Origin of the sequence: Hyalangium ruber (genome assembly GCF_034259325.1) — a bacterium.
Lineage (GTDB): Bacteria > Myxococcota > Myxococcia > Myxococcales > Myxococcaceae > Hyalangium_A > Hyalangium_A rubrum.
This window is the reverse complement of the sequence record NZ_JAXIVS010000002.1, coordinates 57,672-115,342: the sequence shown is the minus strand read 5'-3', so window position 1 is coordinate 115,342 and position 57,671 is coordinate 57,672. Positions and strand designations below refer to the sequence as shown.

The 57,671-nt window shown below is 70.4% G+C and carries 43 protein-coding genes (2 of these 43 cut by a window edge); 17 read left to right on the top strand and 26 right to left on the bottom strand.

Annotated features, from left to right (window positions below; all coding sequences use genetic code 11):
* The 6 genes from SYV04_RS05555 to SYV04_RS05530 all read right to left on the bottom strand — a co-directional run.
* Positions 1-536 carry the 5' portion of an aminotransferase class V-fold PLP-dependent enzyme gene (locus tag SYV04_RS05555; protein ID WP_321544562.1) on the bottom strand. Its footprint begins 601 nt before the window's first position, so only the first 536 of its 1,137 coding nucleotides appear in the window; the start codon lies at positions 534-536; its stop codon lies beyond the left edge, outside the window.
* A gap of 4 nt (positions 537-540) precedes the next feature.
* The gene (locus SYV04_RS05550; protein ID WP_321544561.1) at positions 541-1,896 is read right to left on the bottom strand and encodes a tryptophan 2,3-dioxygenase family protein; all 1,356 of its coding nucleotides are present in this window, start codon (positions 1,894-1,896) and stop codon (positions 541-543) included.
* A gap of 128 nt (positions 1,897-2,024) precedes the next feature.
* Positions 2,025-2,423 (bottom strand): response regulator, encoded by a 399-nt coding sequence (locus SYV04_RS05545; RefSeq protein WP_321544560.1) that lies wholly within the window; start codon positions 2,421-2,423, stop codon positions 2,025-2,027.
* A complete protein-coding gene (locus tag SYV04_RS05540) occupies positions 2,416-4,935 on the bottom strand; it encodes a response regulator (protein WP_321544559.1) in 2,520 nt (839 codons plus the stop codon). Before SYV04_RS05540 ends, SYV04_RS05545 begins: the two co-directional genes overlap by 8 nt.
* Before the next feature lies 1 nt (position 4,936).
* A complete protein-coding gene (locus SYV04_RS05535) occupies positions 4,937-6,100 on the bottom strand; it encodes an FIST signal transduction protein (RefSeq protein ID WP_321544558.1) in 1,164 nt (387 codons plus the stop codon).
* A gap of 27 nt (positions 6,101-6,127) precedes the next feature.
* Positions 6,128-8,008, bottom strand: a complete 1,881-nt coding sequence (locus SYV04_RS05530; protein ID WP_321544557.1) for a cytochrome c3 family protein — start codon at positions 8,006-8,008, stop codon at positions 6,128-6,130.
* 574 nt (positions 8,009-8,582) lie between these two features.
* On the opposite strand from SYV04_RS05530, the gene SYV04_RS05525 reads away from it, so the two are divergent.
* Positions 8,583-11,618, top strand: a complete 3,036-nt coding sequence (locus SYV04_RS05525) for a helicase-related protein (RefSeq protein ID WP_321544556.1) — start codon at positions 8,583-8,585, stop codon at positions 11,616-11,618.
* On the opposite strand, the gene SYV04_RS05520 is transcribed toward SYV04_RS05525, so the two are convergent.
* Both SYV04_RS05520 and SYV04_RS05515 read right to left on the bottom strand, forming a co-directional pair.
* Positions 11,615-12,175, bottom strand: a complete 561-nt coding sequence (locus SYV04_RS05520; RefSeq protein WP_321544555.1) for a hypothetical protein — start codon at positions 12,173-12,175, stop codon at positions 11,615-11,617. The two genes, SYV04_RS05525 and SYV04_RS05520, sit on opposite strands and share 4 nt — an antisense overlap.
* 4 nt (positions 12,176-12,179) lie before the next feature.
* Positions 12,180-12,944 carry a hypothetical protein gene (locus SYV04_RS05515; RefSeq protein ID WP_321544554.1) on the bottom strand — a complete coding sequence of 255 codons (765 nt, stop codon included), beginning with the start codon at positions 12,942-12,944 and terminating at the stop codon, positions 12,180-12,182.
* A 129-nt stretch (positions 12,945-13,073) separates the two neighbouring features.
* Between SYV04_RS05515 and SYV04_RS05510 the strand changes: the two genes are divergently transcribed.
* The gene (locus tag SYV04_RS05510) at positions 13,074-13,688 is read left to right on the top strand and encodes a hypothetical protein (RefSeq protein WP_321544553.1); all 615 of its coding nucleotides are present in this window, start codon (positions 13,074-13,076) and stop codon (positions 13,686-13,688) included.
* A 10-nt stretch (positions 13,689-13,698) separates the two neighbouring features.
* Here SYV04_RS05510 and SYV04_RS05505 read toward each other — a convergent pair whose 3' ends face one another.
* From SYV04_RS05505 to SYV04_RS05495, 3 genes are all read right to left on the bottom strand, one after another.
* Positions 13,699-15,291 (bottom strand): hypothetical protein, encoded by a 1,593-nt coding sequence (locus tag SYV04_RS05505; RefSeq protein ID WP_321544552.1) that lies wholly within the window; start codon positions 15,289-15,291, stop codon positions 13,699-13,701.
* A 38-nt stretch (positions 15,292-15,329) separates the two neighbouring features.
* Positions 15,330-15,710 (bottom strand): hypothetical protein, encoded by a 381-nt coding sequence (locus tag SYV04_RS05500; RefSeq protein WP_321544551.1) that lies wholly within the window; start codon positions 15,708-15,710, stop codon positions 15,330-15,332.
* 61 nt (positions 15,711-15,771) lie between these two features.
* Positions 15,772-17,535 (bottom strand): ABC transporter ATP-binding protein, encoded by a 1,764-nt coding sequence (locus tag SYV04_RS05495; protein WP_321544550.1) that lies wholly within the window; start codon positions 17,533-17,535, stop codon positions 15,772-15,774.
* Positions 17,536-17,686: 151 nt separating this feature from the next.
* On the opposite strand from SYV04_RS05495, the gene SYV04_RS05490 reads away from it, so the two are divergent.
* The 5 genes from SYV04_RS05490 to SYV04_RS05470 all read left to right on the top strand — a co-directional run bounded on the left by SYV04_RS05490 (position 17,687) and on the right by SYV04_RS05470 (position 26,777).
* A complete protein-coding gene (locus SYV04_RS05490; protein WP_321545226.1) occupies positions 17,687-18,133 on the top strand; it encodes a hypothetical protein in 447 nt (148 codons plus the stop codon).
* A 120-nt stretch (positions 18,134-18,253) separates the two neighbouring features.
* Positions 18,254-19,384: a molecular chaperone DnaJ gene (gene dnaJ / locus SYV04_RS05485; RefSeq protein WP_321544549.1), complete on the top strand. Its 1,131-nt coding sequence runs from the start codon at positions 18,254-18,256 to the stop codon at positions 19,382-19,384.
* 204 nt (positions 19,385-19,588) lie between these two features.
* Positions 19,589-22,867 carry a protein kinase domain-containing protein gene (locus SYV04_RS05480; RefSeq protein ID WP_321544548.1) on the top strand — a complete coding sequence of 1,093 codons (3,279 nt, stop codon included), beginning with the start codon at positions 19,589-19,591 and terminating at the stop codon, positions 22,865-22,867.
* Between the two features lie 185 nt (positions 22,868-23,052).
* Positions 23,053-25,182, top strand: a complete 2,130-nt coding sequence (locus tag SYV04_RS05475; protein ID WP_321544547.1) for a penicillin-binding protein activator — start codon at positions 23,053-23,055, stop codon at positions 25,180-25,182.
* Positions 25,179-26,777 (top strand): WD40 repeat domain-containing protein, encoded by a 1,599-nt coding sequence (locus tag SYV04_RS05470; protein WP_321544546.1) that lies wholly within the window; start codon positions 25,179-25,181, stop codon positions 26,775-26,777. The genes SYV04_RS05475 and SYV04_RS05470 overlap by 4 nt, the downstream gene beginning before the upstream one ends.
* Here SYV04_RS05470 and SYV04_RS05465 read toward each other — a convergent pair whose 3' ends face one another.
* The gene (locus SYV04_RS05465) at positions 26,778-27,470 is read right to left on the bottom strand and encodes an NAD-binding oxidoreductase (RefSeq protein WP_321544545.1); all 693 of its coding nucleotides are present in this window, start codon (positions 27,468-27,470) and stop codon (positions 26,778-26,780) included.
* Between the two features lie 76 nt (positions 27,471-27,546).
* On the opposite strand from SYV04_RS05465, the gene SYV04_RS05460 reads away from it, so the two are divergent.
* Positions 27,547-28,305 (top strand): hypothetical protein, encoded by a 759-nt coding sequence (locus tag SYV04_RS05460; protein ID WP_321544544.1) that lies wholly within the window; start codon positions 27,547-27,549, stop codon positions 28,303-28,305.
* A gap of 30 nt (positions 28,306-28,335) precedes the next feature.
* On the opposite strand, the gene SYV04_RS05455 is transcribed toward SYV04_RS05460, so the two are convergent.
* The 5 genes from SYV04_RS05455 to chrA form a co-directional block, all read right to left on the bottom strand.
* Positions 28,336-30,375, bottom strand: coding sequence for a serine/threonine-protein kinase (locus SYV04_RS05455; protein WP_422723911.1), 2,040 nt, complete (start codon positions 30,373-30,375; stop codon positions 28,336-28,338).
* A 136-nt stretch (positions 30,376-30,511) separates the two neighbouring features.
* Entirely contained in the window at positions 30,512-32,203 is a 1,692-nt protein-coding gene (locus tag SYV04_RS05450; protein ID WP_321544542.1) for a hypothetical protein, read from the bottom strand.
* An 8-nt stretch (positions 32,204-32,211) separates the two neighbouring features.
* Entirely contained in the window at positions 32,212-33,180 is a 969-nt protein-coding gene (locus SYV04_RS05445; protein ID WP_321545225.1) for a hypothetical protein, read from the bottom strand.
* Positions 33,181-33,361: 181 nt separating this feature from the next.
* Positions 33,362-35,191, bottom strand: a complete 1,830-nt coding sequence (locus SYV04_RS05440) for a TadA family conjugal transfer-associated ATPase (RefSeq protein WP_321544541.1) — start codon at positions 35,189-35,191, stop codon at positions 33,362-33,364.
* A gap of 78 nt (positions 35,192-35,269) precedes the next feature.
* Positions 35,270-36,508, bottom strand: a complete 1,239-nt coding sequence (chrA, locus tag SYV04_RS05435) for a chromate efflux transporter (RefSeq protein WP_321544540.1) — start codon at positions 36,506-36,508, stop codon at positions 35,270-35,272.
* 101 nt (positions 36,509-36,609) lie between these two features.
* Between chrA and SYV04_RS05430 the strand changes: the two genes are divergently transcribed.
* The 5 genes from SYV04_RS05430 to SYV04_RS05410 all read left to right on the top strand — a co-directional run bounded on the left by SYV04_RS05430 (position 36,610) and on the right by SYV04_RS05410 (position 41,229).
* The gene (locus SYV04_RS05430; protein ID WP_321544539.1) at positions 36,610-37,284 is read left to right on the top strand and encodes a uracil-DNA glycosylase; all 675 of its coding nucleotides are present in this window, start codon (positions 36,610-36,612) and stop codon (positions 37,282-37,284) included.
* Positions 37,285-37,441: 157 nt separating this feature from the next.
* Positions 37,442-39,178 (top strand): sensor histidine kinase, encoded by a 1,737-nt coding sequence (locus tag SYV04_RS05425; protein ID WP_321544538.1) that lies wholly within the window; start codon positions 37,442-37,444, stop codon positions 39,176-39,178.
* 32 nt (positions 39,179-39,210) lie between these two features.
* Positions 39,211-40,014 carry an acyl-CoA thioesterase gene (locus SYV04_RS05420; protein WP_321544537.1) on the top strand — a complete coding sequence of 268 codons (804 nt, stop codon included), beginning with the start codon at positions 39,211-39,213 and terminating at the stop codon, positions 40,012-40,014.
* 43 nt (positions 40,015-40,057) lie between these two features.
* Positions 40,058-41,044, top strand: coding sequence for a coiled-coil domain-containing protein (locus tag SYV04_RS05415; protein WP_321544536.1), 987 nt, complete (start codon positions 40,058-40,060; stop codon positions 41,042-41,044).
* Complete coding sequence (locus SYV04_RS05410; RefSeq protein ID WP_321544535.1) at positions 41,041-41,229, top strand: periplakin; 189 nt, start codon at positions 41,041-41,043, stop codon at positions 41,227-41,229. Before SYV04_RS05415 ends, SYV04_RS05410 begins: the two co-directional genes overlap by 4 nt.
* A gap of 1 nt (position 41,230) precedes the next feature.
* Here SYV04_RS05410 and SYV04_RS05405 read toward each other — a convergent pair whose 3' ends face one another.
* Positions 41,231-41,434 (bottom strand): hypothetical protein, encoded by a 204-nt coding sequence (locus tag SYV04_RS05405; RefSeq protein ID WP_321544534.1) that lies wholly within the window; start codon positions 41,432-41,434, stop codon positions 41,231-41,233.
* A 185-nt stretch (positions 41,435-41,619) separates the two neighbouring features.
* On the opposite strand from SYV04_RS05405, the gene SYV04_RS05400 reads away from it, so the two are divergent.
* The 4 genes from SYV04_RS05400 to SYV04_RS05385 all read left to right on the top strand — a co-directional run bounded on the left by SYV04_RS05400 (position 41,620) and on the right by SYV04_RS05385 (position 46,938).
* A complete protein-coding gene (locus SYV04_RS05400; RefSeq protein WP_321544533.1) occupies positions 41,620-42,366 on the top strand; it encodes a tetratricopeptide repeat protein in 747 nt (248 codons plus the stop codon).
* Between the two features lie 149 nt (positions 42,367-42,515).
* Positions 42,516-45,296 carry a DNA gyrase subunit A gene (gene gyrA / locus SYV04_RS05395; RefSeq protein WP_321544532.1) on the top strand — a complete coding sequence of 927 codons (2,781 nt, stop codon included), beginning with the start codon at positions 42,516-42,518 and terminating at the stop codon, positions 45,294-45,296.
* Between the two features lie 81 nt (positions 45,297-45,377).
* Complete coding sequence (locus tag SYV04_RS05390) at positions 45,378-46,553, top strand: sensor histidine kinase (RefSeq protein WP_321544531.1); 1,176 nt, start codon at positions 45,378-45,380, stop codon at positions 46,551-46,553.
* Positions 46,554-46,656: 103 nt separating this feature from the next.
* Positions 46,657-46,938 carry a YkvA family protein gene (locus SYV04_RS05385; protein ID WP_321544530.1) on the top strand — a complete coding sequence of 94 codons (282 nt, stop codon included), beginning with the start codon at positions 46,657-46,659 and terminating at the stop codon, positions 46,936-46,938.
* A 10-nt stretch (positions 46,939-46,948) separates the two neighbouring features.
* Here the strand turns inward: SYV04_RS05385 and SYV04_RS05380 are convergent, their stop codons facing one another.
* From SYV04_RS05380 to SYV04_RS05345, 8 genes are all read right to left on the bottom strand, one after another.
* Positions 46,949-49,828, bottom strand: coding sequence for an ATP-binding protein (locus SYV04_RS05380; protein ID WP_321544529.1), 2,880 nt, complete (start codon positions 49,826-49,828; stop codon positions 46,949-46,951).
* 116 nt (positions 49,829-49,944) lie between these two features.
* Entirely contained in the window at positions 49,945-50,718 is a 774-nt protein-coding gene (ureG, locus tag SYV04_RS05375) for an urease accessory protein UreG (RefSeq protein WP_321544528.1), read from the bottom strand.
* 10 nt (positions 50,719-50,728) lie between these two features.
* Positions 50,729-51,394: an urease accessory protein UreF gene (locus tag SYV04_RS05370; protein ID WP_321544527.1), complete on the bottom strand. Its 666-nt coding sequence runs from the start codon at positions 51,392-51,394 to the stop codon at positions 50,729-50,731.
* 9 nt (positions 51,395-51,403) lie between these two features.
* The gene (gene ureC, locus SYV04_RS05365; RefSeq protein ID WP_321544526.1) at positions 51,404-53,119 is read right to left on the bottom strand and encodes an urease subunit alpha; all 1,716 of its coding nucleotides are present in this window, start codon (positions 53,117-53,119) and stop codon (positions 51,404-51,406) included.
* Positions 53,116-53,790, bottom strand: coding sequence for an urease subunit gamma (locus SYV04_RS05360; RefSeq protein ID WP_321544525.1), 675 nt, complete (start codon positions 53,788-53,790; stop codon positions 53,116-53,118). Before SYV04_RS05360 ends, ureC begins: the two co-directional genes overlap by 4 nt.
* 54 nt (positions 53,791-53,844) lie before the next feature.
* Positions 53,845-54,681 (bottom strand): urease accessory protein UreD, encoded by an 837-nt coding sequence (locus SYV04_RS05355; RefSeq protein ID WP_321544524.1) that lies wholly within the window; start codon positions 54,679-54,681, stop codon positions 53,845-53,847.
* Between the two features lie 8 nt (positions 54,682-54,689).
* Positions 54,690-55,319, bottom strand: coding sequence for a phospholipid scramblase-related protein (locus tag SYV04_RS05350; RefSeq protein ID WP_321544523.1), 630 nt, complete (start codon positions 55,317-55,319; stop codon positions 54,690-54,692).
* A gap of 67 nt (positions 55,320-55,386) precedes the next feature.
* On the bottom strand, positions 55,387-57,671 hold the 3' portion of the coding sequence (locus tag SYV04_RS05345; protein WP_321544522.1) for a VIT domain-containing protein. The gene runs 337 nt beyond the window's last position; the window shows 2,285 of its 2,622 coding nt (coding positions 338-2,622); the start codon falls outside the window, past its right edge; its stop codon occupies positions 55,387-55,389.

Here is a 57,671-nt window from a genome sequence, read left to right as displayed (position 1 = left end):
GCTCCGGCCGCGTGCGCCGCCCGGGCCACCTTCGCCACGTCCAGCAGCGCGCCCGTCTGGAAGCTGGCGTGCGAGACGCTCACCAGCCGCGTGCGCTCGTCGATGGCGGCGCACAGCGCGTCCACGTCCACGCGCCCGTTCACCGAGGGCACCACCACGAGCTCGGCGCCGTAGCGCGCGAAGCCCTTCCAGAGGAAGGGCACCGTGGGGAACTCCATGTCCGTCGTCACCACCCGGCGGCGCTCGCCCCGGTAGTCGAAGCAGGTGCCCACCCGCCCCAGCAGCGTGGTGAGGTTGCTGTCCAGCGCCACCGAGCCCGCTGGAGCGCCGAGGAGGTTCGCCAGCCCGTCGGCGTGGGCCTGCATCGCTCCCAGCCAGTCGCCCCACACCTCGTCGCGCCAGGTGCTCATGGTCTCCCAGTAGCGGCGCAGCACGGCTTCCACGCCGCGCGGCATCGCCCCGGTGGCGCTGCTGTTGAGGTAGGTACACGTCTGAAGCAGCGGGAACTCCGCCCGCACCGCCGAGAGCAGGTCCATGGTATCAGTACCCGTGCGTTCCCGAGGCCGGCTTGCGGGGACCCTGCGGCTCCTGCGCCGTGCTCGAGGAGCTACTCGAGGAGCTGCTCGAGGACTCGGGCGTCGGAGCGGGCCGGCGCGAGGTGGGCGGCTCGGGACGAGACCACGGATCATCCGGAGGCCCGGAGGTGCGGGGCACCGGCGGCACATCCGGCAGAGGGCGGCGCGAGGTGGGCGGCTCGGGGCGGGACCACGGGTCGTCCGCGGCGGCCGACTCGGGCATGGCCGTCTGGGTGGGCGCTGGCGCGGGGGCCACCGCCGGCGGTGGGACCACGGGTACTGGAGGCACCACCGCCGCCTGCAGCACCGCCGCCGTCTGAGTCACGGGGGGCGGGGCGCTCGGAGCGTGGGCCACCGCGGCGGGAGGGGCATGGGGCGGCGGAGCGTGCGCGCCCGAGCCATAGCCGGACGGAGCATGCGAGCCCGAGCCGTAGCCCGAGGGCGCGTGCGAACCCGAGCCGTAACCCGACGCGCCATGAGAGCCCGAGCCGTAACCCGACGAACCGTGCGAGCCCGAGCCGTAACCCGACGCGCCGTGAGCGCCCGAGCCATAGCCCGAGGAGCCCTCGGCCTGCGGGGAGCCCGGCTGGCGGGCGGCGCCGATGGCGAAGCCACCCTCGCGCTTCCACTCCGCCGTCATCTCCGCGCGCACCTCCCACAGCTTGCGGAACAGCGGCAGCGTCATGCGGCCGGCGAGCACCTGCGTGGGCAGGCCGTCCAGCGCCTTGATGGAGCGGTCCACGCCGATGATGCGGCGGACCATCTGGTAGTGCGTGTAGAGCCAGTTCTGGAACAGCTCGTCGAAGTCGACCATCTGCTCGCACAGCCGCTTCAGGTCCTCCGAGCCCGAGCCGCCGATGCGGTACACATCCAGCAGCCGCACCTGACGCCGCGTGAGGATGCGCTCCAGCGCCGCCTCCATCCCGTCGCCCAGCAGGCGCACCATGTTGTAGCCCGGCGACTCCTGGCCGCTGCCGTTGCCCAGGCTGCGGCGGACGATCTGGAACGAGTCCGGCGTCATCGTCTCCAGGATGTTCAGCTCCGCCACCATGCAGCGCATGACGCGCAGCATGCGCTCCATGCGCGTGGTGGCGCCCCAGAGCAGGTCGCCGTCGATTTCGGCCACCAGCTCGATGCCCTCCATGGACACCTGCTTGAGCCACAGCTCCTGCGCCTGGTGGACGATTTGGAAGAGCAGCTCGTCGTGGTGAACGAGCTGCTCGCGCGGCGTCTGCAGGTTCAGCAGCGTCGGCGTCTTGAGATAAATCTCGTAGTCGAGCTGCCCAGTTCCTACCCACTTCTTGAGTAGGGCGTTGAACATGGGTGCTTCAAGCTGGCGGCGCAGCTTTTCAGCCTCACTGTAATCAGGGGTGCGCAAGGCCAAAGCCCTCCAGGGAGCACGAAAGATTCACGAGAGTTCAGAGAGTCAGGACAGCGAAAGGAAGCGGCTCAGACGGGCACGGGTGTAGAGCGAGGCCGGGGCCGGAAGGAAGCGATCTTCTGAGCGAGCTCGGCTCCCTGCACGCTCTTCGAGAGATAGCCATCGGCGCCGGAAGCGAGCGCCAGCGTGCGCAGTCGGACTTCGTCCGCGCCCGAGTAGAGGATGAACTTGGTGCCCTGAGGAGCCTGCGAGCGAGCCAGGGAGACGACCTTGTCTCCCTTGAGCGAAGGGAAGTTCACGTCAATGAGGACCACGTCCGGGGAGCTATCCCGGACGCGGTTGGAGACGCCCAAGGCCGAGGTGTGGGTCTCCACCTCGAAACCATGGGCGCTCAGCGAGCGCGCCACGAGCTCCAGGAGCTCGGGGTCGTCATCCACGACGAGCACTCGCATCTTCTCCTCAGGCATGAGTCTTCCCCAGGTGCTTGCGGATCATCTCCAGCAGCTGATCCCGATCGAGGGGCTTGGTGAGGTACGCGTCGCACCCGGCGGCCAGGGCCTTCTCCTGGTACTCGCGGCCGGCGTGAGCCGTGACGGCGATGACGGGCACCTTGGAGACGGCGGCCGACAGCGCGCGCAGCCTCCGGGTGGCCTCCCAGCCGTCCACGCGCGGCAGGGACAGGTCCATGAGGACCAGGTCCGGCGTGTCGCGCTGGGCGCGCTCCAGGCCGTGCTCGCCATCCTCCGCCTCGAGCACCTCGTAGAGGTTGCCCAGGTAGCGGCGGACGATGTCGCGGTTCTGCGGGTTGTCCTCCACGTAGAGGATGCGGGCCTGGCGCGTGGTGGTGGCCGCGCGCTGCTGCAGGAGCATCGTCTTGGCCTGGCCGATGACGTCCTCGATGGCGTGGCCGCCCTTGCGCACGAAGGCGATGAAGCCGTCGCGCAGGGTGGCCTGCTCCTCGGCGCTGAGCGTCTTTCCGGTGAGCACCACCACGGGCATGGTGAGGTTCTGGGCGCGCATGCGCCGCAGCACCTCGAAGCCGTCGAGGTTGGGCATCATCAGGTCCAGCACCACGAGCACCGGCGGGGAGATGCGCGCCTTGAGCAGCGCGTCCTCACCGCTGTGGGCCTCGGAGGTGGAGAAGCCCACGCGGCGCAGCGAGCGGCTGACGAGCTCGCGCGTGCTGGCGTCGTCGTCCACCACCAGCACCTCGCCCGGGGCCAGCGCGGCGGTGCCCAGCGTTCGGGTGACGACTTCCACCAGGCGGTCCGGCTCCACCGGCTTGACCAGGTACTCGCACGCGCCCAGGGAGTAGCCGCGCGCGCGCTGCTCCTCCACGGACACGAGGATGACGGGGATGCCCGACAGCGCCGGCTCGCTCTTGAGCTGGCTGAGCACGCTCCAGCCGTCGAGCCGGGGCAGGTGGATGTCCAGGATGATGGCCTGGGGCTTGGCCTCACGCGCGATGTTCAGCGCGCTCACGCCATCCTCCACGGCGACGACCTTGAAGCCCGCGGGCTCGAGCTGGCCCGCCACGAGCTGCTGCATGAGCGGGTCGTCGTCCACCACCATGACGGTGCTGCCGGCGGCCAGCGGCGCGAGCTTCGCGGCCACGTCCTCCACCGACACCGCGGAATCGGCCGGAGCCTCGCCCGGGGCCGCCGGAGGCGCCTCGGTCTCCAGCACGCCGGCGAGGCGCACCGTGAAGGTGGAGCCGCGACCCAGCACGCTGCTGACGGTGACGTCGCCGCCGAGCACCTTGGACAGCTCGCGCACGATGGCGAGGCCCAATCCCGTGCCGCCCACCTTGCGCGTGGTGGAGCCATCCACCTGGCGGAACTTCTCGAAGATGAAGGGCAGCTGATCGGCGGGCATGCCCACGCCGGTGTCCTCCACCGTGATGATCAGCTCGTTGCCCTCGGCCCGTGCCGACAGCGCCACCTCGCCCGAGTCGGTGAACTTGGCGGCGTTGGAGAGCAGGTTGAGCATCACCTGGCGCAGCTTCAGCGCGTCCGAGCGCAGGTAGCGCGCCCGCTCCTCGACGTTGATGGTGAGGTCGACGTCCTTGCCCTTGAGGTACTCGCGCACCGTGGCAAGGCACTCCTCGCCCAGCTCCTGCAGGTCCACGCGCTCCACCACGACTTCCACGCGGCCCGCTTCGATCTTCGACAGGTCGAGGATGTCGTTGATCAACGCCAGCAGCGTCTTGGCGTTGGTCTTCACCACGCTCAAGTCGCGGCGGCCGTGCGCGGTGAGGCGGTTGCCCTCCTCGCGCATCAGCAGGTCGCAGTAGCCGATGATGCCGTTGAGCGGCGTGCGGATTTCGTGGCTGAAGTTGGCCAGGAACTCGCTCTTGAGGCGGGCGGCGGCCTCGGCCTCTCGCGCGCGCTCCTCCTCGTTGCGCTTGGAGATGGCGAGATCCGTGGCGAGCCGATCCAGGTCCTCGTTCTGCTGACGGATGATCTCCATCTGCAGGGCGCGCTGCTGGTAGCTGGCCAGGGCGCGCGCGGACACCGAGCGCGTGCGCTTGAGCTCCTCGCTGGTGTCATCCAGCTTCTTCTTGGTGGCGGCGAACTCAGTGGCCTGCGCTCGTCGCGCGGAGAGCGTGCGCAGCACCAGGGGCAGCCGCTGCGGCAGCTGCTCCTCGCTGAGGTAGTCGCTGGCGCCGGCCTTGGTGGCCGCGGTGAGGATCTCCTCGCTCCACTTCTGCGAGAAGACGATGAACGGCGTAGCACCTCCCTTGTCCTTCCAGAGCGCCTGGAGCTGGGGAAGATCCGCCGCGTCGGCGCTGAGCACCGCCAGCTCATAGGGCTGTGCCAGCGCCTGGATGAGCGCGTCGGTGGTGGTGACGGTGGTCACCTCGGCGGTGGGCACGGCGCGGCGAAGCGCGTCCTGGACCTGCTGGGTCGCGCGTTCGCTGGCGTGGAGGAGGATGCGTGGGGTAGGGCTCTCGGGAAGCGCGGAGGGCAAGGTGCTCATCTCAGTTGGATCCGAACGCCAGCACGGTCAGGGTGGTGTTGATGTGGAACCCGGAGTAGATCTCGAATTGCACATTCATTCCAGCCGCCGTCGGCGCTGAGCGCAAGGTGTCCGCCAGCTCCTTCACCCTACCTGTGGAGTGTGCGTACCACATACGAGCACCGCAGTTGAACAGCAGGGCCGCCTGGGGGTTGGTCACTCGGCGGGGCAGCTCATCCTTGAAGAACGAGCGCGTCATCTCGCCCATGTCGCCCATCTTCATCAGCTCCAGCTCGGAGCCTTCTTCCAAGAGGTTGGCGAAGAGGATGGAGTTGTCCTCGAGCACCGGCTTCCAGGGGCAGCGCATGAAGTACTCGCGGCCCACGCGCAGGGCGGTGGGGCGCACCGCGAAGCCCTGCGGCTTGCCGAACTCCAGCTCGGTCGGCTCCACCCCGAGCAGCTCCGCGTAGCGCAGGGCCGCCGGCTTGCCGTCGAGCTCCAGCGCGCGGGTGTGCGTCTCATCCACCTTGGTGATCGTCATCCGGTCCCCGGTGGGCAGATACCAGTGCGTGCGCAGCGCGGCCCACGGGGCGTTGGTGCGGAAGAGCGCCACCAGCACCGCGTCGGTCACCACCTCGCCGTCGATGTGGATCAGCGCGCTCTGCTTGGACGGATCCTGGTTGTCGTCGCTGGCGCCGCCGCCGACGAGCACCAGCGTCTGGTTCTTCTCGAGGATGCCGAGGAGCAGCTCCTCCTTCTTGAAGCGGAAGCCGTCGTCGATGACGAGGCCCACGTACTTGCGCGGGTCGAGGTCCGGCTGACGCACGCCCAGCTCGTCGCAGGCCTTCTTGATGGCCATGCCGCCGGCGCCCACCGCGTTGGCCGACAGGCCGGTGCCGATGCCGAGGCCCACGTCGAAGTCACCGTAGATGGCGGCCAGCACCACGCTGCCGTAGTAGATGCCCTCGTTGTCCATCTCGCCGCCCGAGGTGGCGCCCACGAAGCGGCAGCCCTGAGGAAGCCGCTCGCGGATGGCACGGTTGAGCGCGTTGTGGTCCCGATTGCGCGAGGCGAACATCATCACCAGCTTGGGGGTGACACCCGCAAGCTGCTTCATGAGGTCCTCCGCGGCGGGGCCCGGCTCCTGCTGAGTGGTTCGAGCCGTCTGCATCTTCACATGTGCCATGGAGGACCTCCGTCAAATGAAGCGCGGCTAGAAGCCGCTCTTCGGGTGGGTGGTGTTGTGACAACTGGTGGTGCACTGCTGGAACGACTCGCGCCCACCGCCCACGTAGATGCTCTCGAGCTCATCGTGGATCTGCTGGCTCTTCCGAGAGGAGAAGCCCTGGTGGCAGGAGAAGCACGCGGCCTTGCTGACCCGCTGCGTGCTCTGCTTGGTGGTGTGGCAGGTGGAGCACTTCGCGGTGGACTCGCCGAAGCGCTCCGAGCGCGAGTGGATGAAGTGGACGCGCACGAAGACGGGGCCCTCGAGCTCGAAGCCCAGGGGCGCGTGGCAGCCGGCGCATGCGGCGCGGTTGTCGTTGCCGTGCAGCACGTTGCCCAGCTCGCCGCCCTGGCTGTGGCAGCTGTTGCAGGGGCCCGTCGTCACCGGCGCGGTGGTGCGCGTCCGGGTGCCGACCTGGATCTCGATGGTGCGCGAGAAGGGCACGTCCTCGCCCAGGTACACGCGGCGGCCCTTCACCGTCACCAGGTAGGTGCCGGGCTCGGCGTTGGCGGGCAAGTCATACGTCACCGTGTCGCTCACCGGGGCGAACCAGCCCGCGTGCGTGGGGTCGAACGCGCCCACGAACAGGTCGTTTCCGGGAGGGAAGGTCTGCGACTGGGAGAAGACGCCATCGCGCTCGGGCAGACCCACCGTCTGCACGTCGTTGGGGCCCATGAAGGCCTCCAGGTCGACGATGCTCCGGATGGGCTGGATACGCTGTGCCGGCCCGATGATCTGCGTCATCAACATGCGCTCGCGGTGCTTCCTGCGGTAGTACGTCGCTGTCGCCTCGAAGAACGCCCGGTAGTACTGGATGCCCGGCTCGTTGGAACCGAAGATCACCTCATTATACGTGGGAAGGGAACCCTGTGGGTGCAGACGGTTGCCCGCGCCATCCCGCAGGGTGAGCTGGAAGGAAACGGCCGTTCCGGGTGCATAAGTACCGTCCGGGCGGGTCGGGGTGCGGGGAGTCACATCAATGGAGAAGCCGTAGGCGTAGGTGGGGTTGGCCTCCTGCTGGACGGAGATGGTGTAGGGAGCGCTGGGACGCAGGGACCAGCGCACCCGCAGCGCGGTGGTATTCGGACGCAGGGTGAGGGTCTTGCGCTTACCTGGGGTCCGGGCGTGGCGCAGCTCCACCAGCGCCTCCTCCAGGAAGTTGCTGGCGCCCGCGCAGCTCTCGAGGGTGGGGCAGTCGTACGTCCACTGGATGGCGCGGAAGCGGCGCACGAAGAAGTCGTCATTGTCCTTGCGCTTCTTGCTGGTGCCCGCCTCCAGGCGGATGGAGGAGCCGATGGTCCGGCCGCGGGAGTCGATCTGCTCGATGGTGAAGTGGCTGGAGGCGTCCATCCAGGCCGCGTCGCGGTAGAAGCGGCGGCGCTTGAAGCCCTCGGGCCCGCCCATCAGCTCGAACTCCTGCTCCGCCAGCTCCACGCCGCCCCAGCCCAGGCTGGCGAAGTCGCCCGTGTGGCGCAGCCCGTTGATGCCCTCGTCGTGCGAGGCCGCCACGCTGGCGCGGATGTCGATCTGGTTGATGTGGATGGTCTGCCCGGCGCGCACGCGCAGGTCCGTGCCCACCCCATCCTCGATGTCCAGCGCCACGCCCACCGACTGGGACGGATGATCGTCGTCATCATCGTCGTCGTCGTCGTCGTCGTCATCATCGTCGTCGTGGCCGGAGGACTCGATTGGGTCCGCCTCCAATGCCGCGACCTCTTCCTGGCTCGATTGCCCTGAGAGCTCAGACGCCTCCTGTCCGCCGCACGCGAGCATGACGCTCGTGAGCACGGCGAGCAGCACCATCCCCCGCGACCCAACCCACGGGGTGGTGTCGCACTTCATCGCCACTGGTGCAGTCGTCCCTCTCATGGTGGCCCCTCCTTGCTGGTGGTTCAGGGAGCGGAGCCGCTCCCTGGCCTCTGGGTGCCCTTGCTACTTTCGAAGAGTACCAGAGAATCGTCATTTCCGGGTTTCCCTGGAAGAGACAATTTCGAGCCACATAGAGAATATCCGCTTTGGGAAGAACTCTTCAATAAATAAGAAATATACCCCGACCCATTGAATGCGAACTGTCTTATGCGACCTGATGGGTTCCGCTCCTTCGAGAAAAGAAGGACTTACGTCGAATCCTGAGACCCTCACTTGGAGTGGATTTGGCTTGACGGGAACCTGCTTTCCGTCTCTTCCCGGGTTTGATTCAGGAATCAGGCAGGCGATCACGGCTTTGGCCGCTGGATTGAAGAGAAAGCGGATTCAAAAGCCCGTGGAAGGCCGTCTGGGAGGCAGGCGCGGTGATCGCCTTTCGGGAAGGTGGGCGATCACGCCAGGGCCCGTCGGGTGACTCATCAGGTTGGAGGCCATGAGACTTGCCCCGCCAATCAATGGCCTTCGGGCGAATGCGAGGTTAAGAGGCGGACCCCCCTTTTCACCCCTGATCGCTCTTATGTCCCTCGTCGCAGGTATCAAGGTTCGCTATCTCCCGCAGCCCGAGTGGGGCGTGGGACACCTCGCCGCGCTGGAAGAGGAGGGCGCCAAGGCGATCGTCTTCTTCCCGGCCCGGGAGGACGCGCCGGTGCTCGTGTCCACCAAGGGCGGTGCGCTGGTGTCCTACGCGCTGCCGGCCGGAGAGCCCATCCTCACCGTGAAGGGCCGGCACGCCCGGGTGGTGCGCGAGGAGCCCGGGGCCCGGGGCCTGCGGCGCTACGTCATCCGCTACGAGGACACGGGGGAAGAGGACGAGATGCCGGAGTCCGAGGTGCGCGCGCTGCCGCCGCGCTCGGATCTGCTCGCCACGCTGCGCGAGGGCCGCGTGGGAGACGCGCGGGCCTTCGTGCTGCGCAAGCAGGCGCTGGTGCTGGATGACGAGCGGCGCTGTGACGCGCTGGGGGCGCTGCTGGCCAGCCGGGTGATGGTGAAGCCGCACCAGGTGGGCGTGGTGCAGCGCGTGCTCTCGGCGCGCCGCCCGCGCTTCGTGCTCGCCGACGAGGTGGGCCTGGGCAAGACGATTGAGGCGGGCATGGTGTTCAGCGCCCTGCGGCTCTCGGGCCTGGCGCGCCGGGTGCTGGTGGTGGCGCCGAGCCACCTCACGGTGCAGTGGCTGGTGGAGCTGTTCCACAAGTTCAACCAGCTCTTCACGCTGATGGACTCGGACCGCTACGCGCAGTCGCTCAAGGAGCAGCCCGACGTGTCCCCGTGGGAGCGCTTCCCGCTGGTGGTCACGAGCCTGGAGCTGCTCTCGCGCACCGAGGAGCACCGCCAGGCGGTGGCCGAGGAGGACGCGTTCTGGGACCTGGTCATCATCGACGAGGCGCACCACCTCAAGGGTGAGAAGGCCTTCGAGGCGGCCGAGGGGCTCGCGGGCAACAGCTGGGGCCTGCTGCTGCTCACCGCCACGCCCATGCAGCTGGACCCCGCCGAGTACCATGGGCTGCTCACGCTGATCGACGCGGCGAGCGCGCCCACGGTGAAGGGCTTCGAGGAGCGGCTTGCGCGGCAGGAGGAGCTGTCCAACGCGGTGCGCGCGCTCTTGGAGGGCAACGCCTCGGCCGCCTCGGTGAAGGCGTTGGCCAAGCGCTTCCCGGGGGATGCGAAGCTCCAGTCGCTGAAGGACCGGGACGCGCTGCTCGCGCACCTGGCGGAGACCTACAGCCTGTCGGATCGGCTGGTGCGCAACCGGCGCGCGGTGGTGGGCGGCTTCTCCACGCGGCGCCTGCACCGTCACCCCGTGCAGCTCTCGGCCGAGGAGCTGAAGACGCGCGATGCGGCGCTGGCGGCGCTGGCGGGCTCCAGCTTGCGCGGCGCGCCGCTGGCCAACGTGATGCGCCGGCTGGAGTCGAGCCCCGCAGCGTTCACCGGCGCGGTGAAAGCCAACCCGACGCTGAAGGGGCTGGAGCTCAAGCTGCCCGCGCGCGACGCGAAGTTCCTCGCCTTCCTGGGCGTGCTGCGCGGCATCTGGGCCTCGGAGCCCGGGGCCAAGGTGCTGGTGTTCACCGAGAGCCGCGACACGCTGGAGGCGCTCCAGGCGGAGCTGGGGCGCGAGGGTGTCGAGGCGCTCGGCTACCACGGTGACCTGCCGCTGGTGGAGCGGGACAGACAGGTGGCGCGCTTCCGCGACCCCGAAGGCCCACGGGTGCTGATCTGCACCGAGGTGGGCGGCGAGGGCCGCAACTTCCAGTTCGCCCACCACCTGGTGCATTACGACCTGCCGTGGAGCCCCGCCACGGTGGAGCAGCGCATCGGCCGCCTGGACCGCATCGGCCAGACGAAGCCGGTGGAGATCCACGTGTTCGACCCGGCGGGCACGCTGGCGGCGGACGTGCTGATGCTGCTGGCGGACGCGGTGGGCGTGTTCGGCGAGACGGTGGGCGGCCTGGACGCGGTGCTGGAGGAGGTGGAGGACCGGCTGGCGGAGCTGGCGCTGCTGCCGCGCGAGGCGCGCATGACGTACGCCTCCGAGCTGAAGACGCGGGTGGAGACGGCGCGGGCGCAGGTGAAGCGCGCGTATGATCCGCTGTTGGACTTGCGCTCCTTCGACAAGCCGGCGGTGGAGCGGCTGGTGGAGCGCGCCCAGGCCCGCATGGGCATCGAGGCGGACGAGGAGGAAGAGGAGGCGCAGCCGCTGGAGGATGGCCTCTGGAGCGTGGCGAGAGACCTCGACGAGCGGCTGGAGGAGACCGTCACCGAGCTGGCGAAGCGGGTGGGCATCCGGGTGGACACGGACGAGGAGGTGGAGGCCTTCCAGTGCGCCTTCCACTTCGGCCACGCGCTCAACGTGGAGGGGCTGCCGGGCCTGGACGTGATGGAGGACCGGACGCTCTTGGGCACCTTCTGGCGCGACACGGCGGTGGAGGCCGAGGAGCTGGAGTACTTCGCCACCGGGCACTCGCTGGTGGAGGCGCTGTTCGGCTTCCTGCGCGACGGGCCGTACGGGCGCAGCGGCTTCCGCTACATCGAGAAGCGCGGGACGCTGAAGGCGCGCGGGCTGGAGCTGCTCTACCACGTGCAACTCCCCGAGCCGGAGGACACCTCACCCGGGGCGCGCGTGCCCAGCCGTCAGCTGGCGCGCTTCCTGGAGCGCACGCTGCTGCACGTGGCGGTGGCGGAGGGGCAGGGCGGGCCCAAGGCGGACGCGAGCCTGCTGCCGGCGCTGGCCGTGGAGGGGCGCGCGCTCAAGGGAGACGAGGTGTCGCGCGCCTTCCCGAACGTCGGCGCCTTCGTGGACGCGGCGGTGCCGGTGGGCCAGAAGGCCGCCGAGGCGGAGCTGGGCAAGCTCGCGGCCCGGGCGAAGAAGGCCCTCGAGGCCGAGCGCGACGCGGCGCTGGAGCGCATGCGCCTGTCGCTGGAGCACCAGGGGCTCGCCGCCAAGGCGGTGGAGGCCCAGCTGGAGGCGGAGCGCACCCACTATGAGCGGCTGGTGAAGGCGCTCGCGGGTGCCAAGGTGGTGCTCGACTCCGCCTGCGGCTTCGTCATCAACCGCTAGGCCTTGAGCTTCTCGCGCAGGGCCTTGGCACGGCCCTGCATCTCCGGGTCCATGCTGGTGAGCTGGATGGACTTGAGCCGCTCATCCAGGCTCTTGGGCACCTTCGTCTTCAGCTTGCCCTCGGCCTGCATGACCTCCAGCTTCGCGAGCGCCTTGTCGGCGATGCGCTCTCGCGGGTGGTCCAGCAGGCTGTCCAGGAAGTACGCGTCCTCGGGCAGCTCCGGGTACTTGTCCAGGTAGTCGATGACGCCCTGTACCCATTCCTGCCGGCTCTCGGCCTGCTGCAGCTTCTGCAGGGCCTGCTTCTGCGTCTTGCGCTTGCCCTCGGGGTCGAACTTCTCGGCCAGCCCCTGGGGCAGCTCGCCGCCGGTGAAGAGCGCGTCGGCGGCTGCTTTGTACTTCTGATACGAGGCGCTGCGCTCGATGCGCTGCTGCGCCGGGTCATCCTGCCGCGAGTGGCTCTTGCTCTTGCCGCGCATGGCGTCGATTTCCCGCCAGCTCTTGTTGCGCTTGCCGCTGAAGCCGCCGCCCTCGTTGTCGTCCTTGTCTCTTGCCATTCCTTCAACTTCCCTTCCGGCCGCGCCACAGCGCCGCCAGCCCGCGTTGCACCAGGGTGCGCACCCGCGCGAGCTCCTCCGCAGAGAGGGGGTGCTCCTCGTCCTGCTCCGCCTCGAACAGCGCTTCCTCCGCGTACGCGGTGAGGGCCTGGGGCACTGGCGGAGCCTCCGTGCCTTCCCTCTCGAGGACCGTGGGGTCCACACTGGACAGCCCCGCCGGCCAACCCAGCTCCAACATGGCGTGCAGTTCGAAGAGGAGGTAGCGGGCTACCGCATATCCTTCGTCCGTGAGCCCCGCGGCGTCAAGGGCACCCAGCAGGGCGTCCTGTCGGTTGTCGAAGGCGTGCAGGCGCCGGGTACGCTCCTTCTCGTCGTCTTCCAGGTAACGCCAGGCGGCCTCGGTGAATTCGGTGCTCGGCTCGCCCGGAGCGAAGGGCGCGGGCGGCGGGGCCTTCACCTTCTTGGGCCGGGGCGGCCGGGGGCCGTCCTCCAGGCGCACCGACTTGCCTTCCTCCACCAGGTCCCAGAGCCCCAGCAGGTTCTGGAAGAGCTTGCGGGCCACCTCCGGCGAGGGGAAGCGGGGCTCTTCCTCGAAGAGGGTGGGAATGACTTCGTTGTAGGACTCGCCCTCGGTGTGGGCCTCGCGCATGCGCACGAGCACCCCCGCGGTGTCGTACGGGCTGCCGAGCAGCTCCAGCAGCGCGTCGAGCGTGGGGGCGCCCTCGAAGTGGTGGACGAAGTCGATGCCTTTGTCTCGGGAGCGGCTCATGGGAGCGAACGCTAGCCAGCCGAGCGAGGGGACGCACGGAGGCTGTGAGGGGAATCCACCCCTGAACATTAAGGCCGGGCCCTTCCAGGTCCCACCCTCGCCGGGCAGCCTGCTACGCTCGGGGGCTGGATGAACAACCCCTCGCCAGAGAAGCTGAAGGCCGCCATACAGGCGCTCTCCCAGGTGCGCGCGGTGGAGGGGCCTCCCGGGGACAACGGGCAGCGCTCCGTCTGGCACATGAGCCCGCAGGGGGCGGAGCTGCTGTCGCTCGTGGACCTCGAGGGCCGCGTGCAGCGCCAGGAGCTGACGCTGCTGGACGACCATTATGTGTGGACCAGCGGCGAGGGCCTGAAGACGGGCCGCCTGGAGAACGAGGGCGGCGCGAAGGCCCCCACCGCCGCGGCCATCGTCCATACCGACTCCCAGCTCATGCCCGTGCGGCTCGTGCGGGGGGCGGTGGCGCTGGCGACGTACGATGGGGAGGACCGGTACATCCTCCACATCAAGCGGGTGCTGGCGCTGGCGCGCGAGGGGCTCGAGATGCGGGATTCCTCCCTCGGGGTCGCCTCCGAGCCTGCTCCCGAGCCGGTGGTCGAGCCGCCGACCACCGCGACACCGCTTCCCACGATTGTTCCGGTGCCGCCGGAAGCTCCGGAGAGCTCGAAGTTCGAGGGCCTGATGATGATCGCGGTGCTCCTGGTGGGGCTCGTCGCGGGCATCGCGCTGCTCGTCTGGCTGACCTGAGCGCGGACCCTCACCGCGACTGAAGTGGGCCGCCCGAGGCTCCCGCATCGAGCATCACCACGGGAGAGGCCCCGGCCAGGGCGAGCACATCGGCCGCCGCGCCCAGCTGCTTGAGCGAGACGTCTCCGGACACCTCCAGCCCCACGAGGGTGCCGGCGAGGACCTCCGGCACGTCCGCCGGCGAGGCGTTGAGGGAGAGGGTGAGGGCACCGCCGCCCTCCGCCGGGGACAACTGCAGCCGGGTGCCGTCCACGAACCGGGCGCGCCAGGAGAGGCTCGCCGAGCCGGAGAGGGCCGAGGGCAGCAGCAGCCGCAGCGTGCCCGGCCGCGCCGCGAGCAGGGAGAAGAAGGGGAAGTGGGCCTGGAAGCGCTCCAGCGTCGCGGGGCTGGCGGTGTGGGGCTGTTGACCGACCAGCTCCACCGAGCGCGCGCCGGCGCGAGTACTCGCCTCGAGGAGGCGTTGAATGGCGGTGCCCGAGAGCCGCGCATCCGCCAGCAGCGGCAGCATGGGCTCCGGGGTGAGGCCGGTGTGTCCTGGCCCCGCCTGCGCGGGAGCCTGGAGGCCGGAAGAGAGGGTCGCGGCGAGTGCTTGCGTGGGCGTGTTCCAGGAGAGGCGCTCACCCCCGGCGTGCGCGAGGCCTTCGGGGGTGGCGAGCACCGCGAGCGGCTGGGGCGCATAGGCCTGGGTCGTCCGGAGCGCCTCGAAGCCCGTGGGCAGCGAGACCGGGCCGAGGCCCAGCGCATGGGCCCGCTCGGTGGCCGAGCGCAGCGGGTGGCCGTCCAACACGAGCAGCGCGGCGACGGAGGCCAGGAGGATGCCGTTCTCCACCCATCCGCCCTCGCTTCGGACCGTGCGGCGGGCCTTCCAGGCCAGGGAGGCCACGGCCAGGGTTCCCAGCACCGCCATGCATCCCCAGCGCATCGGCCGCAGGCGCGCCACCTCGTCCACGGCCTGGGCGAGCAGGTCCGTGCGCTCGGCGAGCGGTACCTGGGCGAGGCGCGTGAGCAACCCGAAGAGTTGATAGGCCTCCATCGCTCCCACCAGGGCGATGGCCGCCAGCGCCAGGGCCGCGACGACGCCGAACATCATCTTCGTGAAGTGGCCGCGCGGTGAGCCCACCAGGGGAGGCTCGCCCCCGGCCCGGTTCAGCGCCAGCCCCAGGCTCAACCCCACCAGCAGCGCCGCGCTCACCCACGCGCCGAGCACCCGCGAGGCCATGGCCTCTCCCACGCCCAGCGCCAGCGTGTTGCGCGCGTCCGAGGCCTCCAACTCCCCCAGCGCCGCCACCACCCGGCCCACGTGTACCTCGGTGCCCAGCAGCCCCACCGTCCAGGGCAGGGTGGCCACCCCCAGCAGCACCGCCAGCGGCACCTCGCGCCCCGTGCCGATGTGGCACAGCATCACCGTGAGGAAGGCCATCTCCACCAGCCCGGAGATGACGACCAGGGAGCCGAACGCCCCCGAGGAGCCCATCAACCGGGAGAGCACCTCGCTCTCCGAGGCCCAGGCCCCCAACAGTCCGAAGGACAGGAGAATGGTCAGGGGAGCGGCGGCGGCCGCGCACACTCCCGGGGCAAGGCTCGGTCTGGCGGTAACGAGCATTTCCCCGGAAATTAGGTACGGGGGTAATAACCGGGAACTCAGGCTGGAGGCCGACCGACCAGCCAATACACAACGGTGAACAACAGCCCGACGATGGGGGCCAGCAGCGCGCCGAGGATGACCAGTCCCGAGCACTTGCCGGCTTCGCAGCCGATCCTCGCTCCGGCGCAGAGTCCGAAGATGAACATGGGCACGTGGAAGCCGAGCACGAACAGGCCCAGCCCGCGCACCACCAGCCCGCGGTACCAGGTGCGCGTCATCAACCGGAAGACGACGGGCACCAGCAACAGCGTGAAGGTGGCCGCCAGGGCCGCGGAAGCCTGACGCGCCGCGACAGCCCAGCAGGCCAGCCCCGCCAGCGCCAGCGCGGGCACCAGCAGCAGGGTGTTGAGGTTGAGCGGCGAGGGCTCGCGGGTCATCCCCCGGGGACGCTGGCAAAGCCGCGCGGCGGGATCAAGGCCGGAAGCCGAGGCGTGTGCTTCAGGCGGCGACGGCGCCTTCGCCCAGGAGCTGCGCGTAGCGTCCCGCTCGCGCCACCAGCTCGGCGTGGGTGCCGGACTCCACCACCCGCCCGGCGTCCATCACCACGATGAGGTCCGCGTCGCGCACCGTGGACAGGCGGTGGGCGATGACGAGCACCGTGCGGCCCTTCATCAGCTCGGTCAGCCCCGCGCCCACGGCGGCCTCGCTGGCCGCATCCAGGGCGCTGGTGGGCTCGTCCAAGAGCAGCAGCGAGGGGCGGCGCAGGAAGGCGCGCGCCAGGGCCAGCCGCTGCCGCTGTCCACCCGAGAGCCGGGAGCCGCGCTCGCCCACCGGCTCCTCGAGGCCGCCGGGCAGCGCGCGCACGAAGTCGTCGGCGTGGGCCAGGGCGAGCGCCTCCCACAGCTCCGCCTCGCTCGCCTCCGGGCGGCCCAGCAGCAGGTTGTGGCGCACCGTGCCGGAGAAGAGCACGGGCTCCTGGGGCACCCACGCCATCTGCGCGCGCACGCTCGAGGGCTTGAGCTCCGGCAGCGGCGCCCCATCCCAGCGCACCGTGCCGCCGCTGGTGGGCAGGAAGCCCAGCAGCACCGAGAAGAGCGTCGTCTTTCCCGCACCCGAGGCGCCCACCAGCGCCACGCGCGCGCCCGCCGGCACGGTGAGGCTCACCCCGCGCAGGGCTTCGCGGCCGTCCGGGTAGGTGGCGCGCACCTCTTCCAGCACCAGGGCCTGGCCCAGTGGAGAGGCCGGGCGGCCTTCGTCGGGCGGCGCCGGCTCGTCGGCCAGCGCGAAGAGGCGCTCGGCCGCCACCAGGCCGGTGAGCACCTGGGAGAGCGTGCCGCTCAGCGACTTCACCGGCTGGTAGAGCAGGAGCGCCGCGGCGATGAAGGAGAGCAGGCGTCCAGCGAGCGCGGGCTCGGCCGCCACGGCGCGCGCACCCCACATCACCACCAGCGCCACGCCGACAATGCCCAGCATCTCCACCGTGGGGCTGAAGGCGCCGCGCAGGAAGAGCGAGCGGCGCATGACATGGAGGTAGCGCTCGGCCTCCGCGTCATAGGTGGCCAGCGCCCGGGGCACCCCGCCATAGGCCTGCACTACCGGCAGGTTCTGCAATTGCTCGGCGGTGAGGGCACTCAGGGCGCCGAGGCTCGCCTGGGAGCGGGTGGCGGTCTTCTTCAGCGAGCGGGCGAAGCGCGTCACCGGGAACACCGTGGCCGGCATCACCACGAAGGTGAGCAGGAACAGCTTCACGTCGATGAGGGCGCAGGTGACGAGCAGCGCGAGGATTTGCAGCCCGTCCTTCACATAAGAGGAGAGCGCCTGCGTCACGGAGAACTCCACCAGCGGCACGTCCGCGGTGAAGCGGCTGAGCAGCTCGCCCGAGTGCCGGCGCTCGAAGAAGGCGGGGGGCTGGGAGAGCAGGCGGGCGTAGAGGAAGCCGCGCAGATCCGCCATCACCCGCTGGCCCAGCCGCTGCATCCACCCGCCCTGGAGGAACTGGGCGGTGGCCTTCACCGCCGCGATGGCCACCACGAGCAGGGGCAGCCGGCGCAGCATCTCGTCCGGAGGCAGGCTCGTGCCCGCCAGCGTGATCGCCTCGCCGGTGAGTACCGCGCGCAGGAGCGGCCCTACCACCCACGCGTACGCGGAGGTGGCCGCCGCCGCCAGAAGCGAGGCGCTCAGGCCCGCCACGAGCAGTCCCCGGTAGGGGCGCAGGTAGCCCATCAGGCGGCGGTAGATGTGCGGAGAGGGACGGGGGGCCACGGCGGCGCGGACTCTCTCACCCCGGAAGGGTACGGCCAAGGCGCTTCAGGGCGCGGAGCAAGCTCCCTTGCCTGCTTCGCGGCCCGGCAGCCTGCGCATGCTGGCCCGTTCGTTGCTGTCTCCGACATGGAACGACAGCTTTCCGAAAGCCATGGACATCAACGATACGAACCAAAAAGAGGCGCTGTTCAGTCCAGGCTGTGAGCCGGTCGTGGAGGACGAGGAGCGCCGGCGGCTCCTGTGGCTCATGGCTGAGTACTTCCGGACGATCGGATACAGCGACATCAAGGCCCGGCTGCCGGGCTTCATGCCGCCGCCGGTACTTTCCGGAACGATTGAAGATCATCGACCGGATTTTACATGCCGGCAGACGGATTCGGCCCGTACCCCCATCATCCTGGAGATCGTCACCCCGGAGATGGTGGAGGACCCGACCGCGGAGAACCGGTGGAGCCTGCTGGCCAGCGCCGCCAAGCTCTACAACGCGGAGCTGCACTTCGTGGTGCCGAAGTGGTCCGCCATTGGACCGGTCGACGCGGCACTCAAGCGGCGACTTGCCCGGATGGAGCTGACGGTCAACCGCGTTTGGACGGTGTAGCGCCAACACCGGGCGAGCGCTCGCGCGACACCCCTGGATTGCTGGCCGCGAAGCCTGCGTTATAGTGGATCAGGTTTTTACGCGGGCTGAAAAGGCCAATAAATCCAGGGGTTTGACGCAATGCCAGCGGCGGCGGGACAGAAGCGCGACTACTACGAGGTTCTCGGCGTCCAGAAGAATGTCAACCCGCAGGAGCTCAAGAGCGCCTTCCGCAAGGTGGCGTTGCAGTACCACCCGGACCGCAATCCGGGGAACCAGGAGGCCGAGGAGAAGTTCAAGGAGGCCTCCGAGGCGTATGAAGTCCTGAGCGATCCGGAGCGTCGGGCCCGCTATGACCGCTTCGGCCATGCCGCGGCGGGGGGCGGGCCAGGCTTCGAGGGGTTTGGCGGCTTCCAGGGCGTCAACATCAACGACATCTTCGGCGACCTGTTCGGCGAAATCTTCGGCGGGGCGCGGGGGCGTGGGCGCGGCGGGCCGGGGCGGGGCGCGGACCTTCGCTACAACCTGGAGATCTCCTTCGAGGAGGCGGCGTTCGGCTGCCGTCCGAAGGTTCCGATTCCGCGTCCGAAGAAGTGCGAGACGTGCAGCGGCTCGGGCAGCAAGAGCGGCACGGCGCCCAAGCCTTGCAGCACCTGCGGCGGGGTGGGCGAGGTGCGCTTCACCCAGGGCTTCTTCGCGGTGTCGCGCACGTGCAGTGACTGCAATGGCACGGGAGCGGTGATTCCGGATCCGTGCTCGAAGTGCCGCGGCTCGGGCAAGACGCCCTCCGAGGAAGTCATCGAGGTGAACATCCCGGCCGGCGTGGACAACGGCACGCGGGTGCGCCTGTCGGGCATGGGCGAGCCCGGGGACCGGGGTGGGCCGGCGGGTGACTTGTACGTGACGGTCATCGTCCGCGAGCACCCGCTGTTCCAGCGCGAGGACTACGAGGTGTTCTGCGAGGTGCCCATCTCGTTCACCCAGGCGGCGCTGGGGGCGAAGATCGACGTGCCGACGTTGGATGGGAAGGTGAAGATGACCATCCCGGCGGGCACGCAGTCGGGCAAGGTGTTCCGGCTCAAGGGCAAGGGCGTGCCGCACCTGCACAGCCAGCAGCGCGGGGATCAGCACGTGCGCGTGATTCTCGAGACGCCCACGGAGCTGACCGGCAAGCAGCGCGAGCTGCTGGAGAAGTTCGCGGAGCTGTCGGGCGAGGAGTCGCATCCGCAGTCCAAGAGCTTCTTCGACAAGGTGAAGGAGCTGTTCGGCTAACGCCGCGCCGTGAATACCTCGGTGTAGAGACGCCTACCTGTGCGGTGGGCGTGTGCTTGCTCAGCCTCCGACGCTTCCCGGCGGACTGTCCGGCCCCGAGTGCCAGCGACTCGACGTTCCAAGAGATCGACGCCTGGGGGCACTCACCTTCCGGCGCGGCCATGCACATCAAGGCCCCCACCACAGCGGGTTGGGGGAGTTCACGTGGCCACGTACCGACTCGTCCGCAAGCTGGCCGCGGGCGGCATGGCGGAAGTTTTTCTGGCGAAGGTTGTCGGAGCCGAGGGCTTCGAGAAGCCTGTCGCCGTCAAGCGCATCCTGCCCTCGCTCGTGCAGGACCAGGAGTTCGTCGAGCTGTTCCTTCGCGAGGCCAAGCTCACCGTCTCGCTGCAGCACGCCAACGTCGTCCAGGTGTTCGATCTCGGCTGCTCGCGCGGCCAGTACTACATGGTGATGGAGTTCGTGGACGGAGAGAACCTCCGCGCCCTCCAGCGGGCCGCCGCCGCCCAGCAGGTGCCCATGGGCCTGCGCGAGGTGTGCTTCATCGTCCAGCAGGTGGCCGAGGGCCTCGCCTACGCCCACGAGAAGCTCGATTCGGCCGGCCGGCCGCTCAACATCATCCACCGCGACATCAACCCCTCCAACGTGATGGTCGCTGTCTCCGGCGAGGTGAAGCTCGCCGACTTCGGCATCGCCAAGGCCGCCAACGTCCAGAGCGGCACCCAGGTGGGCGTGGTGAAGGGCAAGGTGGGCTACCTCGCCCCCGAGCAGGTGCGCGGTGGCGCGGTGGATCAGCGCGCGGACCTCTTCCTGCTGGGCCTGCTCCTCTATGAGCTGCTCTCGGGCCAGCAGCTCTTCAGCGGGCCGGACTATTTCCAGATCCTTCGCAGCATCTCCACCTTCGATGTGAAGACGGTGGTGCCCGTGCCGGGCGTGCCCGCGCCCCTGTGGAGCATCGTCGCCCGGGCCCTGGCGCCCGACCCGGTGGCCCGCTTCCAGCGCGCGCGCGACGTGTCCGACGCGCTGCAGAACTTCCTCTTCGACCACCGCCTGCGCGTGGGCCCGCAGGACGTGGCCCGGCTCTTCGCGCGCTGCTTTCCGGAGCGAGGCTCTTCGCTGGAGGGCGGGGCGCCGGTGGAGTCCCGGGGCGAGGAGATCCGCCTGGGCGCCGAGGGCGCCTCTCCGCCGGCCGGGAGTCACGCCCTGCCCATGCGCTCCCCCACCCGGACGGAGCTGCCACGGCCCGTGCCGCAGATGCAGACGCCTCCGCAGATGAGCGGAACCCGGGAGCATGTCGCCGCTTCGGCGGTGGTGGGGACGAAGACGGTCGCCATCCGCACCAACACACGCCCGGAGCTCCAGCGCCCCGCCGTGTCCTCGTCGCTGAACATGGCGACGGGCGTGGAGCCAGGCCGACGCCTCACGCCGGTGCCGCTCCCGCAGCAGCCCGCCGTGGAGGTCTCCCGCCGCATCTCCCTGCCGACCCGCTCCAACTCGGCCGGCACCCATCCCGCGCTGCCGACCCGCGTCAACACGGGCGTCACGCACTCGGTGCTCCCGCCGCGCTCCAGCAGCGCGTCGTCGCAGATCGCCCAGCTCGCCGCGCTGCGCCCGCGTCCCTCGGTGCGCCGCCGGCTGGGAGAGCTGCTGCTGTTGGCGGGGAAGATTTCAGAGGCGCAGCTGCTGGGCATGCTCGAGCGCCAGCGGCGCGAGGGCGGCAAGCTCGGCGAGCGGCTCGTGGCCGAGGGCATCGTCTCGGACGAGGACGTGGTGTCCGCCATCAGCGAGCAGCTCGGCCTGCCGTTCATCGCCGAGCACCAGCTGCGTACCCTGCCGGTGCCCACGCCGCTGCTGTCGCTGCTGCCGCTGGAGCACGCCGAGCGCTTCGAGGCCGTGCCCCTCACGCTGCAGGGCAAGGAGCTCATCTGCGCCATGCGCGAGCCGCAGAACCTGGAGCGGTTGGACGAGCTCCAGTTCCGCACGGGCTACGCGGTGCGCGGCATCCTCGCCAGCGAGGGGGCCATCCGCCGCACCATCGGTCGCTTCTACCGGGGCGAGGAAGCCCCCGTGGGGCCCGAGTGGAACAATCTGATGAAGGTGAGCCCCTCGGAGGTGCAGCAAGGGGTTACTCCGTTCGCCGACAAGCACACCCGCACGCGCGAGCGCGTCCTCGATGAGGAGGCCTTCACCGCCTCCCATTCGCAAGCCGAGCCGCAGACGGCCACGCAACTCGTGCCGCAGCCCGCGCCGCAGCCCGTGGCGCAGCCCGCGCCCCAGGCGCCCGCTCCGGCGCCGATGCCCACGCGCGCGCCGCCGCGCTCCCTGGCCCGCACGCTGCTGGTGGTGGCCGATGATGCCGAGCAGCGGGACGCGGCCGTGCGCCTCTTCTCGCGGCAGGGCGTGGCGGCCGCGGGCAGCTCCAGCGCCGAGGCCGAGCGCGCGGTGGCGCTGGGCGGAATCGAAGTGGCCCTCATCGCGGGAGACACGATGACGGACACGCCGGCCCTGGTGGCCCGGCTGATGACGGCGGCGCCGACGATGGAGGTGCGGGTGCTGCCCTCGTTGGCCGAGGCCCTCGGAGGCGAGGCGGGCCCGCTGGGACGCGCGGCACGGCTGCACGCGCGGGTGCTGGACGCGGCCCTGGCGGCGCTGGGCGGCGCGGGCGTGCAGGGCGCGGCATTGGCCAAGCTGGCCCGGCGCGTGGCCATTCGCCTCGGAGCGGGGCGGGCGGAGGCGGAGCGGGCCTCGGCCGCGGCGTACGCCACCGCGTGCGCGGCGCGCCTGGAGGGCAAGGAGCGTTTTGCCCGGCCCTCGTGCGAGGCGGTGCGCGCCGTGCTCGGTCGGGATGCCGGCGAGCTGGCCTCCCTCGTGGGCGTCTGCGCCGAGGACAACACCCCGGCCGCCAACGCGGGCCGAGGCACGCTGGCGCTGACGGCCGCCACGGCCCTCATGGAGGTGCTCGGTACGGACTCGCCCACGCCGGACGCGGCCTCGCGCGCGCTCGTGAAGCTGCGCGAGGAGGGCCGGGTGCCTCCCAACGCCCTGGAGGCTCTGGCCGCCGAGGTGGCCGAGCTGGTGCTGGGAGACAGCGCCTCCAACACCGTGGTGCTGGCGGAGCCGGATCCGGCGCGCTCGGCCACCCTGCAGGCGCGCTTCCTGGCGGATGGGGTGCGGGTGCTGCTGGCCGACTCGGCCGCTCGGGCCCGGCAACTGCTGGCGCAGGGTGCCCATGCGCTGGTGATGGCGGCGAACCTTCCCGACAGCCAGGGCGCCGCGCTCACCGTCTCGCTGCGAGGCGAGGCCACCACCGCCGAGCTGCCCATCTTCGTGCTGGCGCCGCCGGAGGATCCGGGCCTGGTGGAGGCGGGGCTCGATGCCGGGGCGGACGACGTGCTCACCTACCCGGTGAACCCGGACGTGCTGGCGGCCAAGGTGCGCCGGGCCCTCCAGCCGCGCCGCTCGCTGGCCGTCGCGGCGAGCTGAGCCGAGCGCGGCTCCGTGCCACCACGGGCCGTGGCTTTTCCTCCACGGCCCGGGCCGGCCCCCCTGAAGTCCCGAGCCTTTAGCCAGGGCATGGACACTGCAGGCCCCGAGACGTCTTCCCCGGAATCTTCCGGCCGCTCGATTGTCGACGGAGGCGCACCCACGCTGCTATGCACCCGCCCACCATGGAAGTTCTCTCCCCTTTGCGCCGGTCCCTGTTCCTGGCGCTGGCGTTGCTGCTCACCGCCTGCCCGAAGACGACCACTCCCGTGAGGGGTGGCGACGGGGTCCCCGACAAGGAGCCGTTCCCGACCAAGCCCCGCGTGGAGGCCAAGAAGGACGCGGCGGCGGACGCGGCGCTCGCCCAGGCCGTCGAGACGGCGGCCCGGGCTCCGGACAAGAAGCAGGCGGCCGAGGCGCTGCTCACGGTGCGCAAGACGTACCCGGGCACCACCGCGGGCCAGGAGGCGCTCTACCGCGCCGGCGTCCTCTACTTCGAGTCCGAGGACTACGCCAACGCGCGCAAGAGCTTCAACGAGCTGCTCTTCGAGAACCCGCTCTACCCGCAGGCGGATGACGCCAAGCGTAAGCTGGCCCTGTCCGCGTTGGAGGTGGGCGCCTACCGGGATGCGTACCAGACGCTGTCCAGCCTCGCCGAGCGGGCCGAGGGCGCCGAGCGCGAGAAGCTGCTCGAGGACGCCAGCCGCGCCGCGCAGGGCGCGGGCATGTACGGCCCGGCGCTCACCCTCGCCGTGCAGCTCGCGGGGGATGCGAAGACGCCCCAGGAGCAGGCGGAGGCGGTGGCCCGCGTGGAGCAGCTGGTGGAGGGCCGCGCGGCCTTCGTGGACGTGGCCCGCGTGGCGGAGGGCATGTCCCCGCGCCACCCCGCCTGGCCGGTGCTCACCTTCAAGCTGGCGCGCATCTACTACCACCTGCGCGACTGGACGCGGCTGGAAGAGACGCTCAACCGCTTCCTCCAGGAGGCCCCCAACCACCCCTTCGCCGGGCAGGCCAAGGAGCTGTTGTCCCGCGCCACGCGCCGCGTGGAGGTGCAGCCCAAGACGGTGGGCGTGCTGCTGCCGATGTCGGGGCGCTACAAGCCCATCGGCGAGGCGGTGCTGCGTGGGGTGCAGCTGGCGCTGTCCGGCAGCGACATCGAACTCATCGTCAAGGACACGCAGGGCGAGGTGACGCTGGCGGGGCAGGCGGTGGAGCAGCTGGCCTTCGATGAAGGGGCCATCGCCATGCTGGGGCCGCTGCTGGCGGATGACTCGCGGCGCGCGGCGCTGGTGGCCGAGGAGCTGCAGGTGCCGCTGGTGACGATGACGCGCACCGAGGGCATCACCGACATCGGTCCCCATGTCTTCCGCAACATGCTGACCAACTCCGCGCAGGCGCGCGCCATCGCCGACTACGCGACGAACGTGCGGGGCTTCAAGCGCTTCGCGGTGCTCTACCCGAACATCCCCTACGGCGTGGAGCTGGCCAACGGCTTCTGGGACGAGGTGCTGGAGCGCGGGGGCACCGTGCGCGGCGCGGAGAGCTACGCGCACGACCAGACGACGTTCACCACCGAGGCCAAGAAGCTGGTGGGCCGCTACTACCTGGAAGACCGGCTCGACTACATCGAGGGCGTGCGCGAGGTGAACTCGCAGGACCAGGACGCCTTCCGGCGGCGCAAGGCCATCGAGAAGGTGAAGAGCGGCCTGGAGCCGGTGGTGGACTTCGAGGCCATCTTCATCCCGGACGACTGGAAGCGCGTGAGCCTGGTGGGCCCGGCGCTCGCGGTGGAGGACATCATCACCAACGCGTGCGACCCGCGCGACCTGGAGCGCATCCGCAAGACGACGGGCAAGAAGGACCTGAAGACCGTGACGCTCCTGGGCACCAACCAGTGGAGCAGCCCCAAGGGGCGCTCGGGGCTGCCGGAGCTCGTGGAGCGCGGCGGCAAGTTCGTCACCTGCTCGGTGTACGTGGACGGCTTCTTCATCGACTCGCAGCGGCCGGCCACGCGCAAGTTCGTCAGCGCCTTCCGCGACGCCTACAAGGACACGGACAAGGAGCCGGGCCTGCTGGAGGCCATCGGCTATGACTCGGCGCTGATGCTGCGGCAGATCATCGAGAAGCAGAAGCCGCGCAGCCGCGGCGAGCTGCGTGAGGCGCTGGTGAACCTGAAGAACTTCGAGGGCGCCACGGGCCGCACCTCGTTCGATGACAAGCGCGAGGCCGTCAAGCCGCTCTTCCTGCTGTCGGTGGACAACCGGGGCGTGAAGGAACTGCCCCCGGAGACCGCGGCGGGAGGCTCGGGCTCATGAGGCGCCACGCGCGGCTGCTCCTCGGCGGAGTCCTGGCGCTGGCGGTGGGGTGTGCCCATGCGCCCGGGCTCGCGCCGGACACGGCCTCGCGACTGGCGGGGACTCCTGGCGGCTACCTCTCCGGCGAGGTGAAGGGGCTCGAGGACGGGCCGCTGCTCAACAACAAGGACTTCGTCTGGGCGCTCGCGTTCGCGCCGGACAGCTCACGCGTGGCGTACACGCACCTGGGGCCGAAGTTCTACCAGCTCGCGCTGTGGACGCTGGGCCCGACGCCCGCGCTGGTGGCCGACCGGAACATCAACGCGTACGAGTTCGACCTGGAGGCGGTGGCCTTCTCGGCCGACAGCGGGCTCCTGGCCACGGCGGGGCGGGATGGGGAGCTGCGGCTCTTCGAGGCCTCCAACGCCGAGCCCAAGGGCCACGTGCTCACCGAGGAGCCGCTCACGGCGGTGGCCTTCCACCCGGCGGGGCGCTACATCGTGGTGGGCAGCGCGCGGGGGCTCGTCTCCGTCTTCACGGTGCCGCAGCTCAGCTTCGTCTTCGAGGTGCGCGCCCACAACAACGCCCCGGTGAGCGCGCTGACCTTCGCGGCCGACGGCACGCTGTACACGGGCGGTTGGGACAAGCACGTGCGCGTCTGGAACACCCGCGAGGAGGCGCTGCGGCCGGACCAGGCCCGCGTCCACTTCGAGCGGCGCAGCGGCTTCGTGGTGCTGCGCGGCGCCGTCAACGGCAAGGCGCAGGTGTCCTTCGCGCTGGACGCGCGCGCCCCGGCCGTCATCCTCAACACCACGGCGGCCACCCAGGCCGGCATCGACGTGGCCTTCCTGAAGGACACCGTCACCGTGCCCACGCCGCTGGGCAGCACCGTGGCGCGGCTGGCGAAGGGGCAGGTGCTGCGCTTCAAGTCCCTGCCTGTCGAGGGCGTGGACGTGGCGGTGTGCGACGTGTGCGTGCCCAGTGGCACCCAGGGCGTGCTGGGCGCGCCCTTCACCGAGCGCTTCGACGTCGTCTTCGACGAGAGCACGGGCGAGGCCATCCTCACCTCCAAGGCGGGCGCCGTCCCGGGCGCGGAGGCGCAGGGCCTGGTGCTCGAGCCTCGCTTGGACTTCACCTTCGAGAACCACGTGAATGACGTCACCGTGGACGCCAAGGGGCAGCGGCTGGGCGTGGCCCTCTCCGAGGGGAAGGCGGAGCGCACGCGCGCCATCTACGAGCGGGAGAAGAAGGGCGAGGTGGACCCCAAGAGCCCCGCCAACGCGGGCGCGCTGGTGGACGCCGCCACGGGCAAGGTGCTCCAGCAGTGGGCCGAGCACGGCGGCGTGGTGGCCACCGCGAGCATTTCTCCGGATGGGCGCTCGCTGGCCACGGGTGGGTGGGACAAGCGGCTGCTGCTCTTCACCGAGGGCGACGCGAAGGTGCGGGGCGAGCGGGAGTTCGGCTGGTCCGTGCGCCGGGTGCGCTACAGCCCGGATGGGCGCTGGGTGGGCGTGGCCGCGTGGACGCCGCAGAACCCCATCGGAGACCAGGAGAGTGACCCCGCCGCCGCGCTCTACCAGGTGCTCTACGCCGCGCCCACGGTGGAGCAGCGCTGATTAGAAGTTCTGGTGGATGGCGCTCGCGGGAAGCCCGCGGGCCTTGAGCGCCTTGATGACCCCCTGAGCCATCTCCTGCTGGCCGCAGATGAAGGCCAGCGTGCCCGGCGCGAGGGGCTCATCGGCGAGGTGGGCCTGCACGTAGCCGGTGAGGCCCTGCCACCCGCTGACGCCCGGCTGGCTCACCGTGGGCACCACCCGCACTCCCGCGCGCTCCCACTCCACGAAGTCCCGCTCGTAGGCGAAGGCGGCGGGCGTGCGCGCGCCGAAGTACAGCGTCACCTGTCCGTACTCCTGGCGGTCCAGGCGGATGCTCTCGATGACGGAGCGGATGGGGGAGATGCCCGAGCCGGTGGCGAACAGGAGCAGCGTCTTGCCTCGGGCCAGCTCCAGCGGGAAGCCGCGCCCCTTGGGGCGGCTCACCTCGATGGGAGCACCCAGCGGCAGCCGCACCAGGGCGTCCGCCAGCCCCGCGCCCTCCTTCACCAGCAAGTCCCACCGGCCCGCATTGCCAGGAGGCGAGGCGATGGCGAACAGGCACTCCTCGTATCCCGGCAGGCGCACGTGAAGGTATTGGCCCGGTCGCTGGTGAGTGCCCGCCAGCGGGGTATGGGTGACGTCGAGCGTCAGGTCGGTCAGTCCATCCGCGGCAGGCGAGCGGGCGACCAGGGTGGCCGGGTACCATTCCGTCATGTCCCCGCTCTTTTAACCCGCGAGCGGGGAGAACGCCGCCCTGGTAACGTTGCAGGCCGTGCGGACTCTTTTCTGGTTGACCCTGTTTCTGTTGGGGCTCGTCGGGGTGCTGCTTCCCGTGAGCTATCTCTATACCGCGAGCAAGCTGCCTCCCATGGACAGCGAGTTCGACGTGGAAAAGCAGCTCAAGCACAGCATCGAAGGCGAGCGGATGAGCCTTGTGTCCGGCATGTACGTGAAGCCGGACCGTCCCATCACCTTCACGAAGCCCGACTTCACGCGGCTGCCCAAGGACCTGGTGGCGCTCTACATCACCCAGCTGGGCTGCCCCACCTACTTCCAGACGCCGCGCGAGGACGGGGCGAAGTGGGCCTGGCGCCTCTTCATCGGCGCCTTCATGGGCAGCCAGATTCCCGGCGACGGCGGCTGTGAGCGCATCCTCTCCATGCGCATCGCCCGCAGGCTCGGGGTGAAGGACCCGTACCAACTGGCGGTGGCGGCGCACAAGATCCACTCCTTCCTGCAGAAGGATCAGCTCATCGCCTATGACCTGGCCATCCAGCGCTTCGAGCGCGGCGTGGTGGGCGTGGAGGATGTGACGCTGAAGGTGTTCGGCAAGGAGCTCGAAAAGCTCTCCCTGGCGGAGCTGGCCGAGCTGCAGATCGTCCTGCCGCCCTACAACTACTATTACGACATGAGGACGTGCCACAACGCGCCGCTCATCAAGAGCAACCGGGACCTGATGCTGGCGGAGATCGCCAACTGGGAGCTCATCACGGTGGAGAAGGCGAAGAACGCCATGGCACAGCCGGTGTCCTGCACCCTGCGCAAGTAGCGTGAAGCGACGAGCCCCGGGCTCCGGGGCTCAGCGGCGCTTGAGGTAGGACTTCTCCCAGAAGTCGATCTTCGCGGCCACGTCGCGGCGCGAGCTCGTATCCCGCGCCTCGTGCGCCTCCTTGCGGATGCGCTCGAGCATGCTGCGCGCGATGTTCATGTTCTGACCGGCGGCGGTGCGCGCCTTCAGGTCTCGCTCCAGCCCGTCGATGGTGGCCAGCAGCACCTGCTGGCTGGGGACGTTGGAGGGCTGCGGACGCGGGCTCGTCTTGACGATGGGCTGCGGCGTCACGGGATCCGGACGGACCTCGTTGGGGACGGGGGTCGTCGGATTCTTTGGCGGCTCGGTCGACGGGTTGGCCACGACCGACTCGGGCGGCGTGGGCGTGGGCGTCGGTGTCGGCGCCACGGGGTCGTTCGTCGGCGTGCCCGGGTTGGGCGTGGGCGTGGGCGTCGTCGCCGCCGGGTTGTTCGTCGGCGTCGTCACCACCGGGTTGGGCGGGGTGACCCCGGGCGGCGTCGTTACCCCGGGCGGCGTCGGAGTCGTGCTCGAGTCTCCACCGCCGCGCAGCAGCATCACCCCGCCGGCGGCCAGCAGCGCCGCGATGCCGATTCCCGCCGGCAGCAGGCGCTTCCAGGGCGGGCGCGCGCCTACGGCGCGGGCCTCCTCGGGGGTGAGCCCGGGCGGCAGGACGACCTGGGTGGTGGAGCGGCGCGAGGACGCGTCATCCGCCGGCTTGACGACCACGTTGTTGGGCGCGGTGGTCGGCTCGTTCAGCACGGCCGCGGCGGGCGCGGGGTTCGACAGGGCATCGACGGCGGCGGCGGCCGAGGCGGGCGCCAGCACGGGAGCGGGCGCGGGGGGCGTGGGCGGCCGCAGAGAGGCGCCCGCGCCATTGGCGGCGGCGTTCTGGACGCGCGTGGGCCGCAGCATGGTGCGGCGCAGCCGGTGCAACTGCTGGCGCAGGGCGTCCGCCGAGCCGGGGCGAGCCTCGGGGTCCTTCGTCAGCATCTGCAGGATGAAGGCATCCAGCGCGGGCGGCAGCTCGTGGACGAACTCCGAGGGGCGTGGGGGCCGCGCGTCCACGTGCTTCATCAGCAGGTCCACAGGAGAGGTGCCGATGAAGGGCAGCCGGCCGGTGACCATCTCGAAGGTGACGACGCCCATGGCGTACAGGTCCGTCATCGGCCCCACGGCCTGGCCGCGGGCCTGCTCCGGCGCCATGTACTCGGGGGTGCCCACCACCATGTCCGTGCGCGTCTGCGCGGTGCGGCCGGCGGCGCCGCCCTGGCCCTGCTTGGCCAGACCGAAGTCCAGCAGCTTCACGTAGCGCGAGCCGCCCGGCTCCCGCACCAGGAAGATGTTGCTTGGCTTGAGGTCGCGGTGGACCACGCCCGCGCCGTGCGCGGCGCCCAGGGCGGCCAGCACCTCGTCGAGGATGGACAGCGCCTCGGTGGGCGGCAGGCGCCCCTTCTCGGCCAGGTAGCCATCCAGCGGCTGCCCGTCGAGGAACTCCATGACGATGTACTGCCGCCCGTCGGGCACCTGCCCGAAGCCGAAGATGTCGATGATGCCGCGGTGGCGGATGGCGTTGACGGCGCGGGCCTCGGCCAGCAGCCGTGCCACCTGCTCGGGGGCCTGGGCCAGCTCGGGGCGCAGCACCTTGACGGCCACGCGCTTGCCGATGAGCGGCTGGATGCCGTCGTACACGAAGCCCATGCCGCCCACGCCGATGCGCGAGCGCAGCTCGTACTCCCCGAGCTTCATGCCGATGAGCGGGTCTCGGGTGGGCGGCTCCTCGCCCCAGGCCTGGGAGTGGGACATGGGATAGGGCTCGTCCGGGACAGCGGCCTGCGGTGGGCGAGGAGGTGCCTCCTCACCCCAGGCAGACGGGGCGGAGTGGCCCCGAGAGGGCGGCTCTTCGCCCCACACGTTCTGCGGAATCGAGATCTGCGTCTCCTCATCGTCTCGGGCGGAGAACGTGAGAACCACGGTCCCATCGCGAGGGCATACGCCAGCCCCGGGCGGGACTTCGAGACCACAAGTTTCACAAGTGCGCGCGGAGGCCATCGGGGACGCAGGGCTCGCAGCCTAGCAGACTGCGGGACTGTCGCCGATCTGTCGTCACCAAGAAAGCAGGAGGGCGGACAGGCGCTCCACCCCGCCCGTCCAGCCTCCCTGGTGAGTAGGACAGCCGAGTCTGACGTCAGGGGAAGGGAGGCGTGCAGCCCTGAGAGTCGAACGCCTGACCATTGGCGCCCTGGTTGACGCTGCTGGCCCCGCCGCTGCCGCCCGGTTTCACGGACCTGGTGACCGTGCCCGTGACTTCGACGCCACCGTTGGAGCACCACACGCCTACCGAGGGGCCACCTGTACCACCTCCGCCCGGGCCACCCGTGCCGCCGTCGCCACCGTGGCCACCACTCCCACCATTACCGCCATAGGTGAAGTATTGCAGGCTCGTCCAGGTGGACTGGGTGGCGTTGGTGCTCGCGAACCCACCCTGGCCTCCCAGGCCGCCGACGCCGCCATAACCCCCCATGCCTCCACGGCCGCCGAAGCCACCGCCTTGGACCTGGAGGTTCACATCCCCCAGGTTCACGGTCGAGTCGATCAGCAGCACCCCGATGGATGCGCCACCGGGGCCGCCACCCCCGCCGCCCTGCCCGCCACAACCTCCGGCGCCACCGCCCGCGCTTCCCGCGCCCGCGGCCACATCCGGAGCGGAGGGATCATTGGTGTCCTGCGGGCAACTGCCGCCGCTGCCACCGCCGCCGCCGGCGGTGCCCGGCGTGCCCGTCTGGCCTCCCTGTCCCTGGGCAGAGGACGTGGGGCTCCAGAGCCCATCGCGCAGCTCACCGATGTTGTCCGCACCGCCAAGTCCCGCGGGGCCCAATCGACCCGGCACTCCGGGGGAGCCATGCTGCCCGTGGCCCGCCTCACAGAAGAAGGCGTTGGCGCCTTGAGGAAGTCGCGAGCCCAGCACGCCGCCGTCTCCGCCCGTCCCTCCATCGGGGGGCGGTTGTCCCGCGGCTCCCGGCGAGCCCGCGGTGCGCACTCCACCGAGGTTTCCACTGCCACCCCAGGAGGGGATGGTTCCACAGAAGTGCGTGTTGGCACCGCCGCCGCTGCCACTGCGTCCAGCCGTGGCGCCACCGGCATCCTGTCCCCAGCCACCATCCGGCCCGTTGGCTCCCGTCTGGCCGTCGGCGCCCGGCGCTCCGGGTGAACCCGGCCCCGCCACGATGGTGGCGTGGTGCAGCCGCAGGCCCTGAGTCCCGAGCACGCGCAGCGCGATGGAGGCAGTGCCGGCATCGTTCCCGGTCGCCGAGGTGATGGTCAGCCACTCCATCCGCACGCCCGAGTCCTCTCCCAGGTTGCTGACCGTGAGGCCCACGGTGCCGCCATCCAGGTGGGTGATGTGCTCGGCCTTGCGCCTCCAAAAGTCCGCGACGCCACCGTAGGCACCGTAGAGCGACACCGGCACGTCCAGGTTGAGCTGCTCCTCGTTGTACGTGCCCCGCGCGAGGTACAGCGCGCTGATGCCGGGCCCGGCGTCATTGCGCAGCAGGGTCAGGGCCTGTCGGATCGTCTGTACCGGGCGCTCGAGGGTGCCGGGGTTCCTGTCATCTCCCCCCTGGGGATCGACGAAGAAGCCCACATTGGCCAGGCCGTCCACGCCATCGCAGTTGGAGTCGATGAAGTCGCCGGGTGGGTCATCCGGGCTGGTGGGTTCGCAGGGATCGGGGCCACCATCCGGCCCGCCATCCGGCCTGCCATCACACCGGCCATCCCGCTCACACTGCTCCTGCGCCGCCTCGAAGTCGAAACAGCCCGTCGCGCCCACCATGGCCACGAGCGCGGCCGCGGTGACGTGCGCCTTCACGTTCTTCAACATAGGTCTCCTCAAGGCAGCGTCCCGGCCACGCCGACCATGCCACCACCAGGGCCCACCGAAACGGTGGGGCGCACCGGCGCCTCCTCCCCGGGGAGCAGAAAGAGCACCGCGCCGGTGATGAGCCCCGCCGCGCCCAGGCCGAAGCCCACGCGGCTCAGGGTCTGCGCCTGCTTGCCTTCCTTGGCGAGCTTCGCCCCGTCGAGCGGCCCATCCGCGTTGGTCAGCTTGTCGTGCCGGTCACGCGCCTGCAGGTAGAAGTACGTCCCCACGCCCGCGAAGACGGCACCCCCCGCCGCCGGCGCCCAGGCCCAACGGCGCGCCGATGAGCCCTGGCGGGCGACCTCGGGCGGAGCAACGGGCGTCACATCCGGCGGGGGCGTGGGCTTCACGTCGGACGGAGGAGGCTTCACGTCGGACGGAGGGGGCTTCACGTCCTGCGGATTCTGCGGGTCGGTCTGCGGATTCGGGGGCGGCTGCACCTCATCGGGCGGCGGGGGGGCCGAGGGGCGCAGCTCCTTGCGCATCCGGGGCACCACCACATCCAGCGACTGGGTGAGCGCATCGAGCATGCCGTCTTCACGGACCCCGGGGATGAGGTGCTCGGCCACCAGCGCGCCATCCGTGGCCCGGTACACCTTGGTCCCCACGCGGTAGCCATCGAGCCGCTGCAGCAGCTCCGCCACCAGCACCACCTCGGTCTTGGCCGCCTCGCCCAGGGAGATGAGGCACTTGAGGTCCGTGCGCTTGCAGCGCAGGAGCGCCCGGCGCTTGGCGGCGGGCATCTTCCTCATGATGTCCTTCATCCGCTTCACGGCGAGGCCCTTGGAGCGGGCCTGTTCGGCGACGTGTTCCTGTGCGAACTCGACGACGTGCGAGGGCACTCCGGCCGTGTCCGGCGGGGCGATCAGCACGGTGATGGGCTCATCCGACGCGGCGGGCGCCTGGGTGAGCAGGACCATGGTGGCGATAAGGGGCATCAGCACGAGGTGACTTTCTCCTCATGCTGCCCTCGGAGCAAGGCCGCGACGCTCCTCTTATGCGGGCCGGACACTCCACACGCACTCGCCGTACCGTTTCGCGGGACCTCTTTCGAGGGCAGCTACCCTCCAGGGTGGTAGGACAACCCCCCACTCCGAAAGGGAAAGGCGGGCGCGGCGCTCAGCGGCGCGGCCGCTCGGGCGTGGAGCGGATCTGCGTCTTCTCCCCATTGTTGGAGCTCTCAGCATCTTCCGCGTCGGCGGCCGGGCGCGCGGCGGAAGCGGGAGGGGTGCCGGGTCGGCGCGGGGGCACGGCGTTGGCCGGGCGCACGGCGTTGGCGGAGGGGTTGGACGGGCGCGGGGCCGCGGCGGGGGGCATGGGGCGGCGCGGCGGAGTCGAGGTCGCGCCTCGCGCGGGGACGGCCTCCGCGAGCAGATCCTCGGCCACCTCGACCCGGGGCTCGTCCTTGGGAAGCACGCCCGCGTTGGTGGGCACCTCGTCGGGCGGGGCCTCGAGCTCGTCCTCTTCGGAGGCGGCGCGGGCGAAGGGGTTGCGGGTGGGCGGCGGCGTCTTGTCCTCGTCGGAGAGGGCATCGGCCGAGGGCTTGGCGGCGGGCTTGGCGGCGACAGGGGCCGGAGCGGGCTTGGCGGCGGCGGGAGCCGGAGCGGGCTTGGCCATGCCGGCGGGGAGGCTCGCGGGCACCTGCACCTGCACGGGCGGCGAGGCCGGGAGCGCCGCGGGTGGCTGGCCCTCCTTGGACTGGCGCGCCTCCTCCTGGAGCTTCTTCTCGAAGTCGATCCAGTTCTTCTTGTACTCGGCGGGGTCGGGCCGGCCCTCCTGGCGGTGCTTGAGCGAGGGGGCCCAGCGCACCTCGTACGTCGAGCCCACCTGGAAGGTGGGCGGCGGCGGCACGCCATAGGTGGCCGGGTCGAAGAAGCTCTCGTCCAGGTCGGTGAAGCCGTACGCGCGCGCCTTGCCGACGAAGGTGGGGATGATGCCGGTGGGCGCGTGGTAGCCGAGGATGTGGCCGTCCTCGTCCTTGCTCACGGGGGTGAAGACGAAGATGTCCTGGGTGCGGTAGTCGCCCTTCTCGTTGAGGGGCAGCACCTCGGACAGGGCAATCGTCTTGCGGCTACCGTCGTGGAGACGCTCGCAGCAGATGATGAAGTTGATGGCGCTCGCCACCTGGGCGCGCACGGCCACCATGGGCAGTTCCACGGCGGACATGAGGCACAGCGACTCGATGCGGCGCAGGGTGTCGGTGGGGGTGTTGGCGTGGCAGGTGGCCAGCGAGCCGCCGTGGCCGGTGTTCATCGCCTGCATGAGGTAGAAGGCCTCGCCGCCGCGCACCTCGCCCACCACGATTCGGTCGGGACGCAGACGCAGGGCCGAGTGGAGCAGGTCTCCCATGTCCACGCCGCCCTTGCCGAACTTGTCCGGAGGCCGGCTCTCGAAGGGCACCAGGTGGGACTGGTTGAGCTGGAGCTCGGCCGAGTCCTCGATGGTGAGGATGCGCTCGTCGTCGGGGATGAGCGAGGAGACGATGTTGAGCAGCGTCGTCTTGCCCGAGCCGGTACCGCCGGACACCAGCATGTTGAGCTTGGTGTGGATGCCGGCGTCGATGATGCGGGCCATCTGCGGCGTCATCGACTTGTATTTGATGAGCGCGTCGATCGTCAGCTTGTCCTTGAAGAACTTGCGGATCGAGATGGTGGTGCCCTTGCGGGCAATCGGCGGGATGACGACGTGGATACGGCTGCCGTCGGGGAGGCGCGCGTCGAGGCGGGGCCGCTCGTCGCTGAGCACGCGGCCGACGAACTGGGCCATGTTGCGCGCGGCGCCGAGCAGACCTTCCTCGGAGAAGGCGGCATCGGTCTTGAAGACGCGGCCCTTGCGCTCGATCCAGATGTCCGTGGGCCCATTGATCATGATCTCCGACACCGACGGGTCGTCCAGGTACTGGAGGACCGGTTTCAGGAAGGCGCGGAGTGACTCGGAATACATCGACATGGCGGGACCAAGGCTAGCGCGAGCGGTGCCATGAACCCAAGAACCCGCCCACGGTCCCCTGGCTGCTAGGGAACCGACCTACATCCCACTGAATGCGTGTACCCCCAGGCCCACGAGGGCCGCCGCCGCGAGCACGGCCATGGGCGCCAGCCGGGCCTTGGCGCGGAAGAGGACGACCAGGGCGCCGGCGAAGACGAGCCCGGTGGGCACATCGTCCACGGCGGCACGCAGCAGGGGCAGTGCGGTGCCGCCAATCAGACCCACGACGCCGGCGGTGACGCCGTCGAGCAGGATGCGGGCGCGCGGGTGGTGTACCAGTCGCTCCAGCGGGTGGTGAGCCAGCAGTGTCATGCCAAACGCGGGAGCGAAGATGCCCGCGGTCATGGCCAGCGCGCCGGGCAGGCCACCGCCGAGGTAGCCCACGAAGGTGCCGAAGATGATGAGCGGCGCGGGCAGCACCCCGCCCAGGGCCAGCCCGTCGAGGAACTGCGCATCGGTCATCCACCCGCCGCGCGCCACCGCGTCCCGCTGGAGGAACGGAATCGCCGTATAGGCGCCCCCAAAGGTGAGCAGGCCGGTGCGCAGCCCGGAGCCCAGCAGGGAGAGGACGCCTTGCGGCGCTCCAGCGGGGGAAGCGGCGAGCGGCGCGGCGCTCTCGGGCGACACGAAGGTGAGAAGGAGGCCGGCGGCGAGAGCGCACCCGGCGGTGAGCGCCACGGCCGCCCCGCGCGAGCCGGCGTGGAGGAGCACGGCGGTCAGGCCCGCCCAGGCGAGCGTGAGGAAGAACGGAACGCCCACGAGCTGGGCCACCGCGGCGAGCAGGGCGATGACGAGCAGGGAGCGGCGGGTGAAGGCATGGCCGCCGATGCGGTGGACGGCGCGGACGATGAGGGCGGCGACGGCGGCCTGCACGGTGGTGAACGCGGCCCGGACCCAGGGCGAGTCGAGCCCTACACGGACATAGAGCCACGAGCACAGGAGCATGAGCAGCAGGCCCGGGAGCATGAAGCCCAGGCCGGCCAGCAGTCCGCCCACGCGGCCCCGGGCGAGCATGCCGAAGTACACACACAACTCATGCGCCTCGGGGCCGGGGAGGATCTGATAGAGGGCCAGGGTGCGGTTGAAGTGGGCGGGGCTGACCCACTTCTCCTCCTCGACGAGCTCCTGGCGAATCATGGCGATCTGCGCGATGGGGCCACCCCAGGCCAGCAGGCCAAAGCGCAGGAAGCGCCAGAAGAGGCGCGGCAGGGGCTCGGCGGGGACGCGCGGCTCAGGCTCGAGGGAGGCGGGAGCCTCGGAGGAATCCACGGTGTCCACATATACGCTCCGCGCTCCAATGCCCGCCAGCCAACGCTGCTCCACTTTCCACCCAACCCGCCACGTAGGCATGCTTGAATGTGACGCGTAAGGGAGGGCGCATGCGGGAGAACCTGCCAGCCGACTGGCGCGAGGTGCTGACGGAGGCGCTGGCGGCGCCGTCATTCCAGGTGCTGGAGCGCTTCGTGGCCGAGGAGCGCCAGCAGCACACCGTCTACCCCTCGGAGGCGGATCTCTTCTCGGCGTTCCGGCTCACGCCGTACGAGCGGGTGCGGGTGCTGGTGCTGGGCCAGGACCCGTACCACGGGCCGGGACAGGCGCACGGGCTGGCGTTCTCGGTACAGCCCGGAGTGCCCTCGCCGCCCTCGCTGGTGAACATCTTCAAGGAGCTGCAGGCGGATCTGGGCCTGCCCCCGCCCGCGAGCGGCTCGCTGGTCCCGTGGGCGCGGCAGGGGGTGCTCCTGCTCAACGCCGTGCTGACAGTGCGCGCCTCGGAGCCCAACAGCCACGCGGGCCAGGGCTGGGAGGCCTTCACCGACGCCGTCATCCACGCGGTGGGCACTCGGCCCGAGCAGGTCGTGTTCCTGCTGTGGGGCAACTACGCGCGCAAGAAGAAGAAGCTCATCGACACGGCGCGACACGTCATCATCGAGTCGGCGCACCCCTCCCCGCTGTCAGCGGCGGGGGGCTTCTTTGGCAGCCACCCCTTCAGCCGCATCAACGAGGCGCTCATGCTGCGCGGCCAGCAGCCCATCGACTGGCGGCTGCCTGGCTGAAAGGGTACCTCGGGCCTGTACGCTGACGAACACTCGGGCGGTGATTGTCCTTTGGATCAGGCTGGCGCCGCTGCCGTGCTGAAGCAGGATGTCCAGCTTGCTCTTGCTCTGAGGCGTGGGGGTGCATGGGTGCCTCAAGGGTCGGTTGGGAGAGGCCATGTCGCTTTCCAGCACACCACGCGTGAACGAGCTTCCGACCCTGTCGAGCCTGACCGAAGGCACTCCGAGTGGCGGTGGCCTGAGCGGCATCGATGTCGCGCTGTATGACCAGATGGAGGAGAGCGTCGCCGTCTTCCTGCGCGATGGGACCTACCTCTACCTCAACGCCGCCACCGAGCGGCTCTTCGGTAAGGGGCGACAGGAGATGCTGGGCCGCGTCCTGTGGGACGTTTTTCCGGAAGCGCGGCAGGGACCCTTCGAGCAGGCCTTCCTGCGGCTCGTCCAGACCGGGCGCGCCGAGGAGTTCGAACACCACGTCGCGGAGCACAACCGCTGGTTCGCCAACCGCCTGTTCCTCAGCGGGGACCGCATCCATGTCTTCTGCCGGGACATCACCGCGCAGAAGTGGATCGAAATCGAGCGCTCGGAGTACTCGGCCCACACCGAGCGCTTGTTCGAGGAGACGCGGCGCGCCGAGCAGCGCGCGGCCTTCCTGGCCCGGGCCAGTGAGCTGCTGGCCTCCTCGCTGGACCATGATGAGATCCTCCAGTCCCTGACGCGGCTGAGCATCCCCACGCTGGGCGACTGGTGCGCGGTGGACGTGCTCACCCCCGAGGGGCGGGTGCGGCGCGTGGCCCTGGACCACATCCAGCCGGAGCGCATCGCCCAGGCCACCGCGTTCCACGAGAAGTATCCGGTCAGCCTCGACGAGCCAGGGGGCATCGGCAAGGTGCTGCGCACGGGCCTCCCGGAGTTCATTCCCGAGCTGACCGACGCGATGATCGAGTCGATCCCCGACCCCGTGCAGCGCAGGGACACCCGGGAGCTCGGGCTGCGCTCGTGCCTCATCGTGCCCTTGAACAACCGGGGCCGGACGCTGGGGGCGCTCACGCTCGTCTATGGGGACACCCTGCGCCGCTACACCTCGGAGGACCTGCGCCTGGCGCAGGACCTGGCCCGGCGCGCGGCCACCTCCCTGGACAATGGTCTGCTCTACAAGCAGGCGCAGGAGGCCATCCGGGCGCGTGACTCGTTCCTCTCGGTTGCCTCCCACGAGCTGAACACGCCGCTCACCTCGCTCAACCTGAACGTGCAGGCCCTGCAGCGGGCGCTGAAGCGGGCGGCTCAGGGCCCGCTGCCCCTGGACACCGTCGATGCGAAGCTCCAGTCGGTGCAGCGGCAGGTGGTGCGGCTGTCCAGGCTCGTCCGCGAGCTGCTGGATGTGTCGCGCATCAGTGAAGGCAAGCTCCACCTGGAGTGCGAGGACGTGGACCTCGTCTTGCTCGCCAGGGAGCTCGCCCCGCGCTTCTCGGATGACCTGGCGCGCGCCGGCTGCGAGCTGCGCCTGGAGATGCCCGAGACGGTGATGGGGTACTGGGACCGGCTGCGCATGGAGCAGGTGCTCCAGAACCTGGTGTCCAACGCCATCAAGTACGGGCGCGGGCGCCCCATCGAGGTCCGTGTCGAAGCGGACGCGCGGATGGCGCGCATGGCCGTGCGGGATGAGGGCATTGGTATCGCTCCGGAGAGCCAGGCGCGGCTCTTCCAGCGCTTCGAGCGGCTGGCCAGCGAGCGCCATTACGGCGGCTTCGGGCTCGGGCTGTGGATCGTCAAGCAGATCGTCGACGCCATGGGAGGCCACATCCACGTGGAGAGCGAGCCCGGGCGAGGCTCCCTCTTCACCGTGGAACTGCCGCTCCGGCTCCAGGAGGGGCCCGCGCCTTCGGGCGCCTGAGCGCAAGTCATGCTGGTAGGGTGCGGCGCGCCATGACCGCACCGTTCCTCGCCGCCACCCACGTCACGCCTCTGGGAGAGGGGCGCTACCGCACCCGCTTCGACGCGCCCTGGTACCAGGGCCGCGGGGCCTACGGGGGCGTGGTGGGGGGACAGTTGATGCGCGCGCTCGAGCACACGGTGGCGGATGCGCGGCGGCCGGTGCGCTCCTTCACCTTGCACTTCTGCGCGCCCGCGGTGGAGGGCGAGGCGGGGCTGCAGGTGCGCGTGGAGCGCGCGGGCAAGCTCGTCACCCACGCCACGGCGCGGGTGGAGAACGCCTCGGGCGTGGTGGCGGTGGCGAGCGCCACCTTCGGCATTCCGCGCGCGGGAACGCCCGTTTACCTCGACGCGAAGCGGCCCCAGGTGCCGGCCCCCGAGCAGGTGGCGCCGGTGCCCGAGGACGTGCCGATGCCCACCTTCTGCCAGTTCTTCGAGTACCGCTTCTGCGTGGGCGCGGCGCCGTACTCCGGCGGAGAGCCGCGCACGGGAGGATGGATTCGCCCCAAGGGGCCGGCGCTGGTGCTGGACGCGGCGCTCTGCGTGGGGCTGCTGGACGCGTACCCGCCCTCGGTGCTGGCGACGATGGAGGAGGTGCGCCCGGTGGCCAGCGTGGACTTCACGGTGCATTTCTTCCACGCGCTGCCCCGGCCCGGTGAACGGGCGGGCGCGCAGTACCTGCGCACGGGCTATTCCCGGTGGGCGAGCGAGGGCTTCGCGGAGGACTTCCAGGAGCTGTGGAGCGAGGACGGGGAGCTGATCGCCCAGTGCCGACAGCTCATCGCCGTGCTCGGCTGAGGCGCCGCGAGGCAGGCGGAGTCGCGATAGGGTGCGGGGTGGGATGAGCGAGAGCCGCGCGCTGCGTGACAGGCTGGAGAAAGCCCAGGCGGAGCTTCGCCGGACGAAGGAGCACCTGGAGAAGCTGCGCGTACACCATGCGCGCGAGCGCGAGTCGCTGGGGCAGGAGCTGGAGGAGGCGCGGCGGCAGGTGCTGGAGCTGCGGGGCCGCCTCACCCTGTTGGAGACGCGGGAGCGGGCGCTGCGCGCGGATGAAGAGGGGGCCCGGCTGGCGGCCTCGGTGCTCCCGGAGCGCGCGCTGTCCGCGGGGCCTGGCACCGCGCTGGTCGCGCTCGTCCAATCGCCCGCCTCGCTGAACGAGGCCCTGCCGAAGCTGGCGGAGCTGCTGAAGCTCTCACCGGTCGACGTGCGCTTCCGCCTCGCGCCGCTGCTGCCGACGGTGCTGGCACGGCTGCCGCTCCCGGAGGCCCAGGCCCTGCGGGATGCGCTGCGGGCCGAGGGCTTCATGGCGGTGAGCTCCGCGGTGCCACACCGCCTGGCCAGTGGCCTGATGGCGGTCCGGCGGTTCACGCTGGACGCGGAGGGCGTGGACCTGGAGGGCACCCGGAAGGAGCGCCAGCGGGTGCTCTACCCTCAGCTGCGCTTGCTGATTCGCGGCCGGAGAATCACCACCACGGTGGAGTCCGAGGTGGAGGAGACCTACGACGCGGACGGGGACCGCGTGCGCAAGATGGTGGAGGTGAAGCACGACCACATCGAGCAGTTCCTATGGCTCTACGGCGACGGGGTGCGCGCGGCCTTCTCCCTGGAGACCCGCTTCAGCGGGCTGGGCAGTGGGCGCGGGCTGTCGGGGTTCGAGAGCCTCCAGCGGGTGATGGAGGAGCTGCGGCGGGGTGCGCCCCAGGTGGTGGTGGACGAGCGCTTCATGCGGATGCCGCGCTTCCGCCTGCCGCTGGTGGACGAGGACCGGGGGCAGGAGCTGCTGGGCGAGCTGCTGCACCAGGCGGTCCAGGAAGGACTCTGGCCATGAGCGACGCGCGCGCGCTGCGAGAGAAGCTGGCGCAGGTCGAGGCGGAGCTGCGGCAGACGCGGGCCGAACTCGACAAGCAGCGGGCGGCGCACGCCCGGGAGCAGAAGGCGCTGCACCGCGCCCTGGAGGAGGCGCGGCGCGAGGCCACCCGGCTGCGTACCCGCATCGAGAAGGTGGAAGGGTGAGTCAGCGGCCGCCCTCGGGCTCCACATCGGACTCCAGCGGGTGGACGGTGAGCACGTGCCCGCTGTTGTCGGGAGCCCCGCGCGCCGCGTCCAGCTCCTCGGGCTCGCGCGGGGCGTTCTCCGAGAAGGAGTCTCCCTGCAGGCCCCGCTGGCGCTGCTCGCTGGTGCCTCCGTAGCCTTTCCGCAGCTTGGAATTGTCGGTCATGGCTTCCTCCCCTGAAGCGGTGTCTGTGTACGGTTGGGCCGCACGGCGGAGAGGGCAAGCGGGGGGCTCCATTGAAACGTATTCCCACGTGGGTGGAGCGGAGTCCGTGCCTGCTCGCTCCGCTCTCGGGGAATACGCGCGCAATGGGGCGCTCCACGGGGCGTAGGCCAGGGTAGAGTAGAGCCATGGCGAAGAGCGCACCCCGCGGCAAGGTCCCGGCGAAGAAGAAGCCCTCCCGTACCCCTGCTCCGAAGCGGCCGCCGGTACCTCCGGCCAAGGCCGTGCGGCGCGCGGTTCCCCCGGAGGTGGTGGCGCCGCCCAAGCCGCCCGTTCTGGAGGCCGAGCCCGTGGCCGAGCTCCCTCCCGCGCAGAAGGCGCTGCCCGCCGGAGAGCCCGTGGACAAGGGCCGCGCGCTGCCCTTCGAGATCGACCCCAAGCGCGTGGAAGAGGGCCTGAAGAAGCTCCAGGGCGAGATGGTCCACTGGGCCAACAAGGGCCGCTACACCAAGGTCCGCTTCAAGTTCCGGGGCAAGCAACTGCTGCCCGACCTGCCCATCGCCGCCGTCGTCGCCGCCGAGGGCCTCACGTTCTACTGGGGCGGAATCCTGCGCGCCCTCATCGCCAACGTGGTGGGCAAGAGCGTGTTCCAGGTGGAGTTCATCAACGACGCTGAAAAGCGCGTGCAGGCCGGCAAGGAGGCGCTCCTGTCCGGTGACGTGGACCAGGCGCTCACCCTGTTCCGCGAGGCCCTGGCGATGGACCGCGACAACGCGGGCGCGCACCTCAACGTGGGCGTGGCCCTCAAGCTCAAGGGCGAGCGCGAGGCGGCCCTCGCCGCCTTCGAGAAGGCCAAGTCGTTGGACCCTGAAGGTCCCGTTGGAACCGAGGCGGAGCGGCTCGCCGCCCCCCTGCGTCCCAAGAGCGTCGCCTAGCCTGCTGCCCCTCGGCCGGGCTGCCCTGCCAACACCCCCCTGTTTCCCCTGTTGACGCAGGGAAAACCGGGGGTTACGAACACTCCCACTCCGGGCCAAAGCCCCCTCGAGGCGGGCCCGGCTACAGCCTTCTACAACCTCCAGAGTCCATGGCCGACGACACCACTGACAAGCCGGCAACGCCCCCCGCTCCCCCACCGGGAGGCGCCGGCGAACTGATCCCCGTCAACATCGAAGACGAGATGCGCCGCTCGTATCTCGACTACTCCATGTCCGTCATCGTCGGGCGCGCTTTGCCCGACGTGCGTGACGGCCTCAAGCCGGTGCATCGCCGCATCCTCTATGCGATGCACGACCTGGGGAACACGCACAACCGCGCGTACAAGAAGAGCGCCCGCGTGGTGGGTGACGTGATTGGTAAGTACCACCCCCACGGCGACGCCTCCGTCTATGACGCCATGGTGCGCCTGGCCCAGGAATGGAGCCTGCGCTACCTGCTGGTGGACGGGCAGGGCAACTTCGGCAGCGTGGACGGCGATTCACCGGCCGCCATGCGTTACACCGAAGTGCGCATGGACCGCCTCACCGAGGAGCTGCTGGCGGACATCGACAAGGAGACCGTCGACTTCGGTCCCAACTACGACGACTCGCTGACCGAGCCGCTCGTGATGCCCACGCGCTTCCCCAACCTGCTGGTCAACGGCAGCGGCGGCATCGCGGTGGGCATGACGACGAACATCCCCCCGCACAACATGGGGGAGGTCATCGACGGCACGTTGCACCTCATCGACAACCCGAACACCACCGTGCAGGACCTGATGCAGTTCATCCCGGGTCCGGACTTCCCCACCGGCGGCATCATCACCGGTCGCGAGGGCATCGCGCGCGCCTACACCACGGGCCGAGGGCAGATTTCCCTGCGCGGGCGCACGGAGATCGAGACCAGCAAGAAGGGGGACCGTGAGGCCATCATCATCACGGAGATCCCCTACCAGGTGAACAAGGCGCGGCTCATCGAGAAGATCGCCGAGCTGGTGCGCGAGAAGAAGCTGGAGGGCATCAGCGACATCCGCGACGAGAGCGACCGGCAGGGCATGCGCATCGTCATCGAGCTCAAGCGCGATGCCATCTCCAGCGTGGTGCTCAACAACCTGTACCAGAGCACCCCGCTGGAGACGACGTTCGGCGCGGTGATGCTGGCCATCGACGGCGGGCAGCCGCGCACGCTCACCCTCAAGGAGCTGCTGGACCGTTTCATCGCCCACCGCCGCGACGTCATCACCCGCCGCAGCCGCTTCGAGCTGCGCAAGGCGCTGGCCCGCCTGCACATCGTCGAGGGCTTGCTGGTCGCGCAGGACCTCATCGACCTGGTGGTCAGCCTGATCCGCGCCTCGAAGGACCCGGACGAGGCGCGCTGGGGCCTGATGCACATCCTGTCGCCGGCGCTCTACGAGAACGCGCACTTCAAGGACCTGCCGCGCATCGACTACGCGCAGGCCAAGGCGCAGATGGAGCTGCTCGTCAGCCGCGCGCGGGGCGAGGAGCCCAGGTACGCGGGCCTGGAGCACAAGTACGAGGGGGCGGGCTTCAGCGAGGCCCAGGCGCAGAACATCCTCGAGATGCGGCTGCAGCGCCTGACCGGCATGCAGCGCGAGGAGCTGTTCCGCGAGCTCATCGACCTGGTGCGCGACATCGCCCGGCTGCGCGACATCCTCTCCAACGAGAGCAGCCTGCTCACCGTCATCAAGACGGAGCTGCGCGAGATTCGCGACCGCTTCGCGGACAAGCGCCGCACGGAGCTCACCGGCGAGGTGTCGGAGATCACCAGCGAGGACCTCATCGCCGAGGAGGACATGGTCGTCACCCTGTCCCACACCGGCTATGTGAAGCGCTCGCCGCTGTCCGAGTACCGAGCGCAGAAGCGCGGCGGCCGAGGCAAGACGGGGGCGACGACGAAGGAAGACGATTTCGTCACCGACCTGTTCGTGGCCAGCACCCACGCGTACATCATGCCCATCACCACCAAGGGCAAGCTGTACTCGCTCAAGGTGCATCAGATTCCGGCGGCCAGTCGCACCTCGCGAGGCAAGGCCATCGTCAACCTGGTGCAGTTCGGCGAGGGCGAGAAGCTGGCCCAGGTGCTGGTGACGAAGGACTTCCCGGAGAACCGCTACGTCTTCTTCGTCACCAAGCGCGGCGTGGTGAAGCGCACCGACTTGAGCGCCTTCGCCAACGTGCGCGCCAGCGGCCTCATCGCCCTGGGCATCGACGAGGGCGACGAGCTGGTGGCGGTGAAGATCACCGACGGCAGCAAGGACGTGCTCCTGTCCACCGCGCAGGGCATGAGCATCCGCTTCCCGGAGGACGAGGTGCGCTCCATGGGTCGCCAGGCCTACGGCGTGAAGGGAATCACGCTGGAGGAGGGTGACGAGGTGGTGGGCGCCGACGTGGTGGAGAAGGACGCCACCATCCTCACGGTGACCGAGAACGGCTACGGCAAGCGGACGCAGGAGACCGAGTACCGAGTCCAAGGCCGCGGCGGCAAGGGCATCATCGACATCAAGACCACCGAGCGGAACGGCAAGGTGGTGGGCCTGCTGCAGGTGAAGGACGCCGACGAGGTGATGCTCGTCACCAACGGCGGCATGCTCATCCGCATGCGCGCCCAGGAGATCTCCGTCATCGGCCGCAACACCCAGGGCGTCCGTCTGATTGCCCTGGAGAACGGCGAGGAGAAGGTGACCGGCATCTCCAAGCTGCCGGAGTCCAGCGGCGAGTCCGAGGAGGCGCTCGGCGAGGCGGCTGGTGACACCGAGCTGCCCACCGGCACGGCGGCCGAGTTCGTCGCCGGGACGGAGCCCGAAGCTGAGGAGGATTTCAGTTCTTCCGAGGAATCCGGCTCTGATGGGGAGCCTTCGGACCAGGAGTAGACGTTTGGTCACCCTACCCACTGCGGGGGTAGGTGTGACCCACTTCCTAGGTGGGGTTTGGGGGAGCAGAATACTCCCCTAATGGAAAATTCCACTGAACCGCTGGGTCTGCAGCTGGAAGTGGCCGAAGAGCGGCTGCGCTTCGTGCTGGGACTGACCGATGGGGTCGTCTTCGAGTTCGATGGGGACGGACAATTCCTCTCCATCTGGCCTCAGGCGCATGAGGTGGAGGCGATGCCCCGGGCGGTCGCGCCGGGGCGGACGCTGGCGGAGGTGCTGGGGCCCGAGGCGGCGCTGCCCTTCCTGGAGCGCATCCGGGACACGCTGCGCTCGGGGCGGACGGCGCACTTCGAGTACAGCATGGAGTCGGCCCGGGGACGGCGCTGGTACAGCGCGGACTCCATGGTGGTCCACCACCGGGAGACGGTGGCCTTCCTGGTGCGAGACATCACCGCGCGCAAGCAGATGGAGCAGCGCCTGCTGCAGGCCGATCGGCTGGCGGCGCTGGGCACACTGGCCGCGGGCGTGGCCCACGAGGTGAACAACCCGCTGAGTTATGTGTCGGCCAACCTCTCGTTCCTCTCGGAGAGCCTGAGCACGGTGCGGCACGCGCTGGACCGGGAGGGTGCGGTGGACCTGGCCCGGGTGGAGCGCGCGCTGGAGGACTGCGGCGCCGCGCTCGCCGACGCGCAGGAGGGCACCACGCGCATCCTCCACGTGGTGGGGGACCTGAAGACGTTCGCGCGCGCCGAGGACACGGAAGGCGAGTGGGTGGATGCCCGGCGGGTGCTCGAGTCGGCCATCAATATCGTCCAACCCGAGTTCAAGCACCGCGCGCGGCTCCACCAGCACCTGGATGAGGTGGCGCCGGTGCGCGGCAACCCGGCGCGCCTGGGGCAGGTGTTCGTCAACCTGTTGATCAACGCGGCCCAGGCCATCTCGCCCGGGGCGCCCGACCTCCACCAGGTGAGCGTCCACCTGCGCGAGGAGGGCACCTCGGTGGTGGTGGAGATTCAGGACACCGGCCAGGGCATCGCGCCCGACCTGCTGCCGCGCATCTTCGATCCGTTCTTCTCGACGCGGCCGGTGGGGGTGGGCACGGGCCTGGGGCTCTCCATCTGCCATGGCATCGTCACCAGCCTGGGTGGGGAGATCTCCGTGGAGAGCACCCTGGGTCGGGGCACGTGCTTCCGCGTGCGATTGCCGACGGTGGCCTGCGACATGCTGGAGGCACATGGTTCGAGCCCGGTGGCCTGAGCTAGGCTGCTCTGCGAGGTGCCGAGCGTGGAGGCACCCCGGGTGCAATGGATTCGGCCCCCCATGCGTAGGAGGTGGCATGAACGCTACGGGTCTTCGCGGTATGGGGTCCCGGTTTTTCCGGTACCTGAAGGACGGTCGTGTCCCGCTGTGGAAGAAGCTCGCCGGGCTGCTGGCGGTGCTCTACTTCCTGTCTCCGGTGGATGCCATTCCCGACTTCCTGCCCATCCTGGGGTGGCTGGATGACCTCGGTGTGCTGTCCGCCGCGGCCTTCTACATGGTGCGCCAGGTGCAGCAGTACCGCCCGGAGCTGACGCCGGACGGCCTGCCCCGGGACTTGGAGGGCCGCCCGCGTCTGCCCTCCTCGGCGCGCAACTCCCTCTAGCGCTCGGCGCTCAGGAGGCGACGGCGGCCCGAGGCACCAGCGGCAGGCGGACCTGGAACGTCGTGCCGACGCCTGGCGTGGACTCCACGTGGACGTCGCCGTTGCTGGCTCGGAGGATGCGCTGCACCGTGGCCAGGCCGATGCCGTGGCCCGAGGCGCTCGCGCCAGGCGCTCGGAAGAAGGGCTCGAAGATGTGCGGCAGGGCCTCGGGAGCAATCCCGGGGCCCGTGTCCTTCACCGTGAGCAGGCAGTGCCCGTTGTTCGTGCGCGCGGACACGGAGACGCGCCGCACGGGCCGATCCACCATGAACTTGAGCGCGTTGGTGAGCAGGTTGACGAGGATGACGTAGAGCAGGCCTCGCGGCAGGGCCACTCCCAGGTCCTCCACCTCGCGGGTGTCCAGCTCGGCGTCCACCTGGCTCCGCAGGTTGCTCACGTCCTCCACCACATCGTTGATGACGCCGCGGAGGCGCACCTCGCTCTCCTGCTCCTCGGCGAGGCCCGCGCGGGCGAAGGCCAGCATGCCGTCCAGCACGTCGTTCGCGCGCTGGGTCAGCCGCTCCAGCATCCCTCCGGCGCGCTGCACGCGCTCGTCCCGGGAGGCCTTCACCTTCATGCCAATCAAGGCCAGGGGTGACAGCAGGTTCTTCAGGTCATGCGCGATGCGGCCCGCGAAGGCATCCAGGTCCTGGCGCGACCTGGCGGTCTTCACGTTGCCCTCGACGCGCATCAGCAGCTCCCGCGCCGAGAAGGGCTTCACCAGGTAGTCATTGGCGCCCGCCTTCAGGCCCTCGACGGTGGCTTCCTCGCCGGCGCGCGCCGACAGCAGGATGACGGGGATGGTCGCGGTGCGGGGATCGGCTCGGAGCGCTTGCAGCAGGCCGAAGCCGTCCATCCCCGGCATCATGACATCCGAGAGCACCAGGTCCGGGGGCCGCTCCCGCGCCGCAGCCAGGGCCGCGTGGCCATCCTTCACCGTCTCCACGCTGAAGCGGCCCTCCAGGAGCCGCTGGATGTACTCGCGCATGTCCGCGTTGTCGTCGGCCACGAGGATGTGGCCCTGCGCGGGGGCCGCGTCGGGCTCTGGCGCGGAAGGGGCCGGCGTGGCGCTTTGCAGCCAACCGCTGGACTCCTGGAGGAACGCGGCGGTTCCCATCCCAGTCGGCGTGGAAGCCTTGGTGGCCTGTATCCGCTCCGGAGGCAGGTGGGCCTGGCCGGTGGGAATCAGGACGGTGAACGTCGTGCCCTGGCCCGGAATGCTCTCCACCCGCACGGTGCCACCGTGCAGCTTCACCAGCTCCTGCACCAGCGAGAGGCCAATGCCGCTGCCCTCGTAGCTTCGGCCCTTGGCCCCCTGCACGCGGTGGAAGCGCTCGAAGATGCGCGGCAGCTCCTCCGGGGGAATGCCCGAACCCGTGTCGGCGACGGTCAGCGCCACCTGCTCGCCCTGGATATGGAGAGAGACGCGAATCTCTCCCGCGAAGGTGAACTTGAAGGCGTTGGAGAGCAGGTTGAGCACAACCTTCTCCCACATCTGGCGGTCCACCCAGACGGGCTGGGGCAGGGGCGGGCAGTCCACGGTCAGCTTCAGGCTCGCCTGCTCCATGATGGAGCTGTAGGCGCTGGCCAGCTCCGCCGTCAGGGTGGCCAGGTCCGTCGCCTCATAGGAGGCGTTGGCCCGACCCGCTTCGATGCGGCTGAAGTCGAGCAGGGTGTTGACGAGCTTGAGCAGCCGCAGGCCGCTGCGGTGGATGAGCTCGAGCTGCTTGTGCTGGGCCGCGGTGAGCACGCCCTGCTGCCCCGCGAGCAGGTCCTCCAGCGGGCCCAGCATCAGGGTCAGCGGGGTGCGGAACTCGTGGGAGACGTTGCTGAAGAAGACGGTCTTCGAGCGATCCAGCTCCGCCAGCGCCTCGGCGCGCCGCTCGGCCTCGCGCAGGGCGCTCACGTTGGCGATGGCGGTGGCCACCTGCCCGGCCGTCAGCTCCAGGAAGCTGCGGTACTTCTCGTCGAAGACGAGCTGTGGGCTCAGGCCCGCCACGAGGATGCCCGCCAGCCGCGTCTCTCCCGGGCGAGCCACGGGGAGCACCAGGGCCGCGTCCGGAACGCCTTCGGGCAGCGAGCCCCCGAAGCGGGCCCGGAGCCCTCGCAGGAGGACCGCCTTGCCCGAGCTCGCGACGGCGCGCAGGGACCAGGGGTCCTCGGCGCTGCCCGGCGTGCCCACGGAGATGCCCACGGCGGCCACGAGGCGTGCGTGAAGGCCCGTCTCGTCCAGCAGGTACAGGTGCGCGAAGGGAAGGTCCGCGAGGTTCTGCTGAAACGCCTGCGCGCCCAACAGGCACGCCTGCTCCGGTGTCCGCGCCCCGGTGGGCCGCACCGCGAGATCCTGGAGCATGCGCAGGCGGCGCTCGCTCAACACCTGCTCGGTGGTCTCCTGGCAGGTGATGAGCATTCCGCCCACGCCGCCCGTGTCATTGGGGACGGGACTGTAGGAGAAGGTGAAGTAGGTCTCCTCGATGAAGCCCTTGCGCTGCATCGGCAGCAGCAGGTGCTCGCTCCAGGTGGCGGGATGGCCCTCCAGGATGCTCTGGCCCATGGGGCCGATGATGTGCCAGATCTCCGCCCACACTCGGGGAGCGAGCTCCCCCAGCGCGCGAGGGTGCTTGTCGCCCAGGATGGGCCGGTACGCATCATTGTAGAGGTTGATGCGCTCGGTGCCCCACCAGAGCGCCATCGGAAACCGGTTCTCGAGGACGACGCCCACGACGGTCCGCAGGCTGGTGGGCCATTGCTCCATGGGACCGAGCACGGTGCTCGCCCAGTCCATGGAACGGATGAGCGCGCCCATCTCTCCGCCCCGAATGAAGGTGTCGGCGGAAGGGTCGCGGCTCATGTCACCTGTTGCGGCATACCGGAGCGATAGAACTCTAGCCGCCGGGCGGCAAGCCGGAAGTCCCAGCAAGCGTTGAGTCGCGGAACATCGCCGCGCTCGCGCTCATACGCTCCGTGCTACGCCTTGCCGACCGCCTCCCGCCACGCGGAGAGGATGTGCTCGACGACCTTGGGCACCCCGACGTCCTTGTTGACCTGGGTGAAGAGGAAGGGGCCGTCGCCGCGCATGGCGCGTGCGTCTCGCTCCATGACCTCCAGGCTGGCGCCCACGTGGGGGGCGAGGTCCGTCTTGTTGATGATGAGCAGGTCGGACTGGGTGATGCCGGGGCCGCCCTTGCGCGGCACCTTGTCGCCGCCCGCCACGTCGATGACGTAGAGGGTGTAGTCGACGAGCTCGCGGCTGTACTGCGCGGCCAGGTTGTCGCCGCCGCTCTCGACGATGAGCAGCTCGGGCTTCACCTCGTGCATGAGCTGCTCGAGCGCGTCCAGATTGTGGCTGATGTCCTCGCGGATGGCCGCGTGGGGGCAGCCGCCCGTCTCCACCGCGCGGATGCGCTCGGGGGACAGGGCCTTGTTGCGGTGGAGGAACTCGGCGTCCTCGCGGGTGAAGATGTCGTTGGTGACGACGCCCAGCGAGTGCTTCTCGCGCAGGGCTTTGCACAGCGCCAGCACGAGCGCCGTCTTCCCGCTGCCCACCGGGCCACCGATGCCGACGGTGAACGCGCGCTGCTGGTAGTCGCGGGGCAGTCGGGGCTCGCGCTCCCGGAAGAGGCCCGGGCCCAGCCAGGGCTCGTGGGTGTGGCCGTGGTCGTGGTCGTGGCCGTCGTGGCCGTGGTCATGGTCGTGGCCGTCATGGCCGTGGTCATGGTCGTGGCCGTGGTCGTCGTGCATGGGGGACTCCTCAGGACTGGAAGAGGCGGGTGTAGAGGCGGTCGTGGGTGGCGCCGAGCAGGTCGATGAGCGGCGAGGGCTGGGACAGCTCGTTCAGGGACAGCGGTCCGCAGCGGGCGAGGACGGCATCCTGGACGCTGGCCAGCTCGTGGTGGAGGCGCTGCGCCTCGTGCGGCCCGAGCAGGCCCAGGCGCACGGCGGCCGAGGCCACCCCGCGCAGCGCCAGGTGAAGGAAGAGCTCCTGCGCCTGCTCCAGGGGCACGGCGAGGACGCGCAGGGTGAGGCCGAACATGGGCGCGTAGTGCGCCAGCAGCGTGCGCGCGCGGGCGGCTTCGTGCAGCCGCCGCAGCTCGGCTTCCGGGAAGATGCGCGACGCGGTGGCCACCAGCGCTCGGCCCTGGGTGCGGCTGGCGCGGTTGGCCACGTGGCTGGAGAGGAACGCGTCACACCAGCGGTCCAGCGTGCTCGCCTCGGCCTCGGGGGCATAGGCGGCCCGGAGGAAGGGCAATCCGCCATGGCCGGCCTGCCACAGCGAGCCCTCGAGGAAGGTGCGCAGGGCGGCTGGCTCGGACACCTCGCCCTGCTGGGCGGCGGCCTCCAGCCCGGCGGAGTGCGAGAAGCCGCCGGTGGGGAAGGCCGAGTCGGCGAGCTGCAGGATGCGCCAGCGGTGGGACATGCGCTCGGCTCAGAAGAGGCTGTAGAGGCGGGCCAGGGGCACGTGGGTGGCGGGCTCGCAGCGGAGGAGCTCTCCGTCGGCGCGCACCTCGTACGTCTCGGGGTCGACGGTGATGCGCGGCAGCGCGTCGTTGAGGCGCATGTCGCGCTTGCCGATGCCCCGGCAGCGGCGCACCGCGCTGAGCTGCTTGTGCAGGCCGAGGGTGTTCACGCGGCCCTCCTCCAGGGAGCGGCGCGACACGAAGGCCAGGCTGGTGGCGCCCACGGCTCGGCCCATGGCGCCGAACATGGGCCGCATGCGCTGCGGCTGCGGCGTGGGGATGGAGGCGTTGGGGTCGCCCATCTGTGCCCAGGCGATGAAGCCGCCCTTCACTACCAGCTCCGGCTTGGCGCCGAAGAAGGCCGGGCGCCAGACCACCAGGTCCGCCAGCTTGCCCACCTCCACCGAGCCCACCTCGTGGCTGAAGCCGTGCGCGATGGCCGGGTTGAGCGTGTACTTGGCCACGTAACGGCGGATGCGGAAGTTGTCGTTGTCACCGCGCTCATCGGAGAGCCGGCCTCGCTGCTCGCGCATCTTGTGCGCCGTCTGCCACGTGCGCGTAATCACCTCGCCCACCCGGCCCATCGCCTGGCTGTCGCTGGAGATGATGCTGATGGCTCCCATGTCGTGGAGGATGTCCTCCGCGGCGATGGTCTCCCCGCGGATGCGGCTCTCGGCGAAGGCCACGTCCTCGGGAATCCCCCGGTCCAGGTGGTGACACACCATGAGCATGTCCAGGTGCTCATCCAGCGTGTTCACCGTGTACGGGCGCGTGGGGTTGGTCGAGCTGGGGATGACGTTGGGCTCGCCGCACACGCGGATGATGTCCGGCGCGTGGCCGCCGCCCGCGCCCTCCGAGTGGTACGTGTGGATGGTGCGGCCCTGGAACGCCGCGATGGAGTCATCCACGAAGCCCGACTCGTTCAGCGTGTCGGTGTGGATGGTGACCTGCACGTCCTCGGCCTCGGCCACGCCCAGGCAGCAGTCGATGGCGGGAGGCGTGGTGCCCCAGTCCTCGTGCAGCTTCAGGCCCACCGCGCCCGCGCGGATCTGCTCCACCAGCCCCGCCGGGTGCGAGGTGTTGCCCTTGCCGGTGAGGCCGATGTTGAGGGGGAGCGTGTCCGTGGCCTGGAGCATCAGTTCGATGTGGCGCGCGCCCGGCGTGCAGGTGGTGGCGTTGGTGCCGGTGGCCGGCCCCGTGCCTCCTCCCACGAAGGTGGTGACGCCCGAGGCGATGGCCTCCTCGGCCTGCTGCGGACAGATGTAGTGGATGTGCGTGTCGATGCCGCCCGCCGTGACGAGGTGCCCTTCGGCGGCGATGACTTCGGTGGTGACGCCCACGAGCATGCCGGGAGTCACGCCGGGCATGATGCGCGGGTTGCCGGCCTTGCCGATGCCGACGATGCGGCCGTGTTTGATGCCGATGTCCGCCTTGTAGATGCCGGTGACGTCGACGATGAGGGCGTTGGTGATGACGCAGTCGAGCGCCTCGGCGTCGCCGATGCCCTCCATCTGCCCCATGCGGTCACGCAGCACCTTGCCGCCGCCGAACTTGCACTCATCTCCATAGGAGGTGAAGTCGCGCTCCACCTCGGCGATGAGGCCCGTGTCGCCCAGGCGCACCCGGTCCCCGGTGGTGGGGCCGTACATGTCCGCGTAGTGGCGTCTATCGAGGGTGCGACTCACGGCGTGCCTCCTGCAGACGGAGTGGGCGCGACGGGCACGAGCGTCACCGTCTTGCGGTCGCCCGGCTCGAAGCGCACGGCGGTGCCCGAGGGGATGTCCAGCCGCATGCCGGCGGCGCGGGCGCGGTCGAACTCGAGCGCGCGGTTGGTGTGCTCGAAGGGGTAGTGGCTGCCCACCTGGATGGGGCGGTCTCCCCGGTTCTCCACCGGAAGGGAGAGGCGGGGGCGGCCTGGGTTGAGGGCGATCTCTCCGGCCTGGGTGAGCACCTCGCCGGGAGCGGGCACCGACTCGGTGGGCGCGGGGAAGGCCGACGCCGCGGGCACGGGCAGGAAGCTGCCGTAGAGCGCCAGCGCGAGGTCTCCCTGCTCCAGGGAGATGGGGTGGTGGACGGTGACCAGCTTGGTGCCGTCCGGGAAGGTGCCCTCCACCTGCACCTCGGCGAGCAGGTCCGGCACGCCCGGGAGCACCTGGGCCCGGCCGAGCATCCGGCGGCCCACGTCCATCAGCTCGGCCACGGAGCGCCCATCCCGGATGAGCTCGAGCAACTGCGTGGAGAGCAGGGCGACGGCCTCGGGGTAGTTGAGGCGCAGGCCGCGCGCCAGGCGTTTCTGCGCGAGGAACCCGGCGTTGTGCAGCACGAGCTTGTCCAGCTCACGCGGGAGCAGGTGCATGGAGGGGGTCTCCCAGGATTTGAGAATCCATGGTGACGCACCGCGCCGTCGGTGTCACCACTTCCGTGCCAAGGGGTCATCTCCCAACAGTGCGGGCAGGGAGCGCAGGCGCTCACGCAGGGCGAGGGTGGCCTCCTCCACGGAGGTAGCGGCCACGCGCAGCAGGGCGCCGTCCTCTCCCAGGGGGCTGGCGGCTTCAACGAGGGAGGCCCGGCGCCGCAGGGGCGCGGGGGGAGCCAGCAGGGCCTCGCGGAGGGCGGCGGTCTGCGGGCCGAACACCGCGAGCATGCCCAGGGCCTCGAAGCGGCCCATGCGGTGCGGCAGGTCTCCTTCGCCGGGGTCGAGGCGAACGGCGTCGAGCAGGAGGGGAACTCCCTGGCGCTCGATGAGGGTGCGGGCGGTGTAGCGCGAGAAGGCCCAGCGCTCCCCGCGAGCGGCGCGCCCGCAGGTGAAGGCGTCGAGCAGCACGAGCGAGGCGCCGGGGGCGAGCGTGACGGAGGTCTCCTGGTCGTAGCGCGCGTTCGCGAAGCAGGCCACGGGGTCGGGCAGCAGCACGAGCAGCGCTTCTTCTCCCACGCGGGCGTGGAGCGTCTGTCGGCAGCCGCGAGGCGAGCGGTACACCTTGGTGGCGGACTGGGTGGAGAGCAGGCCCGTGGCCCGCGCGCCCACGTCCACCTCGAGGTGGACCGAGTCTCCGTCCACGAGCCCGCCACCGAAGCTGGCCATATAGGCCCAGGCCCCTCGGCCGTGGTTGCGTGGCAGCAGGAGCTTGAGGGGGCTGTTGGCGCGCGCGGCGCGAACCACGGTGCCGTGTCGGCCCTGCTCCAGGGCGAGCAGGCCTCGGCCCGGCGTGTGCTGCGAGGGGACTTCCCGGTGCGCGAGCGCCTCCATGGTTTCGCTCAGACGCCGTAGTTCTCGAAGTGGACGAAGTCGATGAGGAAGGTGGCGGCCACCGCCAGCGTGCGCAGCCGCGCGTCCTGCTCCTTCTCGAAGACGACGCCGAAGTTGTCGGCCTCCGAGAACATCTCCTTGCCCAGGCCACCCCAGCGCTTCTGGATGCGGCCCACGTCCTTGCCGTTCTCCTCCAGGATGAACGTCCACGGGCTGAACAGCGGCCCCCGCAGCCGGCCGAGCACCTCGCCGGAGGGGCCGCGGACCTCATAGATGCGGGAGAAGAAGGCGAAGCGCTGCTGGATGCTGCCCAGCAGGCGGCCCTCGCCGTCCTCCACCTTCATATGGGAGAAGAGGAGGCGCAGTGGCCGGCGGAGCCTCAGCGCGGTGACGCCCGTGGGCGTCTTCAGCTCCATGGTGAAGGGGCGCTTGGCCTTGAAGAAGCTGCGCACCAGGAACAGGCCCACGCCGCTGCCCACCTCGCCCGCGAAGAACAGCGGCTGCCCGTTATCCCCCACCACCTGGTAGCGGTTGCGGCCCTCGAAGCCGGTGAGGATCTCCGCCCACTCCTTCGTCTGCCGCACGCGCAGCGCGCGGTGCTGGAGGAGCGGGGCGAGAGCGGTGGACTCAGGGGGCATGGAAGCCTCGGGACGGGAGGGAAGGCCACCCTACCGCCCCGAGGCCCAGCGCGTCAGGGGTGAACGCTCACCGCGTGGCGAGCGAGTCCACGTGCTGACGCAGCGCCACCTCGTTGCCGATGCAGGCGCTGAGGCCCGCCAGGGGCTGGGCCGCCTGGACGATGCGGCTGCGCGTGCGCGGGCCAGCGGCCACCAGCCACGCCACGCCCAGGGCCAGCTCCGCCACCTCGGGCGCGCCGGTGAGCTGGGTGGCGAGCGCGAGCAGCGCATCCACCGCCTTCTTCACCTGGGTGCCGTGCAGCGCGTGGTTGCTGGTGATGCCCTGGCGCAGCAGCTCCAGCAGCGCGAGCGCGGTGGCGCGCGCCTGGCGCACCGGCTCGGGGCCCGCGCCCGTCCCATCCCACAGGCCGCTGGCGAGCTGGCGCGAGAGCAGGGCGTTCACGTCGAAGCCGTCGCGAGCCTGCTCCTTCGCCTCCTCGAACTGTTCGATGGGGGCCTCCGCCGGGGCGGCTTCCTCCATGTCCAAGGACTCGGCACGACCCTGGGAGAAGCTATCGATGACGCGGCTCAGCAAGCCCCCCTTGGCCTTCGCGGGGGTACCCGGCGCGCTCTGGGCGCGGGCGGACTCCCGGGCCATGGGCTCGGGGGCCGCCGCGATGGGCGCCATGGAGGCCATGGGCGCCGCGGCGGGAGGCGGAAGCGGAGCCCCGCGACCCCCAGCGGGAGCCGGCGCGGGCCTGGCGACCGACTTCGCCAGCTTCTTGCGAGGAGGCGCCGAGATGCCGCGCTCCGCCTCGTCATCATCCACGTCCATGAACGGCTGCGCGAGGGGCAGGCCGCCGATCTTCGCCGCCTCGTCCTTCTTCGCGTTGCCGAACATGGCCCAGCCCGCGGGCGCGTTGACGGGGACGACGCGCGTGTCCGGCTGGCCCGAGGCGCGACGCTCCCCGGTGCGCTCCTCCACCACGACGAAGGAGGTGTACTTCGTGACGATTTGATTCGCCACGGCGAGCTGGACGATGCGCTCCTTCATGCGCTGGGCGCGGCGGCCATCGAGCTCGGCGCTCTCCCACGAGCGGATGCGCTCGGCGGCCCACAGCTTCTCCACGGCGGGACGGTCGGACGCGGCGGGGAAGTCCACCGGCAGGGTAATCAAGAAGGGCTCCTGACCCGAGCGGCCCTTGAGCGTCACCTTGCCCTTGCCGGGCGTGGTGTAGCGGCCGAACACCGTCCAGGGTACGGCGTCCACCAGCGGCGGCAGCTCCGCGGGCGCCAGCTCACTGCCCTCCACGCCCTCGAAGCGGACCTCCAGGTCGGTGACGCGCGGGGCGAGCGCGCGGGAGAACTGCGCCACCACCGTGTCGTCGATGCGCTCGCCGGGGTGGATGAACTCCACCGCGCCGCCCGTCTGCCGCGCCATGTCCTTGAGCAGCGCGTCGCTCACGTTGGTGCCGATGCCGAACGAGTACACGCGCGTCGACTTCCGGGCGGTGAGCACCGCGCGAAGAATCTCGGCCTCATTGCCCACCTGGCCGTCGGTGAGCAGCACCACCACTCCGTCCGGCACGCCGCCCACGGCGGCCACCATGGGCTGGAGCAGCTCGGTGCCGCCCGAGGCCCGGAGCGCGGCCACCCAGCGGTCCGCCTGCTCCAGCGTCTTCTGGGTGAAGACGACGGGCTCGGGAGAGAAGGTCCGGTAGCTGTTCTCGAAGGCGATGATGTTGAAGCGGTCGCCCTCGCGCAGGTGGCGCAGGCACAGCCGCAGCGCGCCCTGGGCCTGGGGCAGGCTCTCTCCGTCCATGGAGCCGGAGGTGTCCACCACGAACACCACCTCCTGGCGCTTGGGCCCGCCGGCGAGCCCCAGCAGGTCCGGCACCACGGTGAGGGCGAAGGCGCCCGGGTACTCACCCTGGCGGTGGGTGACGAGCGTGGTGAGCGAGGCGCTCGGGTCCTCGCTGCGCACGGTGAGCACGAAGTCGCGGTCCAGGGCCACCTCGCCCTTGGCGAACTTCACGCGCACGCGGTGCCCGTCCTTCTCCTGGGTGAGCGAGTGTGAGGGGCTCTCCACCACCACCGCGCGGCCCAGGTCCACCAGCAGGTCCATCTTCAGGCCGTAGGCCACGTTGCCAATGGGAGGCGTGATGCGGTCGGCGTCCGGCACCCGGTTGGTGGGATCGGCGACGCCGTGGCCGGTGCGGTCCCCCTGCGTGCCACCGGGGATGTAGCGGGGAGCCACCAGCGTGGGCAGCATCCACCGCACGCTGCCTTCCTCCACCTGGATGGCCTGGAGGAACTCCACCTCCACCAGCGTCTCCTCGCCGGGCAGCAGGTTGCCGACCTGGGCGGTGAAGA

What these genes read in the sequence shown, in the direction of transcription:
- SYV04_RS05550 (WP_321544561.1), bottom strand. Translation starts at nt 1,896, where the DNA reads ATGTTCAACGCCCTACTCAAGAAGTGGGTAGGAACTGGGCAGCTCGAC.
- SYV04_RS05545 (WP_321544560.1), bottom strand. Translation starts at nt 2,423, where the DNA reads ATGCCTGAGGAGAAGATGCGAGTGCTCGTCGTGGATGACGACCCCGAG.
- SYV04_RS05540 (WP_321544559.1), bottom strand. Translation starts at nt 4,935, where the DNA reads ATGAGCACCTTGCCCTCCGCGCTTCCCGAGAGCCCTACCCCACGCATC.
- SYV04_RS05535 (WP_321544558.1), bottom strand. Translation starts at nt 6,100, where the DNA reads ATGGCACATGTGAAGATGCAGACGGCTCGAACCACTCAGCAGGAGCCG.
- SYV04_RS05530 (WP_321544557.1), bottom strand. Translation starts at nt 8,008, where the DNA reads ATGAGAGGGACGACTGCACCAGTGGCGATGAAGTGCGACACCACCCCG.
- SYV04_RS05525 (WP_321544556.1), top strand. Translation starts at nt 8,583, where the DNA reads ATGTCCCTCGTCGCAGGTATCAAGGTTCGCTATCTCCCGCAGCCCGAG.
- SYV04_RS05520 (WP_321544555.1), bottom strand. Translation starts at nt 12,175, where the DNA reads ATGGCAAGAGACAAGGACGACAACGAGGGCGGCGGCTTCAGCGGCAAG.
- SYV04_RS05515 (WP_321544554.1), bottom strand. Translation starts at nt 12,944, where the DNA reads ATGAGCCGCTCCCGAGACAAAGGCATCGACTTCGTCCACCACTTCGAG.
- SYV04_RS05510 (WP_321544553.1), top strand. Translation starts at nt 13,074, where the DNA reads ATGAACAACCCCTCGCCAGAGAAGCTGAAGGCCGCCATACAGGCGCTC.
- SYV04_RS05505 (WP_321544552.1), bottom strand. Translation starts at nt 15,291, where the DNA reads ATGCTCGTTACCGCCAGACCGAGCCTTGCCCCGGGAGTGTGCGCGGCC.
- SYV04_RS05500 (WP_321544551.1), bottom strand. Translation starts at nt 15,710, where the DNA reads ATGACCCGCGAGCCCTCGCCGCTCAACCTCAACACCCTGCTGCTGGTG.
- SYV04_RS05490 (WP_321545226.1), top strand. Translation starts at nt 17,687, where the DNA reads ATGGACATCAACGATACGAACCAAAAAGAGGCGCTGTTCAGTCCAGGC.
- dnaJ (WP_321544549.1), top strand. Translation starts at nt 18,254, where the DNA reads ATGCCAGCGGCGGCGGGACAGAAGCGCGACTACTACGAGGTTCTCGGC.
- SYV04_RS05475 (WP_321544547.1), top strand. Translation starts at nt 23,053, where the DNA reads ATGGAAGTTCTCTCCCCTTTGCGCCGGTCCCTGTTCCTGGCGCTGGCG.
- SYV04_RS05470 (WP_321544546.1), top strand. Translation starts at nt 25,179, where the DNA reads ATGAGGCGCCACGCGCGGCTGCTCCTCGGCGGAGTCCTGGCGCTGGCG.
- SYV04_RS05465 (WP_321544545.1), bottom strand. Translation starts at nt 27,470, where the DNA reads ATGACGGAATGGTACCCGGCCACCCTGGTCGCCCGCTCGCCTGCCGCG.
- SYV04_RS05455 (WP_422723911.1), bottom strand. Translation starts at nt 30,375, where the DNA reads ATGGCCTCCGCGCGCACTTGTGAAACTTGTGGTCTCGAAGTCCCGCCC.
- SYV04_RS05450 (WP_321544542.1), bottom strand. Translation starts at nt 32,203, where the DNA reads ATGTTGAAGAACGTGAAGGCGCACGTCACCGCGGCCGCGCTCGTGGCC.
- SYV04_RS05445 (WP_321545225.1), bottom strand. Translation starts at nt 33,180, where the DNA reads ATGCCCCTTATCGCCACCATGGTCCTGCTCACCCAGGCGCCCGCCGCG.
- SYV04_RS05440 (WP_321544541.1), bottom strand. Translation starts at nt 35,191, where the DNA reads ATGTCGATGTATTCCGAGTCACTCCGCGCCTTCCTGAAACCGGTCCTC.
- SYV04_RS05430 (WP_321544539.1), top strand. Translation starts at nt 36,610, where the DNA reads ATGCGGGAGAACCTGCCAGCCGACTGGCGCGAGGTGCTGACGGAGGCG.
- SYV04_RS05425 (WP_321544538.1), top strand. Translation starts at nt 37,442, where the DNA reads ATGTCGCTTTCCAGCACACCACGCGTGAACGAGCTTCCGACCCTGTCG.
- SYV04_RS05420 (WP_321544537.1), top strand. Translation starts at nt 39,211, where the DNA reads ATGACCGCACCGTTCCTCGCCGCCACCCACGTCACGCCTCTGGGAGAG.
- SYV04_RS05415 (WP_321544536.1), top strand. Translation starts at nt 40,058, where the DNA reads ATGAGCGAGAGCCGCGCGCTGCGTGACAGGCTGGAGAAAGCCCAGGCG.
- SYV04_RS05410 (WP_321544535.1), top strand. Translation starts at nt 41,041, where the DNA reads ATGAGCGACGCGCGCGCGCTGCGAGAGAAGCTGGCGCAGGTCGAGGCG.
- SYV04_RS05405 (WP_321544534.1), bottom strand. Translation starts at nt 41,434, where the DNA reads ATGACCGACAATTCCAAGCTGCGGAAAGGCTACGGAGGCACCAGCGAG.
- SYV04_RS05400 (WP_321544533.1), top strand. Translation starts at nt 41,620, where the DNA reads ATGGCGAAGAGCGCACCCCGCGGCAAGGTCCCGGCGAAGAAGAAGCCC.
- gyrA (WP_321544532.1), top strand. Translation starts at nt 42,516, where the DNA reads ATGGCCGACGACACCACTGACAAGCCGGCAACGCCCCCCGCTCCCCCA.
- SYV04_RS05390 (WP_321544531.1), top strand. Translation starts at nt 45,378, where the DNA reads ATGGAAAATTCCACTGAACCGCTGGGTCTGCAGCTGGAAGTGGCCGAA.
- SYV04_RS05385 (WP_321544530.1), top strand. Translation starts at nt 46,657, where the DNA reads ATGGGGTCCCGGTTTTTCCGGTACCTGAAGGACGGTCGTGTCCCGCTG.
- SYV04_RS05380 (WP_321544529.1), bottom strand. Translation starts at nt 49,828, where the DNA reads ATGAGCCGCGACCCTTCCGCCGACACCTTCATTCGGGGCGGAGAGATG.
- ureG (WP_321544528.1), bottom strand. Translation starts at nt 50,718, where the DNA reads ATGCACGACGACCACGGCCACGACCATGACCACGGCCATGACGGCCAC.
- SYV04_RS05370 (WP_321544527.1), bottom strand. Translation starts at nt 51,394, where the DNA reads ATGTCCCACCGCTGGCGCATCCTGCAGCTCGCCGACTCGGCCTTCCCC.
- SYV04_RS05360 (WP_321544525.1), bottom strand. Translation starts at nt 53,790, where the DNA reads ATGCACCTGCTCCCGCGTGAGCTGGACAAGCTCGTGCTGCACAACGCC.
- SYV04_RS05355 (WP_321544524.1), bottom strand. Translation starts at nt 54,681, where the DNA reads ATGGAGGCGCTCGCGCACCGGGAAGTCCCCTCGCAGCACACGCCGGGC.
- SYV04_RS05350 (WP_321544523.1), bottom strand. Translation starts at nt 55,319, where the DNA reads ATGCCCCCTGAGTCCACCGCTCTCGCCCCGCTCCTCCAGCACCGCGCG.